48 protein-coding genes, 2 pseudogenes and 2 other annotated features (2 of these 52 cut by a window edge) are annotated in these 57671 nt (G+C 37.3%); of the genes and pseudogenes, 10 read left to right on the forward strand and 40 right to left on the reverse strand.

Annotated elements, in window-relative coordinates; all coding sequences use genetic code 11:
- Positions 1-88: the beginning of a Spo0B domain-containing protein gene (locus ACQKN2_RS07215; protein WP_323647586.1), read on the reverse strand. 440 nt of this gene lie to the left of the window's left edge; 88 of the gene's 528 nt are visible here — the first part of the coding sequence; it begins with the start codon at positions 86-88; the stop codon falls past the left edge of the window.
- 307 nt (positions 89-395) lie between these two features.
- Here ACQKN2_RS07215 and ACQKN2_RS07220 point away from each other — a divergent pair, with 307 nt between their 5' ends.
- On the forward strand, positions 396-584 hold the full coding sequence (locus ACQKN2_RS07220) for a hypothetical protein (RefSeq protein WP_427414370.1): 189 nt from the start codon (positions 396-398) through the stop codon (positions 582-584).
- A gap of 166 nt (positions 585-750) precedes the next feature.
- Here ACQKN2_RS07220 and rpmA read toward each other — a convergent pair whose 3' ends face one another.
- The 36 genes and pseudogenes from rpmA to ACQKN2_RS07400 form a co-directional block, all read right to left on the reverse strand.
- Positions 751-1050, reverse strand: coding sequence for a 50S ribosomal protein L27 (rpmA, locus tag ACQKN2_RS07225; protein ID WP_016991892.1), 300 nt, complete (start codon positions 1048-1050; stop codon positions 751-753).
- A complete protein-coding gene (locus ACQKN2_RS07230; RefSeq protein WP_323647587.1) occupies positions 1047-1403 on the reverse strand; it encodes a ribosomal-processing cysteine protease Prp in 357 nt (118 codons plus the stop codon). Before ACQKN2_RS07230 ends, rpmA begins: the two co-directional genes overlap by 4 nt.
- A 16-nt stretch (positions 1404-1419) precedes the next feature.
- Complete coding sequence (gene rplU / locus ACQKN2_RS07235) at positions 1420-1728, reverse strand: 50S ribosomal protein L21 (RefSeq protein WP_049667662.1); 309 nt, start codon at positions 1726-1728, stop codon at positions 1420-1422.
- Positions 1729-1742: 14 nt separating this feature from the next.
- Positions 1743-1818: a sequence feature (ribosomal protein L21 leader region), on the reverse strand.
- Positions 1819-1863: 45 nt separating this feature from the next.
- The gene (locus tag ACQKN2_RS07240) at positions 1864-2475 is read right to left on the reverse strand and encodes a stage IV sporulation protein FB (protein ID WP_323647590.1); all 612 of its coding nucleotides are present in this window, start codon (positions 2473-2475) and stop codon (positions 1864-1866) included.
- Positions 2465-3019 carry a peptidoglycan DD-metalloendopeptidase family protein gene (locus ACQKN2_RS07245; protein WP_427414371.1) on the reverse strand — a complete coding sequence of 185 codons (555 nt, stop codon included), beginning with the start codon at positions 3017-3019 and terminating at the stop codon, positions 2465-2467. Before ACQKN2_RS07245 ends, ACQKN2_RS07240 begins: the two co-directional genes overlap by 11 nt.
- Positions 3020-3113: 94 nt before the next feature.
- Positions 3114-3911 carry a septum site-determining protein MinD gene (gene minD / locus ACQKN2_RS07250; RefSeq protein ID WP_323647594.1) on the reverse strand — a complete coding sequence of 266 codons (798 nt, stop codon included), beginning with the start codon at positions 3909-3911 and terminating at the stop codon, positions 3114-3116.
- A gap of 1 nt (position 3912) precedes the next feature.
- On the reverse strand, positions 3913-4581 hold the full coding sequence (gene minC / locus ACQKN2_RS07255; protein ID WP_323647595.1) for a septum site-determining protein MinC: 669 nt from the start codon (positions 4579-4581) through the stop codon (positions 3913-3915).
- 27 nt (positions 4582-4608) lie between these two features.
- Positions 4609-5133 carry a rod shape-determining protein MreD gene (mreD, locus tag ACQKN2_RS07260; RefSeq protein ID WP_197144834.1) on the reverse strand — a complete coding sequence of 175 codons (525 nt, stop codon included), beginning with the start codon at positions 5131-5133 and terminating at the stop codon, positions 4609-4611.
- Entirely contained in the window at positions 5133-6044 is a 912-nt protein-coding gene (gene mreC, locus ACQKN2_RS07265) for a rod shape-determining protein MreC (protein WP_427414372.1), read from the reverse strand. The genes mreD and mreC overlap by 1 nt, the downstream gene beginning before the upstream one ends.
- Before the next feature lie 13 nt (positions 6045-6057).
- Positions 6058-7077, reverse strand: a complete 1020-nt coding sequence (locus ACQKN2_RS07270; protein ID WP_323647602.1) for a rod shape-determining protein — start codon at positions 7075-7077, stop codon at positions 6058-6060.
- Between the two features lie 928 nt (positions 7078-8005).
- Positions 8006-8152, reverse strand: a pseudogene (locus ACQKN2_RS07275) (JAB domain-containing protein); the annotation flags it as partial.
- Between the two features lie 148 nt (positions 8153-8300).
- On the reverse strand, positions 8301-10214 hold the full coding sequence (gene ltrA / locus ACQKN2_RS07280; RefSeq protein WP_427414373.1) for a group II intron reverse transcriptase/maturase: 1914 nt from the start codon (positions 10212-10214) through the stop codon (positions 8301-8303).
- A gap of 735 nt (positions 10215-10949) precedes the next feature.
- A pseudogene (radC, locus tag ACQKN2_RS07285) lies at positions 10950-11471 on the reverse strand (RadC family protein); the annotation flags it as partial.
- A 34-nt stretch (positions 11472-11505) separates the two neighbouring features.
- Positions 11506-12099, reverse strand: coding sequence for a Maf family protein (locus ACQKN2_RS07290; protein WP_427414374.1), 594 nt, complete (start codon positions 12097-12099; stop codon positions 11506-11508).
- 99 nt (positions 12100-12198) lie between these two features.
- Positions 12199-12843: a hypothetical protein gene (locus ACQKN2_RS07295; protein WP_427414375.1), complete on the reverse strand. Its 645-nt coding sequence runs from the start codon at positions 12841-12843 to the stop codon at positions 12199-12201.
- A gap of 642 nt (positions 12844-13485) precedes the next feature.
- Positions 13486-14739: a bifunctional folylpolyglutamate synthase/dihydrofolate synthase gene (locus tag ACQKN2_RS07300; protein ID WP_427414376.1), complete on the reverse strand. Its 1254-nt coding sequence runs from the start codon at positions 14737-14739 to the stop codon at positions 13486-13488.
- Positions 14736-16028: a bifunctional folylpolyglutamate synthase/dihydrofolate synthase gene (locus ACQKN2_RS07305; RefSeq protein ID WP_427414377.1), complete on the reverse strand. Its 1293-nt coding sequence runs from the start codon at positions 16026-16028 to the stop codon at positions 14736-14738. The genes ACQKN2_RS07300 and ACQKN2_RS07305 overlap by 4 nt, the downstream gene beginning before the upstream one ends.
- 146 nt (positions 16029-16174) lie before the next feature.
- The gene (locus tag ACQKN2_RS07310; protein WP_427414378.1) at positions 16175-18820 is read right to left on the reverse strand and encodes a valine--tRNA ligase; all 2646 of its coding nucleotides are present in this window, start codon (positions 18818-18820) and stop codon (positions 16175-16177) included.
- A 125-nt stretch (positions 18821-18945) separates the two neighbouring features.
- Positions 18946-19222 (reverse strand) — a binding site (T-box leader).
- A gap of 268 nt (positions 19223-19490) precedes the next feature.
- Positions 19491-20270: a valyl-tRNA synthetase gene (locus tag ACQKN2_RS07315; protein WP_427414379.1), complete on the reverse strand. Its 780-nt coding sequence runs from the start codon at positions 20268-20270 to the stop codon at positions 19491-19493.
- Between the two features lie 436 nt (positions 20271-20706).
- Positions 20707-21153 carry a CoxG family protein gene (locus ACQKN2_RS07320; protein WP_427414380.1) on the reverse strand — a complete coding sequence of 149 codons (447 nt, stop codon included), beginning with the start codon at positions 21151-21153 and terminating at the stop codon, positions 20707-20709.
- A 504-nt stretch (positions 21154-21657) separates the two neighbouring features.
- Entirely contained in the window at positions 21658-22950 is a 1293-nt protein-coding gene (hemL, locus tag ACQKN2_RS07325; protein ID WP_427414381.1) for a glutamate-1-semialdehyde 2,1-aminomutase, read from the reverse strand.
- Complete coding sequence (hemB, locus tag ACQKN2_RS07330; RefSeq protein WP_427414382.1) at positions 22951-23931, reverse strand: porphobilinogen synthase; 981 nt, start codon at positions 23929-23931, stop codon at positions 22951-22953.
- Positions 23928-24689, reverse strand: a complete 762-nt coding sequence (locus ACQKN2_RS07335; RefSeq protein ID WP_427414383.1) for a uroporphyrinogen-III synthase — start codon at positions 24687-24689, stop codon at positions 23928-23930. Before ACQKN2_RS07335 ends, hemB begins: the two co-directional genes overlap by 4 nt.
- Positions 24679-25611, reverse strand: coding sequence for a hydroxymethylbilane synthase (gene hemC / locus ACQKN2_RS07340; RefSeq protein WP_427414384.1), 933 nt, complete (start codon positions 25609-25611; stop codon positions 24679-24681). The genes ACQKN2_RS07335 and hemC overlap by 11 nt, the downstream gene beginning before the upstream one ends.
- An 18-nt stretch (positions 25612-25629) precedes the next feature.
- Positions 25630-26457 carry a cytochrome c biogenesis protein CcsA gene (gene ccsA, locus ACQKN2_RS07345; RefSeq protein ID WP_427414385.1) on the reverse strand — a complete coding sequence of 276 codons (828 nt, stop codon included), beginning with the start codon at positions 26455-26457 and terminating at the stop codon, positions 25630-25632.
- A gap of 380 nt (positions 26458-26837) precedes the next feature.
- Complete coding sequence (hemA, locus tag ACQKN2_RS07350) at positions 26838-28202, reverse strand: glutamyl-tRNA reductase (protein ID WP_427414386.1); 1365 nt, start codon at positions 28200-28202, stop codon at positions 26838-26840.
- A gap of 762 nt (positions 28203-28964) precedes the next feature.
- Complete coding sequence (locus ACQKN2_RS07355; RefSeq protein ID WP_427414387.1) at positions 28965-29498, reverse strand: hypothetical protein; 534 nt, start codon at positions 29496-29498, stop codon at positions 28965-28967.
- 339 nt (positions 29499-29837) lie between these two features.
- Positions 29838-32741, reverse strand: a complete 2904-nt coding sequence (locus ACQKN2_RS07360; RefSeq protein ID WP_427414388.1) for a VWA domain-containing protein — start codon at positions 32739-32741, stop codon at positions 29838-29840.
- Positions 32742-32760: 19 nt separating this feature from the next.
- Complete coding sequence (locus tag ACQKN2_RS07365) at positions 32761-34212, reverse strand: S-layer homology domain-containing protein (RefSeq protein WP_427414389.1); 1452 nt, start codon at positions 34210-34212, stop codon at positions 32761-32763.
- A gap of 432 nt (positions 34213-34644) precedes the next feature.
- Positions 34645-36303, reverse strand: a complete 1659-nt coding sequence (locus ACQKN2_RS07370) for a hypothetical protein (RefSeq protein WP_427414390.1) — start codon at positions 36301-36303, stop codon at positions 34645-34647.
- Positions 36304-36466: 163 nt separating this feature from the next.
- Complete coding sequence (locus ACQKN2_RS07375; protein WP_323647639.1) at positions 36467-36640, reverse strand: YjfB family protein; 174 nt, start codon at positions 36638-36640, stop codon at positions 36467-36469.
- Positions 36641-36758: 118 nt separating this feature from the next.
- A complete protein-coding gene (gene yihA / locus ACQKN2_RS07380) occupies positions 36759-37340 on the reverse strand; it encodes a ribosome biogenesis GTP-binding protein YihA/YsxC (RefSeq protein WP_249072773.1) in 582 nt (193 codons plus the stop codon).
- 4 nt (positions 37341-37344) lie between these two features.
- Positions 37345-39669, reverse strand: coding sequence for an endopeptidase La (gene lon / locus ACQKN2_RS07385; RefSeq protein ID WP_427414391.1), 2325 nt, complete (start codon positions 39667-39669; stop codon positions 37345-37347).
- A gap of 229 nt (positions 39670-39898) precedes the next feature.
- Positions 39899-41170 carry an ATP-dependent protease ATP-binding subunit ClpX gene (gene clpX, locus ACQKN2_RS07390; protein ID WP_323647644.1) on the reverse strand — a complete coding sequence of 424 codons (1272 nt, stop codon included), beginning with the start codon at positions 41168-41170 and terminating at the stop codon, positions 39899-39901.
- 820 nt (positions 41171-41990) lie between these two features.
- On the reverse strand, positions 41991-43280 hold the full coding sequence (gene tig, locus ACQKN2_RS07395) for a trigger factor (RefSeq protein ID WP_427414392.1): 1290 nt from the start codon (positions 43278-43280) through the stop codon (positions 41991-41993).
- Between the two features lie 111 nt (positions 43281-43391).
- Positions 43392-44381 (reverse strand): hypothetical protein, encoded by a 990-nt coding sequence (locus tag ACQKN2_RS07400; protein ID WP_427414393.1) that lies wholly within the window; start codon positions 44379-44381, stop codon positions 43392-43394.
- 478 nt (positions 44382-44859) lie between these two features.
- Between ACQKN2_RS07400 and ACQKN2_RS07405 the strand changes: the two genes are divergently transcribed.
- From ACQKN2_RS07405 to ACQKN2_RS07435, 7 genes are all read left to right on the forward strand, one after another.
- The gene (locus ACQKN2_RS07405; protein WP_427414394.1) at positions 44860-45327 is read left to right on the forward strand and encodes a hypothetical protein; all 468 of its coding nucleotides are present in this window, start codon (positions 44860-44862) and stop codon (positions 45325-45327) included.
- 534 nt (positions 45328-45861) lie between these two features.
- On the forward strand, positions 45862-46704 hold the full coding sequence (locus tag ACQKN2_RS07410) for a DUF2785 domain-containing protein (protein ID WP_427414395.1): 843 nt from the start codon (positions 45862-45864) through the stop codon (positions 46702-46704).
- 833 nt (positions 46705-47537) lie between these two features.
- On the forward strand, positions 47538-48497 hold the full coding sequence (qoxA, locus tag ACQKN2_RS07415; protein WP_427414396.1) for a cytochrome aa3 quinol oxidase subunit II: 960 nt from the start codon (positions 47538-47540) through the stop codon (positions 48495-48497).
- A gap of 27 nt (positions 48498-48524) precedes the next feature.
- Positions 48525-50468, forward strand: coding sequence for a cytochrome aa3 quinol oxidase subunit I (qoxB, locus tag ACQKN2_RS07420; protein WP_427414397.1), 1944 nt, complete (start codon positions 48525-48527; stop codon positions 50466-50468).
- A 1-nt stretch (position 50469) separates the two neighbouring features.
- Positions 50470-51069: a cytochrome aa3 quinol oxidase subunit III gene (qoxC, locus tag ACQKN2_RS07425; protein WP_427414398.1), complete on the forward strand. Its 600-nt coding sequence runs from the start codon at positions 50470-50472 to the stop codon at positions 51067-51069.
- Positions 51069-51353 carry a cytochrome aa3 quinol oxidase subunit IV gene (qoxD, locus tag ACQKN2_RS07430; RefSeq protein WP_427414399.1) on the forward strand — a complete coding sequence of 95 codons (285 nt, stop codon included), beginning with the start codon at positions 51069-51071 and terminating at the stop codon, positions 51351-51353. Before qoxC ends, qoxD begins: the two co-directional genes overlap by 1 nt.
- Before the next feature lie 647 nt (positions 51354-52000).
- Positions 52001-52861 carry a DUF6612 family protein gene (locus ACQKN2_RS07435; protein WP_427414400.1) on the forward strand — a complete coding sequence of 287 codons (861 nt, stop codon included), beginning with the start codon at positions 52001-52003 and terminating at the stop codon, positions 52859-52861.
- 182 nt (positions 52862-53043) lie between these two features.
- Here ACQKN2_RS07435 and ACQKN2_RS07440 read toward each other — a convergent pair whose 3' ends face one another.
- Both ACQKN2_RS07440 and tsaA read right to left on the reverse strand, forming a co-directional pair.
- The gene (locus tag ACQKN2_RS07440; protein ID WP_427414401.1) at positions 53044-53595 is read right to left on the reverse strand and encodes a GNAT family N-acetyltransferase; all 552 of its coding nucleotides are present in this window, start codon (positions 53593-53595) and stop codon (positions 53044-53046) included.
- A 53-nt stretch (positions 53596-53648) separates the two neighbouring features.
- Entirely contained in the window at positions 53649-54110 is a 462-nt protein-coding gene (tsaA, locus tag ACQKN2_RS07445) for a tRNA (N6-threonylcarbamoyladenosine(37)-N6)-methyltransferase TrmO (protein WP_427414402.1), read from the reverse strand.
- A gap of 225 nt (positions 54111-54335) precedes the next feature.
- Between tsaA and ACQKN2_RS07450 the strand changes: the two genes are divergently transcribed.
- Positions 54336-55340 (forward strand): nucleoid-associated protein, encoded by a 1005-nt coding sequence (locus ACQKN2_RS07450; RefSeq protein ID WP_427414403.1) that lies wholly within the window; start codon positions 54336-54338, stop codon positions 55338-55340.
- A gap of 212 nt (positions 55341-55552) precedes the next feature.
- A complete protein-coding gene (locus tag ACQKN2_RS07455; protein ID WP_427414404.1) occupies positions 55553-55741 on the forward strand; it encodes a hypothetical protein in 189 nt (62 codons plus the stop codon).
- A 405-nt stretch (positions 55742-56146) separates the two neighbouring features.
- On the opposite strand, the gene ACQKN2_RS07460 is transcribed toward ACQKN2_RS07455, so the two are convergent.
- Positions 56147-57671: the 3' portion of a helix-turn-helix domain-containing protein gene (locus ACQKN2_RS07460; RefSeq protein WP_427414405.1), read on the reverse strand. 506 nt of this gene lie beyond the right edge of the window; 1525 of the gene's 2031 nt are visible here — the last part of the coding sequence; its start codon lies off the right edge, out of view — the gene reads right to left on this strand; its stop codon occupies positions 56147-56149.

Consider the following 57671-nt stretch of genomic DNA (forward strand, 5'->3'; position numbering starts at 1 on the left):
AATTCATGCGAATAAGCTGAAGCTGATTCACATAATCATGATTTGCAAAACGTATTACTTCACTAATGGTTAGTGATTGATTGTTCATCCCATTCACTCCAATAAAGTTATCCTTACTAGTATAACAAGTTTTGCTGTATTTTTCCCTTAATTCTTTAATCAATTATGCCTCGGCATAATTGCCGCTGTCGCGCAGATAAACAATGCGTCCGGAATCGGCTTTGTGCTTAGGCCTGCACGAGGGCCGACACGATGTCGGTCATTTCGGTAATGCCACAGGACGTGGTGTTTTTACCGATGCAGGTCAGTTAGCCGTTATCGCATGGATGCGATGATTTTAGGCTAACATCCTTTTTAAGAACTCCTTTCCGATTCCGTGACATCCGCCGGAGGCTTTGGGCCAACAGATGTCTTTTGCGCGAAAGCGTAGTGCTAATGCAGCGGCAGCAAAAGGTTTTGTCTGTGCGAAAGCGAAGCGTCAGCAACAGCACGACGTTGGTCACTCAGTCGTTGCCACAGGACGTGGCGTTCTTAGACTGAGTTCCTCTATTTCAGCAGATGTTTGGACACCAACTGAAAAGTAAAAGTGACTTAAAACCGCATTCATCACACCACCTATAGAAGTGGATGACTTCTGTACCTGTCGCTACGCTTTCGGTACAAAAGACATTGACTGAAAGAAGTTGAAATTTAGCCAAAAAAAGGACTGCAATAAATGCAGTCCTCCGCTTTATGTTATCTTATAAAAGATTAAGCTTCTTGTGTTGTTGGGTATACAGATACTTGTTTGCGATCGCGACCTAAGCGTTCGAATTTAACAACGCCGTCAACTTTAGCAAATAGTGTATCGTCACCACCACGACCTACGTTTGTACCTGGGTAAATTTTTGTACCGCGTTGACGGTAAAGAATTGATCCACCAGTTACGAATTGGCCATCAGCACGTTTAGCACCAAGACGTTTTGACTCAGAGTCACGTCCGTTTTTAGTAGAACCTACACCTTTTTTAGATGCGAAAAGTTGAAGGTCTAATGCTAATAATAATTTCATTGTGTTCCACCTCCTACTTGGTTGTAGTTGATTTGGATATATTGTCCGTAATTTTGCACCATGGAATATACCTGGGCAGTCATTACTTGGACAATTAACTGTAGTTTCGCATCAATCTCAGGCTCTATATCTGATGGTAGATCTACCTTAAGATAGCCTCCACCTTCAGCAGCTTGTTCGACTTCTGGCTGTAATTGTAATAGTGCATAAATAGCATTCACAGTACCTATAGCAATTGTAGATGCTCCTGCACATACTAAATCCTTACCAGATTCATCGTATTCAGCATGTCCTGAAAATTCGAATGCTGACACATGTCTATTTTCATCGTGATGAATCGTAACCTGTATCATTCGCTACACCTCACAATTAAGCGTTGATAGCTTCAACAACTAATTTTGTATAAGGTTGACGGTGACCTTGTTTACGACGGTAGTTCTTTTTAGCTTTCAATTTGAAAACAACGATTTTTTTCGCACGGCCTTCTTTAACAACTTTAGCTGTTACAGTAGCGCCTTCTACTAATGGAGCTCCAACTTTAACGTTTTCGCCACCAACGAATAAAACTTTATCGAAAGTTACAACCTCGTCAGCTTCTACACCTAATTTTTCAATATAGATTTCTTGACCAGCTTCTACTTTGATTTGTTTACCACCAGTTTCAATAATTGCGTACATTTTACTGCACCTCCTCTTAGACTAAGACTCGCCTGTACATAAAGGTGATCATATGATACTTAAACCTTTCCAGTGCGGTTGTAGTAGCACGGGTGCTACAAACAATAACATTAAAATATTACCACACAATTTTTTTCAAGTCAATCTATTCATTACATATTTCTCAAATGCTAAACGATATTTTCGATAGTTCCATTCTTTTAACGCTTGAAGCCATATAAATAAACATAAAATTGCTATAAAAATAGATTGTGGGAGGTAACATAAAGTTATCACGAATAGTATAAAGGCAATTATAAGAGAAAACCAGTAATAATATTCAAACGCACGAACATTTGGATAAAGTAAAAATAAACACGCTAAAAATATTCTGCCACCGTCCAAAGGAATAATCGGTAATACATTGATGGCTAATAGCACAAGTTGCACATTAATTAGCTTAGTAGCAAGCAATTCCGGCATAAAAAAAGCGAGGCCAATCCCTAATAATGTAGCGATTGGTCCCCCTAAGGCAATCCAAAGGAGTGACGTTGCTGGCACAACCGCTGGATTTTCAAATTCTATTTCCCCTCCGTAAGGTGTAATAATGCATGATTTTACGTTAACGCCACAAAGCATCGCCATCAACATATGACCTGCTTCATGCCATAATAGCGAAGATAAAATAATAGCGTAATAAGCAATTTGACCGGTGAAAATCATTAAAAATACGAGAGGGATACATAGAAGATGCAGTTTAATTTTCATTGGACTCCGCTGTTTCAAGCCACTGTACAATCTGTTCTAAGCTATATTGTGCCTTGTCTTTCTCAATCGAGATATAGAGTTGCCCGTTCTCTTTCATGCCGATTAAATCGTTTGCCTGCACTGTTGTGTATGGAAGTTGTGCTAAGCTATCCAGCATACCATAGGATACAGTTGTACCATCATCATAGCTTATCGTCATTGTTTTACCAGTATATTTTGTATGGCCGGTGAAAACGACAAGACCATTCTTTCCAGCATAAACCGGGAGGCCCATGTCATATTGCAATAAAAAACCTTCCTTAAAGACTTCTGCATTGGCAAATGATAATAGTTCAGTTTGTCCAACATCACTCGATACTAAAATTGTTGCATCATCTTTATTTAGCCAGCTTTGTCCGAGCTCGCTTAAATAGGTTAAATCCGCTGAAGTTGTAACAAGTTTTCGCACCGGTGTTTCCAATACGCCTTGATCCTCTAAACGAATTACTAGCATAATTGCAGCCACAAGCAATATCGTGACCAACCATTTCCATTTTTTAAACAAGCCCTCATCCTTTTTTCACACTATATGAGCTTGCATGTCCATTCATGCACACGAAAAAAAACCTTCTCGTACAACTGCACGAAAAGGTTGATGTTTATCTTGAAAATAACGATTTTAGTTTTGAAAATACACCTTTATGTTCATCTTCAATGGCCATAAGTGGTACAGACTCTCCTAGTATTCTTCGGGCAATATTACGGTAGCCAAGAGATGCTTTATTAGCAGGATCCATTACTACTGGTTCACCTTTATTGGATGATGAAATAACCCCTTCATTATCTACAATGATTCCTAATAAATCAATAGACAAATGTGTTGTAATTTCATTAACATCCAAAGTATCACCGCTTTTCATCATATGCTGGCGAATGCGGTTAATAATTAGTTTAGGTGCAGTAATTTCTTCCTGTTCGAGTAAGCCAATAATTCGATCTGCATCACGCACAGCAGAGATTTCTGGCGTCGTTACTACAATTGCATGATCAGCACCCGCAACAGCATTACGATAGCCTTGTTCAATGCCCGCTGGACAATCTATTAAAACATAATCATAATCTCTTTTTAATTCTTCTACTAAGCTCTTCATTTGCTCAGGCTTAACAGCATTTTTATCTGTCGTTTGAGCAGCAGGTAATAAAAATAGTTTTTCATCTACACGTTTATCTTTTATTAGCGCTTGATGAATCTTACAGCGCCCTTCAACAACATCTACTAAGTCATAAATAATTCGATTCTCAAGACCTAAAATCACGTCCAAATTACGTAAGCCAATATCTGTATCTACTAAACAAACTTTTTTACCTTGTAGCGCCAATGCAGTCCCAAGGTTAGCCGTTGTCGTCGTTTTTCCGACACCGCCTTTACCTGAAGTTATGACGATCGCTTCTCCCACACTAGCTTCCTCCCTTAGACACATTTAACAATGGTCGAATATTTTTTAACGCGTGAATTTGATCGTACGTAATGCGCCCATCATAGCCAATAAATGCACAAGCCATCTCTTCCTGATTAATCGTTTTTACATGTTCGTCTGACATTGCCTGAACCTGATCAGCAATCATGATATGTGTGGCTTCAAAACAAGATGCTGCAATGATTGCTTCCTTATTACCATGAACACCTGCATGTGCAATTCCTTTGAGTTTACCTAGGACATACACATTACCGGCTGCTTCTACACGTCCGTTCGGATTGACATTTCCTACGATAATAATATCTCCTGGCGAACGTAGAACTTGCCCCGATCTGACCACACCTAAATATGTATCTTGTTGACTTTCAATCCTTTTCTGGTTGCTCTCATGGACAGTCAGTACTTCACTTTGCACCTTTGAAACGATTAGTTGCTCTGTTTCCTGAACACTTTTAATAAGCTCTTTGATTTGTTCATCAGAACAGTATCGATAGCCCAAATATAATTGTACATCTACTTTACTATCGATACCGCTCTCTGAAACTTTCTTTTTAAGCTCTTCTACTAAATCGACATACGCACATTGATCGTCTAAATGAAGAATAAATCCATCCTTTGTTCCCTTCATATTAACTAACTGTTTTTTCATGAATGCCTCACCCCACGTTGCTCTTTGTTAAGAAACTTCACGTGCTCTCTGTAAGACACGCGCATTAATCAGATACTTGAAGGCCCAACCAAGAATCATTAAAAATAGTGCATTAGCAATGATCGTTGGCAGTAGTCGTGAACGTAAGAAATCCGAAAATGGAATCGTTGTAAAGTCGATAAGATAGAAGAATTGATAGAGTATAAATTCTAAAATTGCTACTAAAACAACTGAAATCGTCGTTGTCACAACTAAGTGCTGATGAATAACTTTCACAATTGACCCTGCTAAAAAACATACTAGCGGAAACAGTACTGAATATAATCCAATAATATCAATGTAAAACACATCATACAAGACACCAAAAAAAAGTCCATACATTACCGCTCGTTGACGGCTGTAATAGATGGATATAAATATTAAATATAAGATTAAAAATCTAGGGACCAAATAATAGATTTGCCCTTTCACTTCAATCGGTGAAAGCATAGCAAACTCTGGTTCTAGTAAAAATAGTAAAACTGCCACAGAGGGGATGAGAAATCGAACCATTATTCCGCCTCCTCGTTACCCTTTTGTGGATGTGTTAAATCTCCATCCGATTCATTACCATCATATCCATCTATCACAGTAGAGGAACGTTTAGCAATAACAACATAGTCTAAAATTGAAAAATCAGCAGATGGTTTTACATAAGCCATTTTTGTTAAGCCATGATCATCTGTACTTACTTCAGTTATTTCTCCGATTGGCACATTTTTTGGGAAAACACCGCCAAGTCCTGATGAAACTACTTGTTGACCTTTTTTCACTGTTACTCTTGAATCGATTCGCTTCATAATGAGTTCATTACGCTCTTTATCATAGCCCTCGATTAAACCGTATGCTTGTTTATCTCCTTGAACCATCGCAGAAACACGATAGTTTGGATTATTTGTATATAAAAGCTCTACTTGAGATGTGAAAGGCGTCACTTCAGTAACTTTACCGACTAACCCTTTCGCTGTCATCACTGCCATATTTTTTTCTACACCGTGTGAAGATCCTTTATCTAAAATAATTTTTTCTTCCCACTGGTCAGGATTTCTAGCAATAACTGTGGCATGAATCGGATCATATGCTTTTAAGCTTTCCGATTTGTCCATAAGCTCTTGAAACTTTTTAATATCAGATTTCAAGTCCGCTGCCTCAGCTTGTACAGCTACAAATTCATCTAAGCGTGCTTTCAAACGTTTATTTTCTTCGTACGTGTTTAAGAGGGAATCAATACTATCAAAAACACCTGCAATATAATTCGCCGGCTTCGCAACAATGGATTGTGCGACGCCGACAGTGTCTTTAATAATTTGCTCTGGTAAAGTGGCATTCGTCCGTTCACGTAATGAGAAGCTAATCAATGCCACAAGAAAAACCATGCCCACGAGTAGCAAAATTAATTTCTTATTGAAAAAAAAATGTGGCATTGCCTAAACCTCCTTACCCTTTAACTTGTTGTTGACGAATTAAATCAATATGATCTAGAGCCTGACCCGTACCAATAGCAACACAGTCCAGTGGATCTTCTGCGATAAATACTGGCATATTAGTTTCTTGGCTAATAACTTTGTCTAAGTTTGCTAATAGCGCACCACCACCTGTTAGTACAATTCCGCGTTCCATTACGTCTGCAGATAATTCAGGAGGTGTTTGTTCAAGCGTTTTTCGAACACCATCAATAATAGATGCTACCGCTTCACGTAAAGATTCAGAAATTTCCTGTGAAGAAATTTCGATCGTTTTAGGTAAACCTGTTAAAAGATCGCGTCCTCTAATGTCCATTTTTTCTCCTGGACCTTCAGCCAACGCTGTACCTATTTCCATTTTCACTGCTTCCGCAGTACGTTCACCGATTGTTAAGTTATATGTTTTACGAATATACGAAATGATGGATTGGTCCATTGCATCCCCACCGACACGTACAGATTCACTAGTTACAATACCACCTAATGAAATTACCGCTACTTCTGTTGTACCACCACCGATATCAACGACCATTGACCCTGTAGGATCCCATACTGGTAAGTTTGAACCGATTGCTGCTGCAAATGGCTCTTCAATTGTAAATGCATCTTTGGCACCTGCTTGGCGAGCAGCGTCAATAACCGCACGTTGTTCAACCGATGTAATACCATAAGGCACACAAATCATAACATTCGGCTTTTTCCAATTACCACCAGAATTTTTACAAGCTTCTTTTAAATAGTATTCTATCATTGCTGTAGTAATATCAAAATCAGCAATAACGCCATCTTTCATAGGACGGATTGCTACGATTGAGCCAGGTGTACGACCAATCATATTTTTTGCATCGTTACCAACTGCAACGATATCTCCAGTTTTTGTATTTTTCGCTACGACTGAAGGTTCGCGTAAAACGATTCCCTTCCCTTTAATAAACACTAATGTATTCGCTGTGCCAAGGTCAATCCCGACATCTTTACTTCCTAATCCAAACAATTTGTGTACTCCCTTTCTATTTAAGCCATACTTTCGTTGACATCATCTTCACCCCGGCGCGTAATTACACTCCGAGGTTTTATCTTCATTCACTCGGTGTTAGACACCTTCTGAAAAAAAACTACACACTCATTTATCTCACACCAGTTGGAATGAGAGTCTTTTTCTGAATAAAAATAAAATCATACCTTTCATTATAACGGAAAAACGCAAGAATTTGTAGTGCCACATACCTCTTCTCGCGGAAAAGATACTATTTTATTTCCCTCCTAAACAAAAATAGTACGTATAGATTAGCATATAATTTTTATTCTTGTAAGACAACGTGTAATAGGCTACCAATTTTTGTGAATATTATAGACATTTCTACGAATACAATAACGTTTTCTATAAAAAAAGGTTCGCTTTCATTTTTAGCTTTTCGCAAAAAAATACAAAAATATTTATTTTTAAAATAATGAAGCGATTTGATTTTCACTAAATTTTAGAAAAAAGGAATACTGTGAGGCTTCACTAAATGATCCAGCAACTGCTTTACAATTCTAAATCGTATAGATACTTGGATCATCACCAAAACGTGTGGTTGATTTCCGTTCCGACTGGGCGCTTTGTAGCTGCCGCTTTGCTTTCGCTACAGAAAACATTTGTTGTTGCTGTCGCTACGCTTTCGCACAGAAAACATCCGCTTCGCTGCAGGGTCTCGGCCCAACACGAGGTTAGTCACGAAGGAGTTATCACAGGATGTGATGATTTTAGCCTTCGTTCCTCTATTGCTAATCCCCAAGGAGTCGCCCAGTCGGAACGAAGATCAACTTATATACATAGTAGACGTTTTAATAAAATCATCCACAACTTTTAGTAATGAACCTGATATTTCAACAAACTCTAAAGATTTCCACAAAAAAACTCTGCAAAATATATTGCAGAGTTAAAAATATCCTTTTTCTTTCAAACTAATAAACTGATGATCACCGATGATGAGATGATCAATCAAATCAATGCCTATAATATAACCAGCCTCTAAAATTCTTCTCGTCACTTCAATATCCTCATCACTTGGTGTTGGAACGCCACTAGATAGCAATAGGTAAGGCTTTGAAATTATCGCCACCTTTTCCCCTGCTCCACACCGTGCATGCGACTTTCATCGCACACGGCGTACCATCGTTCGTTACGTTCTTTCATTTTTCTCAAACCACGATTAGTTCATTGTTCCTTGCGTGTTAAATTGATTCGTTTCCAACCATTTTTCTTAATTGATTGATTTTGTTTCGTTGTTCGTCATTTGGCTTCATTATATCTGTATATTTTCGAATGGTTTCGTCGGATGTCGCATGAATGAGTCTGTGTACATCTCTTGATAACAAGACCAAGTTCACATATCGGTCATCCTTCGTTTCGTACCATAATGTTTTATGATGACAATCCATTTCGGTTAAAACTAATTCATCACCCATGACAGCGCATTTCCCATTTTGTGCGACAAATAGGGATATACGGTTATCATTTAATTCAATGGTTGCACGTTCACTTGTGATGGGGTGTTCCCGTAACCATTGAAGCTGCCATTCAGGTACACTGCGTTGATTTCGGTGAATCAACGCACGACCTTCAAGGGTAAATTTACAAACGCCATTTTTCGGCATCAATGCCGTTCTAGTTCGAATAAAGCCAATGGGAATAATGGGGTAATCATTGATATATCTCGTCATTTCTGACTTTAAGTACGGTCGAATGCCTTTATCAGTGATACGGTATCCTTTTGAGCGTTTCTTTAAGGACAAATGTTTAAAGCGGTGTCGCTCTACTTGTGTCAATTGATATTGAATCGGTATCAAACTCGCATTGACTTGCGTGGCGATTTGATAGTAATTATGAATACCAATGACCATACTGTTGTAGATTTGAAGTTGCTTTATAAGTTCTGTCCCATTAGGTGCTCGTTGGATGGCATTGATTTGATCTTTCAATTGGTCTTTAATACGCTTTCTCGCCTTTTCGGTGATGTGCGATTGACAAACAAATTTCTTGTTTCCAACACGGTCATAGCCTTTTCGTTCCATCTTCAAGTCAAACCCTAAAAATTCACTGCTTTTCTTTTTCAAGTTTGTAATCTGTGATTTTTCTTCCGAAATAGAAAGTCCTAATCGTTCTTCTAACCACATTTTACTTGCGGTGAAAATCTTCTTCGCATTTGCACGTGACGTAGTAAAAATTTTAAAATCGTCTGCGTAGCGCACGATATACATTTCTTTTAGCGTTGACGTCTTTCGAAGTTGTCGGTAACGATATTGATGGCTATATAGACCGGTTTTCTTATTAAGATAGTCATTAATGGAATGGCACTTCTTACTTTCCCACTGATTCGCAATCCACCAATCAAATTCATTTAAATTGATATTCGCAAGTAACGGTGAAAGTATGCCTCCTTGGGGTGTACCTTTTGTCGGATACGTAATGTCGCCATTCGGTAAAACAACAGGTGCTTTTAGCATTTTCCGTAAAATCACGAGTAGCTGCTTATCTTGAATACCCATCGTCCAAATTTGACGCATTAATTTTGTATGTTTCACTTCATCAAAGAAACCTTTGATGTCAATGTCTACAACGTATTGCATCTGATTATTATTGATGCGACTAGCCGCTATTGAAATGGCATTTTCAGCGGATTTCGTCGGGCGAAACCCGAAACTATATTTATAAAACTTCGCTTCACATATCGGCTCTAATACTTGTAGGATACATTGTTGGGCAATACGATCCCACATCGATGGAATACCAAGTGGTCTCGTTTTCCCGTTCGGCTTTGGAATTTCCACGCGTTTTACACGGCGTGGATTGTAATGACAAAAGCGTTTATTAACCGTTTTGATAAATTCATCCGTACTCAACTTTTCAATATCATAAATTGTCACACCATCAACACCCGCTGTTGCACTCCCATTATTGCGTTTGATATTGCGAAAAGCGAGTAAAACATTATCATCAGATGTGATTATCGACATTAAATTTTTAAATGGTTGGTTCTCTTTACTTTGTGCATACAATGCATCAAATGTATCGGTCATGCCATAATATTCGGCATGGCGAAGTCTCGTGTTTTTCATTCTAGGAATCATTTTGAAGTTTTCGCTCAAGGTGCATCACGCTCCATTTGTTGGCTCGTGACCTTTTTAGTCATACGAGAATCCTTGAAGGTTTGAGTTAAAATCACGTAAACAAACGACTTGAGGCTATCGCTCCATTTCCATTACAGAAACTTCAACGCTCGTGCCTCTACTCTCACTACCATAAAAGAAAGTTATAGAGAAGCCTCTTTTCCTTTCCACCACTTCATTGCGTGTGTCCGCTCCATGTTGGTAGCTTTCCACGTTCCCTTCACTCTATCTATGTCCTAACTTAGGTGCTAGCTCTTACCTGACGTCCTCTCCACCGCCTATAACGGTGCATGGAGCTTTCGAAACCACCATACTTACTCGCCCACGGAACGCGCTTGTCTCTTTCAACAAGCCCACTCATTTCTAAGTGCTCGCCACTCACAGATAGTACATTCGCTAGTTCGTCAGTGTTTTACCACATTCTCACCATATTAGGTTTTTAACGACCCCCGACCTATCCGCTACAGCCCCTACCTCTAGGTGCATTTCGGTACTAAGATTTCTAGTACTACGGTAGCGTTCAACCGACTTCACCGAGCTTCACACCCTATTCAATGACACCTTTGAATAACGCATGTCGGAGTATTAGAGTAGGCGTTTTGAGACGTTACCCTCTCATTCCACCTATCGAGCGAAGAGTTCACGACTCTCTTACTTGTCTTTGCGACGTTCGGACAGCGTGCATAACCTTTTCAGTTATGAACGTGTCGCACGATGATTATGTGAACAAATAATAGAAGCTGCAGATCTTTTTACAGCTTCGCGGAAAATTTCCCTAGGATGGACAATCGAAGCATTTAGACTGCCTATAAAAATCGTCTGTCTATGAATAATTTGATTCTTCACATTTAGAAAAAGAACTACAAAATGCTCCTGGTTCAGTGAGGTCATATCAGGCATTAAATAGGCAGCGGCATCCTGCGGTGAACGAATCGTATATTTTTCATCGCTTTGTTTCTGCGCGAGACGTCTACCGAGTTCAATTGCCGCTAATAACTGAATGGCTTTAACCTCACCAATCCCTCTAATTGCAACCATTTCTTCTATTGTTGCATGTTTCAAATGATGTAAACGCTCAAAAACGCTTAGTACGCGATTTGCAAGTACAAGGACAGACTCTTCTTTAGTGCCTGTCCTTAGTAAAATAGCCAGTAGCTCCTGATTCGATAAACTCATAGCTCCTTGTCTACGTAGTCTTTCACGGGGGCGATCCTCTATATGAACGTCTCGTATCATCGTCCTTGGTAAAACATCATTCGTCAAAAAAGCCTCACTCCTTCGCAAATTGGATAATATTGCGTGCCACCAATTGCGTAAACAACGCTGCAAGTGGTAAGCCGACAACATTGTTATAATCTCCTTCAATACGTTTCACTAGAAGGGTTCCAGCAGTTTGAATGCCATAACCACCTGCTTTATCAAATGGATCTCCCGAATCTACATATGCTTCGATGAGCTCCTGCGATAAATGATGAAAGACTACATTTGTCTCTTCGACAAATGTTGTTTCATTACCGTTAGGCTCAATAATGGCAACAGCTGTCATGACCGCATGACACTTACCTGATAAGCGTAATAAGTGAGAAATTGCCTCCTCACGATTTTTTGGTTTATGAAGAAGCTCATCATTATAAACAACAATCGTATCCGCTCCAATAATCGTTGCATTTGGAGCTTTTTTTGCCACATCACGTGTTTTTAAAAGAGCTACACCTTTTACATAATCTTGCATTGTAGTTGCCTGTACGCTTGTCTCTTCTACTTCACTAGTTATTATGTCGAAGGGAAGCGATAGCATAGCAAGTAATTCCTTTCGTCGTGGTGAAGCAGAAGCAAGCACTATCTTGTTATTGGTTTTAAACATTATCTGACCATTCCTCCTTATTAGTTATCATAACGGAGAATTTGGGATTTGAAAATTTTCTAAAAATCAAGATAATGCTTATTTCACTATCTTTTATGCTTAAAATTTCACTTGAAGACAAGCATTTTTCGATTTGTAATGAGCCAAGACTTGTAAGCGAATGATGCTGGCATCGGTTGAAATAGACGAAGCTGCCGCTCCAATAGATTGCCAATCAGCAGGTAGCGTAGAATCTTTGGATTTATCCTTAAAATTTAATTTTGTTGCATTTTTGTCAGCTAACACAGATGGAAGCTCTGTCATCGTTGCCTCCTTACAACTGTCACCACTCAAAGTGAATGCTTTTTTAAATGTTGCAGGATCTTTTAAAAAGACAAGTTGACTTTCATCTGTTACCACACTTGTCCAAATATAAAATTTCCCATCAACCTCGACAATGGCACTTTCTTTTAATGAAGGATGTTCAGATACAAATGCGCTTGCACTTTCATAATTTGAATAAACCCCTGCTTGACTTGCAAAAAGCATGGGTCCGTTCGTTGCTCCTCCAGCTGTCGGAATTGTTTCTCCAGATGAATTACCATTATTACTTTTAGTAGCTACCTCAGTGTTATCATTTGAAGAAAATTTAGTACTTGCTTGAAGAATACCTAAAAAAATGCCTACACCAAAAAGTCCTACTATTCCTCCAATAATCATCGCTCGAAATATTTGTTTTCTCATCACTTGACTGACAATTTTCATTCGACCATCACCTCTTTCTTTAACGTATCAAAGTAAATTTAGAAAAGACCAATTTGATATATAAGTATATGTATAAAAAGATGTGTAAATGCGAATTTACTACATTTTGATTTACTAGTTATTTTCGAGGTTTTACTGCAAAATTAAATATTTTTGCAACGAAAGTTTTACTATAAACAAAAAAGATCAAATGTGTTGATTAACCATTTTTATCCACCCCAATTAATTAGAAGGCTCTGATTTCCGCTACGGGCTACTCGCTTTCCTGGGGCGAGCGTCGAGCCGCTTCCTCCGCTGAAGGAACGAAGGCTAAATGCGTCACGTCCTGTGACAATGCCTTCGTGACCAACATCATGTTGGCCTCAGGGTCTCGTCTGTCTCGCTTTCCCGCGGGAGTCGAGTAGCCCTACGCTACAATCAGTTAAAATGAGTATATATTAGCAAAATATCAACATAAAAATCCTTTTAATCAGCCAATAATAAACCTATATTTTCCTAATCAACACGCCTAAAAAAAAGATCAAAGAATAATTTTGCTGAAATAGTCCATCGTATAATTTATTTTTCACACTAAATAAAAAAAACCAGGCCTCATTTTTTATGAGTACCTGATCTATACTGAAATATATTGTCTGCACTATGTTAGTTATTTTTTAATCTACTGCGTACTTCCGTTAATAAATACAACGAACCCGATACAATAGTCCTCGATTTGTTTGCTGACTGTCGTTTTAAAAATTGCACATAATCTTCTAAAACTGCTTTATGAGAGGCGTTAGACAGCTCAAGCATGTTCTGAGCAGCCATCGCACGTGGGTTATCAAAATCAACAAAGTAAAAACAATCACTTACTTGCTCAAATTGTTGCAAAATCTCTTTTACAGCCTTATCTGCCAGAATTCCAATTACAAAAGTAATCTGCTCATCTAGGAACTCATGCTTAATCGTTTCTATTAATTTCTCGGCACTCGCTGGATTATGCGCACCGTCTAAGACAATATAAGGCATAATCTCTTCAAAACGTCCTAAAATGGTTGCATTTTTCACGGCTTTTTGAATAGCTTCTTTACTAATTTGTAACTCCAATGCGGTCGCCACTTCAATAAAGGCTGTAATAGCAAGTGCCATATTATTCGCCTGATGTGCTCCCTTTATAGTGCGTGCAAGCTTTGTAATACGGAGGCCATTGTCATTATGCTCATAACTCTCTCCATCATTCTCTTGTTCCACATAAAATTGATGATTTAGCTCAAGAACGGATGCATGTTTTTTGTTGGCTTCCTGGTAGACTATATTCTTCGCTTCTAACGGTAAATCGCCGATAATAACTGGATGATAAGCCTTAATAATTCCTGCTTTATGGTAGGCAATACTTTCAATCGTATCTCCTAAAAAATTCGTATGCTCTAATGCGATACTCGGTATGATAGAGACAATTGGCGTGACCACATTCGTACTATCAAGTAACCCCCCCATACCAGCTTCAATAAGGGCAATATCTACATTACTAGCAACAAAATGTAAAAATGTTGCAACCGTTAAAAGTTCAAAATCTGTTAGTTTCCCACTAAGTCCAGCTACCTGCATTTGTCGAAATACATGATTCATTTCAGCTTCTGTAATAGCTTGACCTTCTACTTGAATTTGGTCATGCACGTCAAAAATACAAGGAGACATAAATTTCCCAACACGCAAACCATGTTCCTTGGCGATCGATTCTAGAAATGTAAGTGTTGAGCCTTTACCGTTAGTCCCTGCTAAATGCACGACTTGCAATTTGTTTTCTGGATTACCTACTCGTGCTAATGCTTCTTCAATCGCAGTTAGACCAGGTTTAATTACATCATCACTCTGAATATTCCACTTTTCCTTGTAGCTATTCAATTTTGGGATCATCGTTGTTCCCCCTGTAGCCATTGTCGAATTTCAGCAATAAAATACAAGGAGCCTGTTATAACGATAACATCCTCATCATCTCTTTGATGTAGCATCGTTTGAACCATTTCACACCAATTCGCATTATATATTTTGTTCGTATTTGTAGATAATGCAGCTAATTGATCAGCAGGCATAGCATTCGGAAGCTCAATTTGTGTAAATGCCATTGATGTAGCAATACTATCCATTAAAGCAATACTTTTCGCATGATCTTTATCCGATAATGCTGCATATATAAATCGATAATTTTGGTGTGGATAAACTGTTTTAAGTGTTTGAATTAGTGCAGCAGTTCCTTCAGAATTATGGGCTCCATCTAATATAATATCACCAGGTAATTGCTCAAAACGGCCTGCCCACTGAGCTCTTGCCAACGCTTGACGAATTGATGCATCTGAAATATCAATAGCTCCATTCTCTCTTAACGTTAAGATCGCCGTAATCGCAAGGCTTGCATTATTTATTTGATGCGACCCAGCCATTTTTAATGGGACAGCTTCCATCTCCACATTTGCTTTACGGTAATTAAAATGTTGCATATCAGTACCTTGTTCAATATTTCCAACCGTAAAATCCCTCCCTAAAACAAGGCATGGGGCATGGCGATCATTTGCTACCTCACTAATAACAGAAAGTGCCTCCTCACTTTTAACACCCACTACAACAGGTACACTTTCTTTAATAATTCCCGCTTTCTCAAACGCTACTTTTGCTAACGTATCTCCTAAAAACGCAGTATGTTCTAATGAAACCGTTGTAATAATTGAAATTAGAGGCGTAACGACATTCGTAGCATCTAAACGTCCACCAAGTCCCGTTTCGATCAGTGCAAAATCCACTTCTTCATCGGCAAAATATTGGAACATAATAAGTGTTACCACCTCAAAAAAGCTCGGAAATTCACCTTCATAATGTGTCTCAATAATCTCAGCAACGTTGTTCATATAGTGTAAAAATTGTGCATCATTAATTTGCATTCCATTAATAGTCATACGTTCATTAACACGCTCTAAATGGGGTGAAGTAAAGGCGCCTACTTTGTAGCCAGCATGTTGTAACATTTCTCTTAGCGCATTCACTGTTGACCCCTTTCCATTTGAGCCTGCTAAATGGATAGCACGTAGCCTGTCCTGCGGGTTATTAAGAAGTGCTAATACCTCTCGCATCAATACGAGCGGTGCACGTTTATGATCAACTGCCTTCAATGTAAAAATAAAATCTGTACATTCTTTCATCGTTTTAAACAAAAGAAACACTCCCTCTTACTACAATATCTCCATTTTAGTACAAGTAGCGCCCAATACACATACTTTTCGTAAAAAACTGTTGTATACTTTCACTTCAATGAAAGATAAAAAACAGCGGATGACATTTGCCATCCGCTGTCTCAATCTTACATATTTTTTAGTTCTGCTAAACGTTTTAATACAACCGCATGCTTACTTTCGTAATCGGCTAATTTTTCACGCTCCGCATTAACTAATGCTTCCGGCGCTTTAGACACGAATTTTTCATTCGATAACTTACCATTAACTAGCTTCACTTCTTTTGCCCATTTTTCTAATTCTTTTTCAAGACGAGCAATTTCTTCTTCTAGATTAATAAGTCCAACAAGTGGTAGGAATAGCTCAGCTCCAGTTACTACTGCTGTCATTGACTGACCAGGAGCTTCTAAGTTTTGTCCAATTGTTAGTGATTCTGGATTACAGAATTTTTCTAAATATGCTTTATTTGCTTCAAGTACCGTAACTGTTGTAGCATCCTTCGCTGAAATATATAGCGGCACTTTTTTGCTCATTGGTGTATTAACTTCCGCACGAATATTACGTACTGAACGTATAATATCCATTAGGAGCTTCATATTGTCTGCTTCCTCTGCAAAATGAAGATCCGCACGTACAGTTGGCCATGCTGCCACTGTGATTGATTCGCCTTCATGAGGTAAGTGCTGCCAGATTTCTTCTGTAATGAATGGCATGAATGGATGTAATAGACGCATAGTTTGATCTAAAACATAAGCTAAAATAGAACGAGTCGTTTTCTTAGCTGCTTCGTCATCGCCATTTAACGGTAATTTAGCCATTTCAATATACCAAGAACAGAAATCATCCCAAATGAAGTTATACAGCTCACGGCCAACTTCACCAAATTCATAACGTTCTGCAAGAGATGTTACACGTTCAATTGTTTCATTTAAGCGAGTAAGAATCCATTTATCGGCAACTGATTTTTCACCAGTTAAGTCGATTTCATCATATGTCATACCTTCCATATTCATTAAAGCAAAACGAGAGGCATTCCAAATCTTATTTGCAAAGTTCCATACTGACTCTACTTTTTCAGTTGCATAGCGTAAATCTTGACCAGGTGAAGATCCAGTAGCTAAGAAGTAACGTAATGAATCAGCACCATACTGATCAATAACGTCCATAGGGTCTACACCATTGCCAAGTGATTTACTCATCTTGCGTCCTTCTTCATCACGTACTAAACCGTGAATTAATACATTTTTGAATGGGCGCTGACCTGTAAATTCAAGACCTTGGAAGATCATTCGAGAAACCCAGAAGAAAATAATATCATAACCAGTTACAAGTGTGCTTGTTGGATAGTAACGTTTATATTCTTCATTTGTCTCATCTGGCCAACCCATTGTTGAAAATGGCCATAGAGCTGACGAGAACCATGTATCTAATACGTCTTCATCTTGCGTCCAATTTTCTGCATCTGCTGGTGCTTCTTTTCCTACGTAAACTTCACCTGTTTCATTGTGATACCAAGCAGGAATTTGATGACCCCACCATAATTGACGAGAGATACACCAGTCACGAATGTTTTCCATCCAGCGAGAATATGTGTTTTCAAAACGTGACGGTACGAAGTTTACTTGCCCTTCTTCATCATTTTGAAGAGTAAGTGAAGCATCAGCAAGTGGTTGCATTTTTACGAACCATTGTGCAGAAAGATATGGCTCTACAATAGCACCAGAACGTTCAGAGTGACCTACTGAATGTGTATGCTCTTCAATACGGATAAGCACGCCTGCTTCTTGTAAATCAGCTACGATTTGCTTACGGCATTCAAAGCGATCCAACCCGTTATACTTGCCAGCAAGCTCGTTCATAGTACCATCTTCATTCATAACTAGAATGCGTTCTAAGTTGTGGCGGTTACCAACCTCAAAGTCATTAGGATCGTGTGCTGGTGTCATTTTTACAACCCCAGTACCAAATTCCATATCTACGTAGTCATCTGCTACGATTGGAATTTCACGACCTACGATTGGTAAAATAACTGTTTTACCGATTAAGTGTTGATAGCGCTCATCTTTCGGGTGAACGGCTACCCCAGAGTCACCTAGCATTGTTTCAGGACGTGTAGTTGCTACTTCCACATATCCTGAGCCATCAGCTAATGGGTACTTCATATGATAGAATGCACCTTGAACATCTTTATAGATAACTTCAATATCTGATAATGCTGTTTTTGCAGCAGGGTCCCAGTTAATAATACGTTCGCCACGATAGATTAAGCCTTTTTCATATAATTGAACGAAAACAGTTTTTACTGCATCAGAAAGACCTTCATCAAGTGTGAAACGCTCGCGAGAATAATCTAATCCAAGACCAAGCTTCGCCCATTGATCACGAATATGCCCAGCATATTCTTCTTTCCATTCCCATGTTTTTTCAAGGAATTTTTCACGACCTAAATCATAACGTGTAATATTATCTTCTCGTAGTTTGGCTTCTACTTTTGCTTGTGTCGCAATACCTGCATGGTCCATTCCTGGTAACCAAAGTGCATCATAACCTTGCATGCGCTTCATACGAATTAAAATATCTTGTAATGTTGTATCCCAAGCATGGCCAAGATGTAGTCTACCTGTTACATTCGGTGGTGGAATAACGATAGAATACGGCTCCTTTTCACTTGTAGGCTGCGCCTCAAAAAATTTCCCTTGTAACCACCATTCATAACGACCCGCTTCAATGGACTGCGGATCATATTTTGTAGGCATTGAAATGTTTTCTGTCATTTTGACTCCTCCTGTTAACTACTAATTTTGCGGTGTGAGATAGTACCAATCATTCTGTTTTTATGTCTTTAGGTAAAAGGACATTTAGCAGAAGATTAATGAAAATAAAAAAAACTCCTAACGTCTAAAAGGACGAAGGAGTTTAAGTTCGCGGTACCACCTTTAATTCCAGCAGAGGCGAGTTAAGCTGTCACACATTTCATCGAAAAAAATGTACTACTTGCTTAAGCCTTTACTACTGGCTCTCAATTCGGTAACGGTGTTTAACCGGCTTTAACTACTGTTAGTTCACTAAAGCTGCTCGAGGGCTACTTTCAATTAGGTACAAATAGAAACTTTTCAGCTACCGTTTCCTCTCTTAAAATGTACTAATAATTTACTCTTCCCTGTCATAGCATTTATATTCAACTTTTTCACATTGTACCGCAAAATCGTGCCATTTTTCAAGTGATTTAGTCATTTTTAGGAAGCACTACTAGAAAAGGAAGTGAAAATTCAAATGCGACGACGTAAGTTTAATCCTTGGCATTTACCACCATGGCTACGACAATTTCGTTTTTATTGCAAAACGATCATTGTACCAATTTGTGTTTTTCAGTTTATACGTGTCATCATCATTCCAACATCTGGGGATTTCATCATCTTATTGCTCCTGTTACTTCTATGCTATTTACTTTTGAATGAAATCATTTGAAACACGAACCTTTAGCGGTGTATAGTCTTCAGTTAAATCCCAGATCATCGATGGAACTTCATGCCAGGAGCTGGATTCACGGACTACAATATGACTTGAGGATTCCCTCAACATTGTTTTTTGCTCAACTGGTGCAGGCTTTCCTTTTTTGTCTGAAGCTACTATCGCTTCAGACTTTTCCTTTTGAGTTGCAAATGATACAATCTTCGATTTTTCCTCTTGTGCCGAAGCTGCTACAGCTACAGTTGTTTTTTCTTGATTCGAAGCTACTACAGTTGCAGGTTGTTTTACCTGTGCCGTTTCTTTTGTAAGATCCTCTTTCTCTATTTGAGCTGAGGCATTGACAGACTGATTTTCAAAAATATGAGCTTTTTCTAATGCTAGCTCATGCTCATTAAAAACACTTGTAACCGTCCATTCGAGCTGGCACATCTGATTCGTCAAAATAGGTCGAATATCCTTTACCATTAAATCTTCAATAGCTGCATCCTTTGGTAAATCTACATTTAAAGGGACTGCATACTCAAAATAACCAGTATCCCCTTGAATATCTAGCGTATCGATTTGCACTAATTCATCATCACCCATGTAAGCTTGCATATTTTGAAAATCAAAGCGAACATGTGCTGTGATATGATAAATACCCATTAATCGTAGAGAATCTTCTAACTGCGTTGTCTGCCACCGTGGCTTAATTTGTACAGCTGCTATTTCTGTTGGGCAGCCATATCCAGGAAAACAAAAAGTTTCACTCATATTCCAAGTTTTGTGTTCGATAATAATCCCTCCTCTTGCATCATATGAAGCTCTGAGGGATAGTATGCTATAGGATGATTAATTCATTTCGACTTGGCGTAATTATGTAGCTGTCTCTTTGCTTTCGCGCAGATAAACAATGCGTTCGGATTTTGTATTGCACCGCTCATCGAAACGCCCCTTGGGCAAGAGCCCGGCAGTAACGGAAATCCCCCCAATGATAAGCCTAAAAAAGGCATACTAGAAAACTTCTTCTAGCATGCCTTTTTACTGTCTGTATCAATTATGCCTCGGCATAATTGCGTCTGGAATCGGAGGCTTTAGGCCAACACGATGTTGGTCACTCAGTCGTTGCCACAGGACGTGGCGTTCTTAGACTGAGTTCCTATATTTCAGCGAGTGTTTGAACACCCGCTGAAAGAAGTTAACACTGTAATTATACATTCACCAATTTAATTTTATTTGCTACACGGTCTGTTAACATTTGTGTTGCTTTTGGTACGATTGGCTTAAATATTGGATTTAAAACAGGACCAGCTAATCCTCCTGCTGTTACTTCCAAGAAGCCTGTCATTTTTGTATTTTCTGCATCAATACTTTCTGCTAGGAAATAACCGTTTCCTGAAAAGTTATCAGAAATTCCTTTTAATTCGAATGTTACTTTAGTAGGTGCTGCCCATTCTAAAATAGCAATCTCTACTTGTACTGTTTTTTTCAAAACACCAACATTACCTTTAAACGTCCATGTTGAATTTTTTTCATCAATCATTTCATGTGCATTATAACCTGGGACAAGCTTTGCCCATTTTTCCATATCACTGACGAAATCCCATACATGTTCAATTCCTACGGGTACTTCGACCATATGTGTGCCTGTTGCCATATCAATTCACTACTTTCTTATACGAATAGCTATATTATATACGATTTCGCCCACAATTTGGCTATGCTGAAAGTTATAATTTTAATAAAATTTTTTTCAAGCGGTAACGATCATACCTTCTAACGGGCAAAAATATAAGCCTTTACAGATAAAGGGTTAATCACCAAAAGCTGTGGATGACATTTGTTAAAACATCTACTATGTAAATAAGTTGATTGGAGTGGAGACTGGGCGACTCCTTGGGGATTAGCAATAGAGGAACGAAGGCTAAAACCATCACATCCTGTGATAACGCCTTCGTGACCAACATCGTGTTGGCCCGAGACCCTGGAGCGAGCATCGCGAGTGAAGCGGCTCATCGGACGCCCCCAGGAAAGCGCCCAGTCGGAACGGAAATCAACCACACGTTTTGGTGATGAACCAGATAAAGGCATATCGTATTACTTTAACAACAAAAATAGCATGCCAGAAAATACTTCTAGCATGCTATTTTGTAACAACCTATTATCTTGCTAATTGTCCAAATACTTTATGGAAAGCATCAACTGTTTTTGAGATATGCTCCTCCGTATGTGCAGTAGAAATAAATAAACCTTCAAATTGAGATGGCGGTAAGAAAATACCTTCTTCTGCCATTAGACGGAAATATTCAGCAAACAATTGCAAATCCGACGTTTTTGCTGAATCAAAATCAATAACATCTTCGTTCGTAAAGAAGAAACCTATCATTGAACCAGCACGATTTACAGTATGCGGAATATTGTATTTCGTTGCTGCTTCACGGAAACCAGCCTCTAATTGATCTCCTAGCTTTTTGAAGTATTCATAAGAGCTATTATCTAGGCGAGTTAATGTTTCATAGCCAGCTGTCATCGCTAATGGATTCCCTGACAATGTCCCTGCTTGATAGATTGGACCAGCTGGTGCCACCTGCTCCATAATTTCCTTTTTCCCTGCAAATGCCCCAACAGGAAGTCCACCACCAATAACTTTACCTAATGTTGTCATATCCGGCGTTACATCAAAATAACCTTGTGCACAGCCATAATCAACACGGAAGCCTGTCATAACTTCATCAAAAATTAACAATGTTCCATGTTCCTTTGTTAATTCGCGTAAGCCTTGAAGGAAGCCTGGTTGTGGAGGAACAACGCCCATATTTCCTGCAACTGGCTCAACAATTACTGCCGCAAGCTCTGAACCAAACTTTTCGAAAATTAGTTTCGCCCCTTCTAAGTCATTGTACGCTACTGTTAATGTATTACGTGCAATATCCGCTGGGACACCAGGGCTGTCAGGTAAGCCTAATGTAGCTACCCCAGAGCCCGCCTTAATTAACAAGGAATCTCCATGACCGTGATATGAGCCCTCAAATTTTAAAATTTTATCGCGACCTGTAACACCACGAGCTACGCGTAAAGCAGACATCGTAGCCTCTGTCCCAGAAGAAACAAAGCGAATCATTTCCATACCAGGTAGTCGATCTAACACTAATTTAGCTAATCGATTTTCCGTGTAGCTTGGTGCTCCAAACGAAGAGCCTTTCGCTGCTGTTTCTGCAATTGCTTGTACAACTTCTGGATGAGTATGACCTAAAATAAGAGGTCCCCATGATAATACATAATCAATATATTCATTGCCATCAATGTCTTTAATAATAGCACCGTGACCAGATTCCATGAAGATTGGATCCATATTTACGGATTTGAATGCACGTACTGGGCTACTAACACCACCTGGCATTAAGTTAATTGCTTCAGCATATGCTTGTTTTGATTTTTCGTAAGAACGTGTCATTTATTTCTCCTCCAACCAACGTGCAACATCTTTTGCATGATACGTAATGATTAAATCTGAGCCTGCACGTTTCATGCTAAGTAACGTTTCAAGCACTACATTTTTCTCTTCAATCCAGCCATTAATAGCCGCTGCTTTAATCATTGCATATTCACCAGAAACGTTGTATGCAACAATCGGTAATGTATAGTTATTTTTCACATCACGAATAATGTCTAAATAACTTAGAGCTGGCTTAACGATTAAGAAATCAGCACCTTCTTCAATATCTGATTCCGCTTCACGGAATGCCTCCATACGATTCGATGGATCCATTTGATATGATTTACGATCACCAAATTGAGGTGCACCATCAGCTGCATCTCGGAATGGACCGTAATAGCTAGATGCATATTTTACGGCATATGACATAATCGGAACATTTTCAAAGCCAGCTTCATCTAGACCCGCACGAATGGCTGCCACAAATCCATCCATCATATTAGATGGAGCGATGATATCCGCGCCTGCTTTTGCTTGTGATACTGCAGTACGTGCTAAAACATCTAATGAAGGATCGTTTAAAATTTGATCGCCTTCAATTAAGCCACAATGACCATGATCTGTAAATTCACATAAGCATGTATCTGCAATGATTAAAAGCTCTGGGTGACGAGCTTTAATAAGTCGTGTTGCTTCTTGTACAATACCATGATCATGGAATGCACCAGTTCCAACTGCATCTTTTTCTGCAGGTAAGCCAAATAAAATAACCGCAGGAATTCCTAAAGCAACAACTTCATCAATCTCAGCCTCAAGTTTATCTAGCGAAAATTGATAAACTCCTGGCATAGAAGGTACTTCATTTTTAATATTTTCGCCTTCCATAACGAAAATTGGATAAATTAAGTCTTCTTTGTGTAAGTATGTTTCTTTTACCATTGATCGTATAGCAGCATTTGCACGCAAACGACGATGTCTTTGAAATTGTAATTTTGTCATTTTCTTTCTCCTACTTTCGTTATTTCCTCGATGACTGCTTGCATTGTATATACGCTCGGCATAACATCTACAAAAGCACCGTGATTTAAAATAGCTGCTTCTGTAATATGACCGATTACTGCTACATGTACTGCCCCCCAACCAATTACCGAAGCTATATCCTTTGCGTAGACATCAACAGCAGAAGGACTAGCAAAAATTACTGTGACATCGCTATTCGTACGGATACATTCAATCATTAATTGTTTTTGATCATGTCGCTCAATCGTTTCATAAACTGTCCATTCCTTCAATGTAAAGGGCAGACCATCCTTTAATGTCTTTTTCGCTTTTTCCCCACGAATAAATAGACACGTAGGATTGCTCCCTGCTACATTAGGAAATTCTTGAACAAATACATCTGCACTAAATATAGAAGGCATAAAGCTCACATGGAATCCTAGATTTTCTAAGGCTATAGTAGTTTTAGTACCGATAGAAGCAATTTTCCCTTGAAAATAAGCTGCACTTACATGAAAGCGTTGCATCTTGTTGGCAAAAGCTTCTACCGCATTTTGACTCGTAAAAATGAGCCATTCAAATTGACGTGCAAACTCTAAATGCACATCATCGTTTTTATCGATCAGCTCGCAAGTTTCAATCAATGGGGCAATTACTGCATGGCCACCTAAAGCTGTAATGTCATCTATTATCGTTGTCGTCTTAGATGTACCTGTCAAAATAATAGTTTTACCTTGTAAAGGTAAATTATTTTGCATCTTGCTCTGCCTTTACTCGTTGAATTAAGTCAAAAGCACCTTGTTTCGTTAAAATCTCAGCAAGCTCTTTCCCAACTGCTTCCGCATCAGTGCCCACAACCGTTTCTTTATAAACAACTGAAGCATCTGGTGCAGCAACAAGGCCAGTTAATGTAATTTCTTCCCCGTTAGACTTTGCGTATCCTGCGATAGGTACTTGACAGCCGCCATCCATAGCCGCTAGAAAAGCACGTTCTGCATGCGCTTCTCGCCATGTAATGCTATCTGTTAACTTGCCTAATTGCGTTAATAGTTCTGTATCGTCTCCACGGCATTCAATACCTAGAGAGCCCTGTGCTACTGCTGGTAGACAATCCTCAACAGGTAAAAACTCAGTAACTACATCATCACTCCAGCCAAGGCGTTTTAGTCCAGCTGCTGCTAAAATAATAGCATCGTATTCTTCAGTTTCAAGTTTAGCTAAGCGCGTATCTACATTTCCACGAATCCATTTAATTTCTATATCTGGGCGGACTGTTAAAAGTTGAGCACTGCGACGAAGAGAACTTGTCCCAACAACAGCTCCTGCTGGAAGATCGGCAAATTTCACATGTCCTTTTGAAATAAAAGCATCACGTGCATCTTCACGGGGTGGAATACAGCCAATGACTAATCCTTCAGGCAATACTGCAGGCATATCCTTCATAGAATGGACAGCAAAGTCAATTTCTTTGTCGTAAAGTGCTTGTTCAATTTCTTTTACGAAAAGCCCTTTACCACCTACTTTAGATAGTTGCACGTCTAAAATTTGGTCACCTTTCGTGACAATTTCTTTCACTTCAAATTCAAATGGTACACCAGCTGCTTTTAACTCATTGATAAACCAATTTGTTTGTGTTAAAGCTAGCTTACTTCTCCTAGAACCTACAATAATTTTTCTCAACAGTCTCCAACCTCTCTTCTAATACCATAAATGGAATCGTGATAAACTGCTTCCTAAAAAGAAGTTAACAACAACTAATAGGTAAGCGTATATATGTACCCACGCATAAGTTGTCCCAGTCAGCTTACCTTTACGATTCACATACAATATAAAGCAATACAAAATTAAAATAATAAAGGACCCAATGATCTTCGCATCAAAAATCGAAAGACTCTCTAGCGTTAGTAGTGCCCATTCAAACCCTAAAACTAAACTTATAAATAGCACTGGAATAGCAATAAAAAACGAGACATTCATCCAGTTGCTCGTTTGCTGTAGTGAAGGTAACCTTGTCCATAAATGTGACCATTTTTTCTTTTTAAGCAAACGATATAATACTAAATACAATATCGCAAAAACAAATGTTACGGAAAACACTGCGTACGATACTATTGCAAATGATATATGAATAAAAAGCAATTCCGAAATTAAAGTATCACTAACTACTCCTGTTGACCGTTTGGGCATAAAAGTAAAGATACTGGCAAATAAAAATCCTAGTATATTAATAATAAATACCGGCAGATCAACTCGTGCAATACAATGCAAAATAATAGATAGTGTCACGAGCAGCCAGGAATAAAAGAGAATCCCTTCTGACAAGGATAAAATCGGAAAACGCTTCGTTTCCACAAAAGTTAATAATATAATGGCACTTTGAATTATCCATACGAATGAAACAAGCCAAAAAGCAATTCGCCTTGCTCGTATTTGCTTATAAAAGTAATCAGTAAAGTAAAATACTAGACTGATCGCATACAAGACGATCATTACTTCATAGAGCCTTGTCATTGTCAAATCAGCCAATAGACATCCCTTCTTTATTTTGAAAGTGCTAAAGTAGTGTACTTTAGCCTAGAAAAAAAACGTTTTCGTATCCTTAGTTTACCATACAGATACGAAAACGCCTCAATTATTATCAGTAGAAAATCTCGTTCGCGGGATAAAGCTCGAAGGACAACTTTTCTAAAGTTGCACCGCGAACACATAGACATCTATCAATTATGCCTTGGCATAATTGCGTCCGGAATCGGCTTTGTGCTTGCACAAAGAACTCCTTTCCGATTCTGTGACATCCGCCGGAGGCTTTAACTTCTTTCAGCGGAGTTTGGACACCCGCTGAAAAGTAACTTTAACCTGCATTCATCTCACCATCTATAGAGGTGGGAGACTTCTGCTGAAAGAAGTTAGAAAGAATACTTTGGTTCAGTGGAAGATTGTGACGACTGTAAACGTTCTTTGCGTTCAAGCTCTTGTTCTGTCATCGCAGTAACTTCAGCTTCCACAGCATCCTCAATACCGAAAATCTGTTGGAATAAACGTAACTGTTCATTTGCTTTTGGTGAATTTGCCATTTCCTTAGCTTGTAAAATTGGTTCTTTTAACAATTGATTAATAATAGACTTTGTATGCTTACTTAAAATTTTACGTTCTCGATCCGTTAAATCCGGCATTTTATTCTCGATACTAATCATTGTCTCTTCTTGAATATGGTTCGCTTTTTTACGTAAAGCCGAGATGACAGGGACAACGCCAAGAGTCGCAACCCAATCTTTAAATTGCACAACCTCTGTGCCAATCATTAAAGAAATATCGGCCGCAGCACGTTCACGTTCTGCTAGGTTTGCTTCGACGATGCCTTGTAAATCATCTATATCATATAAGAAAACATTTGGTAAATCTCCAACACGTGGATCAATATCACGCGGAACTGCAATATCTACCATAAATAACGGTTTACCTTTACGTAAACGTTCAACAAATTGCATCAATTCATAGTCAATAACATAATCTGTTGCACCTGTAGACGTAATTAAAATATCCGCTTCCAGTAACGAACATTGTAGTTCCTTCATGGATTTTGCTTCACCGTCAAATTTAGCTGCTAAACTTGCTGCTTTTTCGAACGTACGGTTAATAACAGTTACTTTTCCTACACCGCTACCGTAAAGGTTCTCAATAGCAAGTTCCCCCATTTTCCCTGCACCTAAAATTGCTACATGTTTACGTTGTAAAGATCCGAATATTTTCTTTGCTAGTTCAACTGCTGCATAAGAGACAGATACCGCGTTCTCACCGATAGCCGTTTCATTATGTGCACGCTTCGCAAATGTCACTGCCTGTTTAAATAGCTGATTGTATACCGTTCCAGTAGTTCCAATCTCTTGTCCACTTAAGAAGCTTTTTCTTACTTGTCCTAAAATTTGAGTTTCTCCAAGCACCATCGAATCAATTCCAGCTGTTACTTTGAATAAATGCTCGATAGCTTGATCTTCCTCACGAATTGTTAAATAAGAAGAAAATGTCTCCACAGGCAGGTCGAACCATTTTGCTAAAAATTGCTTCACAAAATGACGTCCAGTATGCAATTGATCAACTACTGCATAAATTTCTGTGCGGTTACATGTCGAAACAATAACATTTTCTAATATACTTTTTTGTTGTTGTAGCGCTTCCATTGCCTGTGGTAGTTCATTCTCTATGAATGATAACTTTTCACGAATTTCAACAGGCGCTGTTTTATAATTCAAGCCTACTACGATGGTATGCATGAATAACACCTCTCACGTTCTAATTGACAAATCTCATTATAGCACAGTTCGACAAGAGTTCATCAATAATTTGTGAACATGTCATGAAGAACTGAAATTCGTCATCTACATTAGAATTATTATAAACTAAGTGTAACAAAATATACGTTTTGTTTCAAATTTAATGTTTGTCCAGAACTTATCTTTTAATGGCTCATTACCAAAACGTGTGGTTGATTTCCGTTCCGGCTGGGCGCTTTCCTGGGGGCGTCCGATGAGCCGCTTCACCCGCGCTGCTCGCTCCAGGGTCTCGGGCCAACACGATGTTGGTCACGAAGGCGTTATCACAGGATGTGATGGTTTTAGCCTTCGTTCCTCTATTGCTGATCCCCAAGGAGTCGCTCGGTCACCACTCCAATCAACTTATTCACATGATATACGTTTTATTAAAAGTCCTCCTAACTTTCGATGATGAACAAGTAAAGGTAATTGATATTGAAGATTCCTAAAGGCAATTTCCTAATTTTAGCTAAAAATAATTTAGTACGTACATACTATTATCTTTACGTTCGATAAGGATAATTAATTATTAGTTTATTTAGGGCAAATATGTCTTCCGAAATAAACAATAGAGGTAAACCAAATCTGGACAACTCTATTGTTCTTTTAATTATTATTGAGGTATAAAATATAGCCTTTGTCGAATTTCAATTTTTAACAAGGCTAACTTTACTATTTCAACAAACGTTCCCGTAAGTTGCACATCAAAATTTTCAGTTTCATTTAATAATCAATAGAATTGGCTATGTCTACTAAAGTTTCAGGCGTAACTTTATTTAAAACTCGTTTATCAATACTTAGCATATACTGAAAATTGTCTCTCTCGAAAACAAGCACATTAAAACCTGAGATGGTCATATATGTGGCCACAATCCCATTTTTTAATTCATAAGTTTTTACTACATATTTCTCTCTTAGAGGCAATTTATACTTACGTGGGCGAATATCAATTTTATAGTGATTTTCGGATAATTTGTCATTGATAAATGTCACTTCAAGTGCGTCATTACCTTCATACTTTGAATCGGTAAATCGTCCAAAATGATGCGTAAAGCTTATAGGGGGCACTCTAAGTGGTAGCTTTAATTTTTGGTTAAAGTGTTGTTCAAAATCATTTACTGCTTCTTCTACCGATTTATATCCTATTTCAGGATATATTTCTTCATAAGGGCTGGGTTTATCATTTGCTGTTGCTTGTAATGTTATTAAAAAAAACGTACAAAATGAAACTAAGAAAAGATAAGCAGTTCTGTTCATTTGTCTTCACCTCAAAGTACCTTTAGGTGTAATATTGCCAAATTTAATAAATTTATTAAATTATACAGTTCGATTCTGAAAGTTAGGATAAAAATTTGTTAAAAAATATAATTGAGGATAAGTTGATTGGAGTGGAGGTTGGGCGACTCCTCGGGGATCAGCGTCACAGATGAGACCCTGCAGCGAAGCGAAGCGGCTCATCGGACGCCCCCAGGAAAGCGCCCAGCCGGAACGGAAATCAACCACACGTTATGGTAAATGCTATAAAAATTAATATCTACAATCTAAAAAGCTGAACTAATTGTTAGAATTAGTTCAGCTTAAAATGACTTTTATCTATTAATTTGTGATTGTCACAGTTTTAGTAGCTATAATTTTACCGTCTTTATCATAAGCTACAAATTCAATCTCATTATTAACTTTGAAGTCCTGCATTGTTTGCACTGTTTTTGTTAGCATGTAGACATTATCACTACGCTTATTCAATTCAAATTGCACATCTCCACTTAAAGAAGGGAATCGTACATTAACCTTTGCAACATTTGAACAATTACCATCAATCCTTGCATTCATTGTAATATTGCCTTTGCGTAGGGTTACTGTCGCTTCTTCAAATAAATCTTCTGGATTCACACAACTTGAAGGTGAAGTTTTACATAAAATTGAATCAATAATTTTTTGGAAAACTTGATGTAATTGTAAGTTATCGATTGCGTGGTAATAAATACCACCAGTTTCAGCAGCCAATTGCGTTAAAATTGCATCATTGACTTGTGATTTTTTACCCATACTTACAGTGTAAACCTTAACCCCTTTATTTTTCGCATCGTTCAACACTTTTGTCATCTTAGATTTACTTGTTTTACCATCTGATACGACAATGATAGATTTCGACGTTTTTGAGTCATTTGAGAATTTAGACAGTGCGAGTTCAATACCTGCAAAAATATCTGTGGCACCTTTCTCTTTCGATGCTTTATACAGATCTTTTTTCAACACATTATCTGTAGTGCCCTCTCCAAGAACAGTAGCTTTTGTATTTGTTTCAATTACAATATTATTTTTTGCCTTAATTTGATTGATAACTTCCATCATTTTCTTGCCACGGTAATTTGATTGATCCGAAGCTTTCATCGAAGCAGAGTAATCAACTACATAAGCGACTTCTGTTGCTAAAGAACAAGAATTTTTACTAAAGTAAGGATTTGTAAAAATTTCTTTTGTAAATGTTTTATCTTTTAGATCCTTCAATATTGTTGCATAACGAGGATCTATTTTATTTACTAATGTTGCTTCAGCTTTTGATTTCCCATAAATAACGGAGTCAAAGTACGCAACGGCCGTCCCTGGGCTTCCTGTATTATTCAAGTAATCCGAAGTATTCGTAACAAATGAAGCTGTTTTCTCAACACCATCAAATTTAATTTTTACTGTTCCTTGATAGTCAGTAATAATTTCTCCACCTGGTCTCACTAATGTAACCATTACTTTTGTATAACGATCTTTACCAGATGGTCTCGATGCCGCTTCTGCACTTTCCTTTAATGCTTCCACTCGTTTTTTATAGGCTTCTACTTGACCTAGTAATTTACCACCTTGGTATTTTAATAATACTGTTCGATCGTAGTTACTCAAGCCTGTGAAAATAGCATAAATTTTCATGACACTATCATAATGCTCGAGCGTCAGTTTTTTTTCATCTGGCAAATAACCCATAAGTTGAATAATAGCACCAACTGGGTTAATGTTCTCAACCTGCGAGGCAATCGCATCATCAATTCCTTGAATACGATAAATTGGACGCCCATCATCTGAAATCATATACATAATTTCAATCGTATCATTAACCGAATCCTTCAAGCGTTTTTCAATAATTTCTTCGAACAGCCAAACTGAGATATTATAGTTTTCAAACTGTAAAATGGCATTTTCATAGCCTAATGCAGGGTATTTTTTATCACTGCCACCATATTGTAAGTATTTATTTTCAACATTTCCTAGAGCATTTGTTACATTCGTTTGCTGCCCAATACTAAATAGCTTTTCTTCTCTCTCAATCCAATGGACGTTCACAATATTTTCTGTAAAGAACTCTGGTAATTTTTCATACGGTACATATGGAGGTGTTACATTTCCATTTTCATCATCCGTATTTGTAGGATCATACACTTGATAATCAATGCGCATTTCCGGCTGAGGTGAGTAACGGACATGTGCATTCAGTTTTTCACCAACAAGACATTTCATACCAGGATCTGTGTTGTTAATAAGCTCAAATGAAATTGTATCACGGACAGATTTTGTTAATCTTGGTGCTATAACAATTGCAGAGACAGTAGAACCATCTGATTGTACATTTCGAACAGCTTCACCAGATGTGTCAACGATTTTTGCACCATATGATGAAGTTACACGGAATGTATACGATTTATCATCAGGTATTGGATCACCATTACAAGCTTTTAAAGATACAGTAATGAGCGTTGAGTCTTGGTCATTTGCGATTAAATCTGGTTTTTCAACATCAATACTTTGTAGCGCATTATTAACATACTCTGGTCCAGTAAAATCGTTGTTATTATCCTTTGGCTCTTCAAATTCTGTGTTGCTTGAGCCCATGAAGCCCGGAGGTAATGTAATTTTTTCGTTATCACGGCCTGCTGCCGTACGTTTTAATCCTAGTACAGCAAAGTTGCCGTTTTGTACACTGCGGTATAATAATTCAGCACTATCTCCACGAGTTAGTTTTGTAGAAGGTTGGAAATCAGCAAATGTCTTTTTACCAGTGCCTCCTGTTGAAATATCATTCGTGTATAAATACTGAACCGCCTGAGGCTCATCTAAATCTAAACCTCTAAAGGCAGCATATATACGTGCAAATTGTCCACGTGTAATAGCTTTTGAACGATTGGCTGTTGTATAGGTACCATTAAACGGTAAATAAAAATCACTATAGAAGTTATAAGCTACACTGTCGTCATATGTTAATGCATAGTTTCGATCAAGCTTTGCAAACATGACAACAAGCTCTCGCTCAGTTAACTGTTCATTAGGTAAAAAGTTATTAGCGCTATTTAATGAGAGTAAGTCATTATCGACTGCCCATGAAATAGCTTTGTATTTACTATTATTAGTTGGTACATCCTTAATTGTCGTAGCTGCCTGAGTCACAGCTGGAGTTGCTGTCATCAGGACTAGTACGATACATAGCAGGGATAGAAATGCTTTTTTAGCATACGTCATTTATTGTTCAGTCCTTTCTTTAATTAAAGAACAATATGTCATCTCGATAGTTTTGTTTTAAGTCACCTTCTAAATAATTCAAAAAACGTTCTAACACTACTGATGCTTCTGCACGCGTTAATGGTTGATTTGGATTAAATCGACCTGCAGGGTCACCCGTCATTAAACCTAACTCATTTACAATGTAAATACCGTCTCTTGCGTAAGTTGGAATTTGCGCATCATCCTTAAACTTTGTTATATAGCCCGGATCTGGCGCCTTGTTCTCAAGCCCTAAGGCACGCACATAAATCGTAGCGGCTTGTGCTCGTGTAATTGGATTATCAGGCTTGAAATACTCTGGTGAGACACCTTTAATAATTCCTTTTTGAACCGCAGACTCAATATAGGCATAATCTTTTACTGTACGCTTGATATCTTTAAAAATACTTGTAGTAGTTTTTGATTTTTTCGTTTTAGGTTCTGCCATAACACGTAAGTCAACTGCCTTACCAATCGATGTTGAAAAGTCAATACGCTTCATAGGGGTATTTGGTGAGTAGAAATTACTTGCCTCAGAGTAAATACCTAAAGAGTATAATTTTTCAATAGCTTGTTTCGCATAATGATTTGATAAATCACGGAACTTAGGAATGATTAAACGTTCAATTGTCGGCATGTATTCTGTATCTAAGTCAAGAGTACCTTTTTGTCCAGAGGCTAAATCATACGTATATTCAGAAATAACATCCTTTTCACTTACTACCGCATATCCACCATCAAAGCTCCCTAAAGTTCCTAGGTTTTCTTCATAGTTTAGTACACGTGATTTACTTGTAGATAAACGATTTTTCACATGGCTTGTCTTACCATCGCTATAATTATAAACAGCTTCTGTAATTTGCGTTTCTGTCGCTCCCCAAAAATTTTCATAGCCAGCATGACGACTATCAGTATCAATAGCCACGGTATTTTGGACTGCATTTTTTCCAGTCCCGGATTGATAAGAATACGTTTTTCTCGAAATCACATTTCCTGAGAAATAATCAGAGGCTACACGATTGTCCGTTACAGTCCCTTGTGAAAATTGGTAATCAACCAATGTATAGGTTGTTTTCCCAGCAACAATTTTCTCTGTATACTTTTTCACAACACCATTCGATGTTTTTTGACCAATCGTAGCATAATCTACAACATCTGATTCATAGGCAATATTTCGTGTCAATGTAGCACCGTTACTTGCTGTTAGCTTCATACTATATGTTTCAGTTAATTTTCCTTTAGATTCTTTTTGTGTAATTTTAATGTCTCTACTTGTGCCTTTAAATATAATAGGTGTTCCTGTAATGAAAACAGCTTCCTCGTATGTATATTCATTTTTTACAGCACCCGTTGTTTCTGATGAAGAAGCTGATGCATTTTCTGGGATAGTAGCTCCAATAATACATACAGCAAGAACCACTAACATTATTTTAAATAAATGTTTTCGCATTCTTTTTCTGTTCCTCTCTTTCATTCCATGCATATCCGCATCTGGAGCTATCAATTATTTCTTTAAGGTTACAAAATAAGCAGGTGTGTTGATGTAAGCAAAGTGATAGGAACCCTCGTAACAAATAATGCTAATTTTTCCTAATTAACCGATCATCACCAAAACGTGTGTTGATTTCCGTTCCGGCTGGACGCTTTCCTAGGGGCGTCCAACCTCCACTCCAATCAACTTATTTACATAGTAGACGTTTAACAAAAGTCATCCACAACTTTTGGTGATGAACCTAATCAACACACCTAAAAATTTCAAGGTTAACACCCAATCGCCTTCTACCCATATAGGGACAAAGTTTTTCATCATAAGCAAGCGCTAAAGATTCACTTAAGCTGAATACCTTCATCGTAAATATACTCGCAGAAGACTCTCATTTTATTAATCAACTAATATTAAATGAGCTTTGACAAAACGATCGGATAATACTACTAAACGATCAGAAGGTTGTAAATCAGATGCTTGAATAACTTTACCAGCTTTAATAATTGTTGCTTGGTCAATATTCATATCAATCATTTCACCAGCTTCATACCAACGACCATTTTGCCATTGACTAACACTCTTCACATTGATTACAGCTGGGTATTTCGATTTAACTGACTGTAATTTACCTGTTAACATTAATGGTGCAACAGGCTTCGCTTTATGAAGAATATGAAGGGCCTGTACATGTCCATCCTTCACATAGAAGTATCCATATTGACCTTCATATAAATGAAGTTCAACATCAGGAATGACACTGTATGTTTTGTTACCATCATCTACTATTGCTTTCGTTGAATTACTAACAGATAGTACAGTACGCTCAGTTTTCTTAAAGACATTTGACTCAATCTTCATCGCATCATCAATTTCGATTAAATAGCCATCTGCTTGTGATAAACGTCCATAATATAACTCATGACCTGCTAAGTTTGGTGACATAAAACTATCACTTGTTATTTGCACAACTTGGGCATAAAGATCACGTGCAGCACCGTCCGAAATAACAAAAGCTGTACCGTAAGCTAATAGGCCAGTAGGTTCGATTAAACGACCATTTCGAATTAAAATCGTTCCATCGTGGAAGTATATTGTCCCTGCAGATTTAAGTTTTAATAATTGATATTTAGTATCCACAGAAAGCATAGGCTCATAGTAAGTTCGCTCGTTGTTTTTCAATACAACAATCTTTTCAATCACTTCTTTGCCAAACTGTTTAACTGTTGCATAATAGGCTTCACTGCCAATGTAATTTTTCAACTGATCTTTATTAATTTTTGTGTTTCCAACATATACTGGAACCTTCGATGAAAAATTCATCGTTGATAAAGCCTTTGTTGTATCAGAACCAAATTGCCAATTGATAAAAGCATGTTGGTTTTTTACAGTTAATTTATTTGCATTGGCATTAACCGTTTGTATCTCACCTTTATATAGGTTTTCAACTAAAGTACCTGTGTCACTAATTTCGATTTTCGTGACAATAGATGTGTTTTGATTTTTAAGGCTAAGCTTAACACGATCCCCTACATATAGTGCGCTAATATCGACTGCAGAGGAGTTTTTTTGGTAGCTTGTATCTTTATTTATATAGTAGGTTGTTTCTTTTCCAAAATCCGACTTCATCATAATGAATAGTCCATTTGGATCGATACTAGTCACTACACCGGCAAGTGTTTTAGTATTTTGGGCAACCGTTGGAGATTCTGTTTCTTTTATAGAATTAGAAGTACCTCGAAGCTCAACAACACTTCGAAGGGAAATGTCCGCTTCTACTTTCATCCCCATCTTAAAGCCTTCGATTGTAGTCTCTGTATTATTAATATACAGGCGGGCATTATTATTTATATTGTATGTAATTTGACGTCCGCTATCATTTTCCAAAGTAATTTTACTAAGCTTTTTTTCTATTACTCCATTAGAATTTGCATATTCTGAATATGTTACATCCACAAAAGTTCCAGTCACCATTTGGGCAGCATGTGCCGTTTGATTTGATGAAAACCCGAGAACCGCTAGTAACAAAATCATTAGTATGTATGGAATCTTCTTCAACAAATCCCACCTCCTAGAAAAATTTTATTAATATATAGTATATCGTACTATTGGTAGTTTTTCCTATTCAAAAAGATACATTTTAGTGCTTTTAATTCCTTTTAAAATCTACCACTAGACACAAAGGTAGAGGTAGCTTCCGATTTCAAGCTACCTTCCTTCATCAAACTTGAACGTCAATTGTATGTCCAGCTGTTGGATGTGGAGCATCTAACATGTCAACTAATTGTTCTGTATTTTGCTGTTGCATCTCCATTGCCTGTTTCGTTACAGCTAGAGATACATTTTGCATTAAAGTTGCTTGATTCATTGCAATAGATAAAGCTGCGATATCCATTTAGTCCACCTCCTATTTAATTTATCGGTCAGTTGTTTCATTCATCAAGCAATTCCATCCATTTTAATAAAAAAAACATCTACTGTCCTAAGTATTAGACGCAATAGATGTTTTCTTATTACATTTTATTTTCGATAGTACGCCAAGCTTCTTCAAAGCCAATTCCTTTTTCTGAAGAAAAGACAATCAGAGGATCATTTTTTTCCATATCTAGCGTTTCTTTCACGACTTTTTTATGCTTATCCCATTTACCTTTTGGGATTTTATCTGCCTTTGTTGCAATGACAATACAAGGAATATTGTAATGCTTTAAAAAATCATACATCATGCGATCATCCGCTGTAGGAGGATGACGTAAATCAACAATTTGTACGACTGCCTTTAATTCATTGCGCCCTGTGATGTAACGCTCAATCATTTTCCCCCATGCTTCACGCTCAGTTTTTGAAACCTTTGCATAACCATAACCCGGAACATCTACAAAGAACAATTGCTCTTCAATTTTGTAAAAATTAAGCGTTTGTGTTTTTCCGGGCTTAGAAGATATACGTGCTAAAGCTTTACGACCGATCATTCGGTTAATAAATGAGGATTTCCCCACATTTGAACGACCGGCTAGTGCAAATTCTGGCAGTCCATCTTCTGGATATTGGTCTGGTCTTACAGCACTTATGACCATTTCGACGTTATGGACTTTCATTTTCTTAAATACCTCCGTCCAGTGCAATGGCTAATACTTCATCAGCCGATGACACTAGTTTAAATGTTAGTTGTTCGCGTACACTTTCAGGAATATCCTCAATATCACGCTCATTATCTTTCGGACAAATAATTGTCGTTAAGCCTGCTCGATGCGCACTGAGTGTTTTTTCCTTTAAGCCCCCAATTGGCAGTACACGTCCACGTAAAGTAATTTCACCCGTCATGCCGACCTCACGGCGTATTGGACGGTGTAAAATTGCGGAAACAATTGCGGTTGCCATTGTAATACCTGCGGAAGGTCCATCTTTCGGCACTGCTCCTTCAGGAACGTGAATATGAATATCATGTGTTTCAAAGTATTCTGCATCCACTTTTAGCTCTTCCATTTTTGAGCGGACATACGATAAGGCGGTTTGGGCAGATTCCTTCATGACATCTCCTAACTTCCCAGTTAGCTGCAATTTTCCTTTACCAGGTGTTAATGATACCTCAATTTGTAATGTATCACCACCCACAGTTGTATAAGCAAGCCCAGTAGCTACACCGATTTGATTTTCCTCTTCGGCTTGTCCATATCGGAAACGATGTTTACCGAGTAATTCCTCTAATGATTTCGAGCTTACTGTTACCCGTTTTTTCTCACCAGAAACAATAATCTTAGCGATTTTACGACACAGGGTTGCGATTTGACGCTCTAGTCCGCGAACACCTGCTTCACGAGTATAATAACGGATGATATCCATTACTGCTTCGTCTTTAATAATAACTTGTGTTTTTTTCAAGCCATGCTCTTTTAACTGTTTTGGTATTAAATGATTTTTCGTAATTTGCTCTTTTTCAATTTCTGTATAGCCAGCAATTGAAATTACTTCCATACGATCTAGTAACGGTCCCGGAATTGTACTTAAATCATTGGCAGTTGCTATAAATAATACATTTGATAAATCATAAGGTTCTTCGATGTAATGATCACTAAATGTATTATTTTGAGCCGGATCTAAAACTTCAAGCATCGCTGCTGCCGGATCTCCCCTAAAGTCATTAGACATTTTATCAATTTCATCTAGAAGGAACACAGGATTAATTGTCCCTGCCTTTTTCATCCCTTGAATAATACGCCCTGGCATTGCCCCAACATACGTACGACGATGACCACGAATTTCTGATTCATCACGTACCCCACCTAATGAAATACGGATAAATTTGCGATCCAAGCTTTCTGCAATAGATCGTGCTAATGAAGTTTTACCTACACCTGGAGGTCCGGCCAAACATAATATGGGTCCACGTAATGATTCTTTCAATTGACGTACAGCTAAATATTCTAATATACGTTCTTTCACTTTTTCTAATCCGTCATGATCACGATTTAAAATATCCTCTGCATGTGCGATATTCATGCGATCTTCAGTGGCATTTGTCCATGGTAGTGCTACAATCCAATCAATATAGTTTCGGATTACGCCACTCTCTGCACTAGCTGATGGTAGCTTCTCATAGCGATCCAACTCTTTAAGCACTACTTCTTTCGTGGATTCAGGCATTCCTGTTTCGTCAATACGTTTACGTAATTCAGCGACTTCGCCAGTTTTCCCCTCACGGTCCCCTAGCTCAGTTTGAATAGCTTTCATTTGTTCACGTAAATAATATTCTTTTTGAGTACGCTCCATGGATTGCTTAACTTTTGTATTAATTTTCTTCTCAAGATCAAGTACTTCTTGTTCGTCATGTAAACGAATAATTAAATGGTCTAAACGCTTTTTTACACTGAGCATTTCCAATACTTCTTGTTTATCTGCAATCTTGAATGGCAAGTGTGAAGCAATAATGTCCGCTAAACGACTTGGCTCTTCAATGTCTGCCACAGTACTGATGGTTTCAGATGTAATCTTATTGGAGGCTTTCGCGTATCTTTCAAAATGCGTTAACAACGTACGCATTAAAGCCTGTGTTTCAATATCCTTATCGATTGTTTCCTCCTTAACATCGATGTCAACAACCGTATATTTTTCTAAAGCCTGATAGTTAGACCATGTTGCACGCTCTACACCTTCTACTAAAACACGCAGTGTTCCATTTGGTAATTTAAGCATCTGTTTGACATATGCCATCGTACCAACTGCATAGAGATCTTGCTCATCAGGCTGTTCATCATGCATTTCTTTTTGTGTTACTAATAATATTAGTTGGTCCTCTAACATCGCTTGTTCTAGCGCCGCTACAGAACGATTTCTACCCACATCAATATGTAACACCATCGACGGGTATACTAAAAGTCCACGTAAAGGCAATAATGGTACATTTGTTGTTTTTTGTATTGTCACCATGCGGGTATTCACCTCCGTCAAAATTTTCTTATTCACTCCCACGCTACTAGTATGTGTCTAAAAAGCTGATTCACACTAGTTAATCAATTGAGCCAAAAATTTCATCTAATTACAGTTGGCTTTATGTATGAATGAATAAAAAGCTGACTGTCGAATGTGCGAATATTGCACAATCGAAGTCAGCTAAATTACTCTTTATCTCATAACAATAGACAGACACGTCTGTTCGTTATGCTGAAGTTTTTGTGTCGCTACCTTCATCGAGTTCAGTGCCATCTTCAAGAAGCAATTTCGGTTTTTCTTTATCCGTAATTGTTTTTGCCGTAATGATACATTTTTTCACGTCTTCACGTGAAGGTAGTTCGTACATTACATCAAGCATCGTTGACTCAATAATTGAACGAAGACCACGTGCACCTGTTTTCCGCTCAATTGCTTCTTTTGCAATTTCAGAAAGGGCACCTTCATCAAACTCAAGCTCAACACCATCTAATTCAAGCATTTTTTGATATTGCTTAGCTAGTGCATTTTTTGGCTCTGTTAAAATTTGTACAAGCGCAGCCTCGTTTAATTGCTCTAGGCTTGCAAGTACTGGTAATCGACCGATGAATTCTGGAATTAAACCAAATTTCAATAAATCCTCAGGAATCAGCTTTGCCATAATTGAGCCTTCATCCATATCTATTTTGTTAGGATCTGAACCGAAACCAATTACTTTTTCACCCTGACGACGTTTAATAATGGATTCTATTCCATCAAACGCTCCACCCACAATAAATAAGATGTTTGTAGTATCGATTTGTAAGAACTCTTGGTGAGGATGCTTACGACCACCCTGTGGTGGGACACTCGCAACTGTGCCTTCTAAAATTTTAAGAAGTGCTTGTTGTACACCTTCGCCAGATACATCACGTGTAATGGATGGATTCTCAGATTTGCGTGCAACTTTATCGATTTCATCAATATAGATGATCCCTTTTTCAGCACGCTCAATATCGTAATCTGCTGATTGAATTAATTTTAATAAGATATTCTCAACGTCCTCACCAACATAGCCAGCTTCAGTTAGTGAAGTAGCATCCGCAATAGCAAAAGGAACGTTTAATATACGTGCCAATGTTTGGGCCAATAAAGTTTTACCGCTACCAGTTGGGCCGATTAACACAATGTTCGATTTCGCTAATTCTACATCATCAATCTTACTATTTGTATTAATGCGTTTGTAGTGATTGTAAACCGCAACTGCTAAAGCTTTTTTAGCACGATCTTGTCCTATTACATATTCATCTAAAATCGTTAAGATTTCTTTCGGTTTCGGAATATCTTGGAATTCAATTTCTTCTTCAACGCCCAGTTCCTCTACAACGATTTCTGAACAAAGTTCGATACATTCATCACAAATATAAACACCAGGACCCGCAACTAGTTTACGTACCTGTTCTTGTGGTTTCCCACAGAATGAGCATTTTAAATTGCCTTTTTCATCATTAAATTTGAACAATATGTTTCACCCCTATTCAAGCAACAATCTTACAAGATTATTGAATCATTATCAAATAAATTGTCTGCATCCATTTACACCACGGCGTTTATAGTTCAAGATTTTTGACATTCATTGTACAAAAAACATGAATATTTGCCACAAAGCTTCCATTTCATTAACTCAATAAATTCCAACTCATCACCATAGCGTGTGGTTGATTTCCATTTCGACTTATATAAATGGCATACGTTTTAACAAATGTTACCCACAACTTTTGGGATGAGCCGGAATCCCGCTAATCATACCTTTTATTACCACACTGTGTAACTGACTGATTCTTCAGAAAGCTCCAGCGACTAGAGACCTTAAGTTTAGTCAAGCTCCCTGACCTTTATCAGCTGGTAATGACTCGTGACCTTACTTTTTATACTCGGTAGTACAAGTTAAAGTTACAGATTCTTTTTAAAATCTATTACATTCGCCAGAGGCTTAACTTCATTCAGTAGAGGATGTATTTCGTTGTTCCTCATTTGGAAGAATTGAGACATCAATCAATTAAGCCTTATCTCTGCTGAATAAAGTCAAATTTTAGCATCGTGTGAAAAGTCAAACAATACTATGTATTAGAGAAATGTAAAGGCTTTGCCTATCCACTCTTCAAAAAAGCAATTCCTTTTGGAGGATACTTTTGCGGTGAAAGTAGTCGTATTATTAATAATATAATTAACTAAACCTAACGAGGAATCCAGCTACACCTAAACACAAAATATGTGATAAAACAAGGCACGGTTTTATGCCGTACCTTGTTTTCATTTTTCTATCCAGTTACAAAAAAATCTTATTCAGTAATTTTAGCGTTTTCTACTAAAAATTCAACTGTTTTTTGAATTTTAATGTCGTTTTCAAGAACTGCTGTGCCACCTAAAGCACCTGTAATTTGCTCTTTTGTCATGTTAAATTGAGCAGCCATTTTTTCTAATTCAGCTTCGATATCAGCTTCAGTTGCTTCAACTTTTTCAGCTTCAGCAATTGCTTCAAGTGTTAAAGATACACGTACACGGCTTTCTGCTTCTTCTTTCATTTGTCCACGTAAATCTTCTTCTGATTGACCTGAGAATTGATAGTAAAGGTCTAAGTTCATTCCTTGCGTTTGTAAACGTTGACCAAATTCTTGTAACATACGATCAGTTTCAGAGTTAATCATACCAGCAGGTACTTCAAAATCAGCACTTTCAGCTGCTTTTTCAACTAATTCGTCACGAAGTGCTGCATTTGATTCAGCTTGTTTTTGTTCAGCAGTTTGCTCTTTGATTTTAGCGCGTAAAGCTTCAACACCCTCAACTTCTGGGTCTAATTCTTTAGCGAATTCATCATTTAATTCTGGAAGAACTTTTGTTTTAACTTCTTTTACAGTTACTTTGAAAGTAGCTTCTTTACCAGCTAATTCAGCTGCATGGTATTCTTCTGGGAAAGTAACAACTACGTCTTTAGATTCACCAGTTTTAATACCTACAAGTTGCTCTTCAAAGCCAGGGATGAATGAACCTGAACCGATTTCTAGTGGGTAGTCTTCACCTTTGCCACCTTCAAACGCTTCTTCACCTACGAAACCTTCAAAGTCGATAACAGCTGTATCGCCTTCTACGATTGCTTCGTCTTCTTTAATTTCAAGCTCTGCTTTACGAGCTAATTGCTCTTGAATTTGTGTTTCTACTTCTTCATCAGTAACTTCTACTGGAAGCTTCGTAACTTCTAAACCTTTGTACTCACCAAGTTTTGGCTCTGGTTTCACTGTTACTTGAGCAGTAAATGTGAAATCTTTACCATGTGTGAAGTTTTCTGTACCAGAAATTTCTGGGTAATCTACTGGCATAATACCAGCTTCATCGATAGCTTTCGAATAAGACTCAGGAACGATGATTTCTAATGCATCTTGGTATAAAGATTCGATACCAAAGCGTTGTTCAAACATATTACGAGGCATTTTTCCTTTACGGAAACCTGGTACGTTAATTTGTTTTACAACTTTTTTGAACGCTTGGTCCATTGCTGCGTCTACTTCTGCAGCAGGTACTTCTATTGTAAGAGTACCGATATTACCTTCTTGTTTTTCCCATTTTGCTGACATGTATAAATACCTCCAAATAAATGATCAAGTTTATTGTTAGACAATTCATTCGTAACTACGATTTTGACAACCATTTTAGTATAACATAGATGCGTATAGTTTCAACTTATTTCATACTTCATGTAGTTCCGTCAATTTTTCTAACATTTGTAAAAAGTCAATGATTTCATAGTTCATTTCCTGTACTTTTCCGAGCATAGATTGTACAAAGTCAATATAACTATAGGCAATATCATCGGCTTCATATGGGTGCCACTCAAACGGATACGTCACAATGGCATGCTTCGCCATTAAATATTGTACCATTTCCAACGTCGATGGGTCTTGCTCTAATTTATTTTCGATTATTTTTTTTACTTCTTTATACTGAGGCAACTGATTTGGTAAGACTAAATTGATAGGGTTAATAATTTTTGTTCCATTAAATTTTGAGACAGTAATCTCAATTGACACTTCTTGTTCCACTAATAGGATTAATGCTAAGCTCTGAACAAACGGATGGATTGTTGGACATTCAATAATAGCTTTCAACGCTGTCTTTAGTTGCCTTACATTCGTCTCCATTAAGCGATGCAGTCGAATAGATTGTTCGTTTGCCGTTAAGGCACTAAATTGCGAAAGTTCATATTCTTGCTCTTCTAACAATCGTTTTGCATCCTCTTTTATTTGGAGATTCCTTGCTACCTCTTGATTCAAGCTTCTTAAGCGTTCAAATTTCTCAAGCTGATCTTCCGGAAGTACATTTTCTTCAATTAATGTCGAAATTAACGACTCTACTTGATGGTATTCTTTTAACTGCATACATACAGTAACATACAGTTCCATCACTTCCACATACAATGTCGTACCCATAGCAAACAATTGCTCACAAACATTTTTTACTTTATCGTATGCTTTTAATTCATATAAAGCATACGCATAGGTACTTAATGCCATTTCGTCTCCATCTTCATATAAAAATGCTTTTTCAAAACTGGCCACTGCCTCTTCATATTGATAATTTTCCGCATACATATGTCCTTCACGTATTAATGTCTGAACAGCACCAGGAAAAACAACAATATTGTCATGTTTTATAACATGTCGTTTTCGCTTTGTCATTTTTCTCACCTCTTTACGACTATTTTACTTATTAGTTCCTATATAATCATCATCATATCATGGCGTTGATTTCCGTATTTAACCGAGGGCTTTACCAAGAGTTCCGATGAGCAACTAGGGATTATCACGAGTTATCACAGAACTTTGTGCATTTCTCTACTACTTCTCACTAGGGTCTCATCTGTAACGCTTCGCTCATTTACTCCAATCATCCTCATTAGATGGTATACGTTTTAACAGATATCATTTTCAACTTTCAACGATGACAATATATTTTTACTACCTTATTTAAAAAAACCATCGCTATAGTATTTCATATTTTGTAATAAATTGTATTATAATTAATAATATCTTTCATTTATTACGGTTTACAGGCATTCATGTAACGACTAACTTACTCGCATGCAGGCCTCTGATCTCGGACGCAATTATGCCGTTGCATAATTGCTAAAAAAGTTCTTCACAAGGAGTGGAACACATGCAATTAATGAATACAGTTATTGAATTTGGTAGTAGCATCTCTCCTATGTTTGAGGCACTATCAATTAAAGTAGTTTCATTTTCTACAGCAGACAATCCTCATCAGAAGGATTACCCGATTGAATTTGAAATACTCACACGGACAAAGATTGATTTATACACACAAGAAGCAATTACAAATATTATAAGTATCCAAGGTTACATTCCTGGCTCCATTTCAATCGGACACCAACATGAGTCACTTTTTATTATTCCCCAAAGTGTACAAATAGAATGCAACTATAAACTTCTAAGTATCGACAAAAAAGATATGCAACGAATCTTACAGCACGCCCAACCGAATCTTTATTATAGTGAATGGCTAATCGAAGCCATTAACAATGCAAATATTCTTGTAGAATTAAAAACCAATCAAAATACCTTTACCGAATGGCCGCTCGGTATAAAATCAGCTGTTATAGTGTAACTAGGATGAGACATACTTAAATAGGTATGTCTTTTATGATGTCATTAAAGATTCTTTGGCAAAACGAGGGGTTGATTTCCGTTCCGACTGAGCTCTTTCCTGGGGGCGTCCGATGAGCCGCTTCACTCGCGATGCTCGCTCCAGGGTCTCATCTGTGACGCTAATCCCCAAGGAGTCGCTCAGTCTCCACTCCAATCAACCACTTCACAAAGCATGTATCTTTGGTATATTACTCTAAACTTAAAGGTATGTCTTTTATTGTGCTCCTATAATAAGTCTTTCCCTTTTTGTTGCTTGTCTATCATATCAACTTTCTCTTGATTCTGGAATTCCCATTGCGAATATACATCTATATCACTAGAAAACTTCACGAATCAACAAATTTATCGTTGAGGCGTTATAATAAAAAGACCTAGCTCCATAAAAGCATTTTCACTAGATCTCTGCATTAAAAAACAAAGCCAGTGATCCTCAAGGAAAACTTAAAAAAGAATGCTCTTACAGAGAATTAACTTAATTTCGGGGGAATTACAGATGAATATCAAAAATGCATTACAATCATTTTCAACCATGACACCTTCAGAACGACAAGAATTTATGTTACAAAAGGGCGATTGGTTATTACAAGAAATGTTAACGTACATTGGTTCACCAGATGCTGAATTACGAGACAAATTAATTTATCGTACTTTTATTGATATACTTAGCGACAATTTACTGAGCACTGAACAGCTACAATATTTATTTGATACAGTAATAGACGACGATTACTTATATTTAAACATAGGTGAAGAAATGACAGATAGTGTCTTTACACGTTCGTTTTCTGCTTTACTTGTAGCAAGTATACTTGCAAAAGATGCTGAACTACTGATTTTAAATGATGATCGTCTACAAATTTTCTTTCAAAAGATCGGCCGCTTTTTATTATTGGAAAAAGATACAAGAGGTTATGTTCAAGATAAAGGGTGGGCGCATAGCATTGCACATGGTGCAGATCTAGCAGCAATGACAATTAAACACCCAAAATTCGATTTACAGCATGCACCTTTAATCTTGCATGCCTTGAAACTTGTTACTTGGAAAGATACTGTCTTTGTCAACGATGAAGAGGAACGCTTAGTTAACATAATTGAAGCGTTACTAGCTCGTGACTACTCCGAAGAAGCATTAATAGAATATGTCGAACAGGTATTTGATAAATTTGAAATGCATTTAGTGACACAAGGTTATAACGAAGCCTTTTTTAGCGGACGTACATGTACATTAAATTTAATGAAAACATTGTATTTTGCCTTAAAGATGCATAACCTAGCACCAAAACTTCAAAATACTATCTATGGACAAGTCGCAAAATGGCTAAAACTTGGCGCATAAAATGTCTAGCATAATTTGGCGAACCAAGATGAATTCCATTTTCTCTCTGCTTCAAACATTTATTTTCGTCCCCATACCAAATTTAGCAAACTAAGGATTCCCTTAGTTTGCATTTTTTACTTTTCGGATAAAATATCAAGAATACAATATATGGAAGTTAGTAATTATATTAACATAATTTATAGTCGTTTCCGAAATACCACTTTCCAAACATCCCTTACATTGAAAGTTTATCCTGATATATCCACATTCCTGTTTTTTGTGTTCTTATCTTTTAAAAAAACGCAACAAAAAAGCATTCAACAGCCTAACATAACGGTGATATTATTACAAAACGACGTCTAAAATGTGAAATGACATTTTCACAAAAAAAACTATTTACTTAGTTAAGGATGAGAAACTCAGTGTTTTCAACGTTCTAACAGTGTTTATTATATTAAACGCAAAAATACTAATATTGAAATAACGATTTTTGTTCAAAAAATGTTCATATTCTCCCCCATTTTATTATTAAAAATATAAAAAAATAATTTTTTTCTTTCAAACGGGGCGTATAATCCAATATGCAAACAACAACATTTGTGTCGATCGATTATGACACATTGTTTAAAAATCGATTACACAGATTAATGATTTTGCGAACGCTTGCATTAGACCAATCAAATACTAATTTCAATGTTTCATAATGAACCATGCCATTGTTAGTATTTCTGATTATTTGATTGGTACATCAATTAAAAGAGGTGACCGTATTACCCACTATTTATAAATTCGAATCTATTAAATAAACACATGAAATTTATGAATAGCCGTTTTATAGAAAGGAGTCAAACATGAAGAAAAAGTTAAGCTTAATGTTTGTTGCATTTAGTGCGCTTGCAATTCTTGCTGGCTGTGAACCGCTAACAATCTTTGATCCAAAAGGGCCAAATGCCAAAACATTATCAGACACAATTATTTTATCCATTATTACAATGGCCTTTATATTACTAGTCGTGTATGTACTTTTAGCATTTATGCTAACTAAATATCGTGCTTCAAAAGCATCTGCCGATTATGAGCCTCCTCACGAAGAGGGTAGTCATGTACTTGAAATAATATGGACAGTTATCCCTATTATCATAGTGGCATTCTTGGCAGTTGTTACTGTTAGAACAACAAGTACAGTAGAGACAACACCAGAAGGTTATGACAATAAAGAGCCACTTGTTATTTACGCATCATCCTCTAACTGGAAATGGCATTTTAGCTATCCAGAGCAAGGAATTGAAACTGTAAACTATGTAAATATTCCTACTGATCGTCCAATTGAGTTCAAGCTTTACTCATTCGGACCAATCACAAGTTTCTGGATTCCTCAATTAGCAGGACAAAAATACGCGATGAGTGACATGTTAACAACTATTCACCTTGCTGCAGATGAGGTTGGTTCATTCATGGGCCGTAACTCTAACTTTAGCGGTCGCGGTTTTGCTGAAATGGAATTTGAAGCGCAATCTATGACACAAAAAGACTTCGATGAATGGGCTTCTGATGTAAAAGCAAACGAAAAACCATTAACAGAAGAAAAATTTGATGAACTATTAAAAGCAGAACACGTTGGTCGTTCAAGCTATTCATCTACACACTTAGAATTTAGTCCTGCTCCAATGGAACACAGTGAACACATGAAAATGGGCGACATGGATCATAGTGATATGAACATGTCTGAAAAAGAAATGGATCACTCTAAAATGGAACATGGGAATCATTCTGATTCAGAGAAAAATACTGAAGAAACACATTCACATTAATTTTTACACCTGAAAGGAGCGCATCCAATGAGTATGGAAGAAGTATTCCATCCTATGCAAGAACCGATGATTTTAGCGGCAGCTATTAGTATCGTAGTTGGAGCAGTGGTTATCGTAGCTGGCCTTACGTATTTCAAAAAATGGGGCTATTTCTACAAAAACTGGCTATCAACTGTTGACCATAAAAAAATCGGTATTATGTATATCGCTACAGCACTTTTGATGCTATTCCGCGGCGGTATCGATGCACTATTAATGCGTGCACAAACGGCAGTTCCTGATAACGGACTTCTTGATGCACAACACTATAATGAGATTTTCACAACACACGGTTTAATAATGATTTTATTCATGGCTATGCCATTCGTAATTGGTTTAATGAACGTTGTTATCCCACTACAAATTGGTGCACGTGACGTTGCCTTCCCACGTCTAAATGCAGTCAGCTTCTGGTTATTTGCAGCTGGTTGCGGTTTACTAAACCTATCATTTATCATTGGTGGTTCACCTGATGCTGGTTGGACAGCTTACTTCCCACTATCTGGGACAGAATTTAGTCCATCTGTTGGGGGCAACTACTATTCTTTAGCTTTACAATTATCAGGGATTGGTACGTTAATGACTGGTGTTAACTTCATCGCAACAATCATTAAAATGCGTGCACCTGGTATGACATTAATGAAAATGCCAATGTTCACTTGGTCAATTTTAATTACAAACGTTATTATCGTATTTGCATTCCCAGTGTTAACTGTTGCACTTGCATTAATGATGTTAGACCGTCAATTTGGTACACAATTCTTTGCAATGCAAAATGGTGGTATGGATATGCTTTGGGCCAACCTATTCTGGGTTTGGGGACATCCTGAGGTTTATATCGTTATCCTACCTGCTTTCGGTATCTTCTCTGAAATCATTGCAACATTTGCACGTAAAAACTTATACGGCTATAAATCAATGGTTATGAGTATGGTCGTTATTTCGTTACTATCATTCTTAGTATGGGCCCACCACTTCTATACAATGGGTCACGGTGTAATGGTAAACAGCGTATTCTCTATTACTACAATGGCAATCGCTGTTCCAACAGGGGTTAAAATATTTAACTGGTTGCTCACAATGAGACACGGTAAAATTCAATTTACAACTCCTATGCTTTATGCTCTTGGCTTTATTCCTATCTTCACAATTGGTGGGGTTACAGGGGTAATGCTTGCAATGGCAAGTGCTGACTATCAATATCATAATACGATGTTCTTAGTTGCCCACTTCCACTATGTATTAATTCCAGGTACAGTATTCGGTGTACTTGCAGGTTACCACTACTGGTGGCCAAAAATGTTCGGTTTCCGTTTAAATGAAAAACTAGGTAAAGCTGCTTTCTGGTTTATCGCAGTATGCTTTAACGTAACATTCTTCCCTCTATTCATTTTAGGTTTAGATGGTTACGCTCGTCGTATGTACACTTACTCTGAGTCAACTGGCTACGGTCCATTGAACATGCTATCGTTCATCGGTGGTATTGGTCTTGCTGTCGGCTTTGCGTTAATCGTATATAACATTTACTACAGCTGGAAACATATGCCACGTAATGAAAAAGCAGATGTTTGGGATGGTCGTACGCTAGAATGGGCTACTCATTCTCCAGTACCAGAATATAACTTTGCAGTAGTTCCAACTGTTACACGTTTAGATGAATTCTGGTTCGCGAAAAAAGAAGGTCGCGATATTACAGCAGGTAAAATCGAAAAAATTCACATGCCTAACAACACTGGCACACCATTCTGGATGAGTGGATTCTTCTTCCTTGCAGCATTCTTCGCTGTATTCAATCTATGGATTCCAGCAATCGTTAGTATGATTGGTGTATTTGGCTTTATGATTCATCGTTCATTTGAAAAAGATCATGGTCGATACATTTCAGTTGAAGAAGTTATGGCAACTGAGAAAAGCTTGAGAGGTGATAAATAATATGAAAATCGATTCTTCACTTCCATTAGAATATAGTACAGAGGAAAATCGCCTGAAAATTTTCGGTTTCTGGATTTTCCTTGGCGCCGAAATCGTATTATTCGCCACACTATTCACAGTGTATTTCACTCTTAATACACGTACAGGTAGTGGCCCAAGTGGCGCTGAAATTTTTGAATTAACACCAGTATTATGGGAAACATTCTTATTACTAACAAGTAGTTTCACAATTGGTCTTGGTGTTCATGCAATGCGCATTGGCAATAAAAAAGCGATGATGGCATTTTTCATCATCACACTTCTATTAGGTCTTGGCTTCTTAGGCATTGAGATCGATGAATTTGTCACATATGTTGATGAAGGTGCAACAATTCAAACAAGTGCATTCTTATCTGCATTAATGACTTTACTTGGTACGCACGGTGCCCACGTAACATTCGGTTTCTTCTGGGGCGTTGCAATTTTAATCCAAGTAGCGAGCCGTGGTTTAAACCCACAAACGGCTAACAAAGCGTTCATCTTCTCACTGTACTGGCACTTCCTAGACGTTGTTTGGATTTTCATCTTCAGCTTCGTCTACTTGAAAGGACTGATTAGCTGATGAAGGAATTATTCCCAAAACAACATGTGATGGGCTTCGGCTTCTCACTATTACTAACACTTGTAGCTTTAGCTGTTGTTAAATTTGATATGTCACTTAACATGGCATTTGGTATTTTACTAGTGACTGCTCTTGCACAAGCAACTGTACAATTAGTATTATTCATGCACATCGGTGAATCTGAAGACAAGAAAACGTTATATACAACGATTTTATATTCAGTATTCGTAGGTGTTGTCACAATCATTGGTACATTATTCGCAATGATCTGGGGCTATAATTGATAAACAGAGCCGAGAAAATGGTATCATTTTCTCGGCTCTTTCTTTTTGTCATTCTATTTTTTCAACGCCAAAGCACACTCAACTCAAAATACCAATCCTTCTCCCCCCTCTCTTACTTATTTACAACCATAGCAGGTACATATCTGCTTAATTTCGCCTCGGTTTAATTGCGTCCGGAATTAGCGTTGTGTTTAGGCCTACAGATGTTTTTAGTGCGAAAGCGAAGCGACAGCAACAACATGAGGGCCTACACGATGAATTTGAAGACCTTCAATTTACAATAGGCTTTTCTTGCTCGTCATGCTCTCCTAAACACATTAGAATCCTCTATTCAATAACTAATCCACTAATGATCGCTTATTGTCTTAGCGCCTTTCCATTTTATTTTTTAAAAAAAGAATATATGGCATAAATCTACTTTTTACATCATAAATAACAAGAGATTGCTTTACCCTTCAATTATTATTCAAGAACCACTTCTCTTGCGACTTAGGATAGAAGGAAGGCTTATAAACAGAGGCATATGTTGGGCATTTACTATTATTTTAATATTGAATTAGTAATTTTTAAAAAATAATGAAACTTTTCCTTTTATAGTCATGTATACTAGTAGATATTGTTTTTACCCAGAATAGGAGATGAAAGTAATGAACAAATTTTTTAAAGTTTTAAGTGTTGGAGCACTAGCATTAACACTAGCAGCATGTAACAGTAGCGCTACCCCAACAAAAGAAACAACTAAAACAAGTAAACTCACTTTAGAGGAAGTGTATGAAAAGGCGGTAGAGCGCCAAGCAGATATTAAAAGCTCGAGTGCAAAAATGGAGATGACTCAAGAATCCAAAGTTGGATCAGGCGAACAATCTATGGAGTTTTCCATCGATTCCAAAATGGATATGGATTTAGTTACTGATCCAATCGCTATGCATTTATCAGGTTCAATGACAATGCCAGATATGGCTAATGAAGGCGAAACAACTTCTGAAATGCCGATTGATATGTACATGAAGAAGGATCAAGGCTTTTTCATGAAGGATACAGCATCTGACAATTGGTTTAAATTGCCAGATGAGCAATTAGATACAATGTTAGAACAAAATGCATCATCTGCTAACGCTAAGGCACAATTAGAGCAGCTTAAAGACTTTATTAAAGATTTCAAATTCGAGCAAACAGATGATGCATATGTCTTAACTTTAGACGCTAAAGGCGATAAATTTAAAGAACTTATCGATTCTGAAATTAACAAATCAATGAAAGATATGGGTCTTGAAAATAATCCACTTGATAACTTAACAATCGATAAAATACACTACATTTTACAAATCGATAAAAAGACTTTCGATACAAATAAAATGGATATGAATTTCGATTTAAAAATGAAAGTTGAAGATCAAGAACTATCAATGAAAACAAAATCAGTTGTGACATACACTGATTTCAACCACCTAAAAACAATCGACATTCCACAAGAAATTATCGATAACGCACAATCTATCGCACAATAATAAACACAAAAAAGGAATCTGCCTACTTTAATGTACGCAGATTCCTTTTACTTTTGGTAAAACATCACATTAGCATATTAGACGAGTCTCTCCGCAAATGAACGAATCACTTCACTCACTGAAATCGGCCTCATTTAAGCTTAACAACATTCGCAAAAAATCCCTTGACCATTTCACTGCATTTAATATGCCTTAGCCTCTATAGAATAATGGCGTAATCCTTCAAAATCCTTCAGTTCTGGATTAAGATTGTTATACGTATAGTCATAGTTCATACCTAGTTTATCTACAATTCGTAAAGATGCCACGTTTTCAGGATGAACAACTGCAATAACCTTCAGTAAACCGATCTTATTAAATGCATATTTCAGTAAGGCTTGTGCAGCTTCATACGCTATTCCCTGCCCTCTATAAGCTTTCGAAATACCATAATATAATTCGACCTCAGTTTCTTTTACATCATCTGGACCAAGGCCACAATAGCCAATTAACGTTTGCCTTTTCTTATCTACTATGGCTAGATTCAATTTATGTATTTCGGTAAGCGTATTTTTTTCGTTACATCGAATGGACCACTCTATTATCCGCTGAATATCATCTCGACTAGGTACATCCTCTGGGATAAATTGATAAAAATCAGGCTCAGAAACGACTGCATATAAATCATCCAAATCAGTTAAAGCATATGGGCGAATGATTAGCCTTTCGGTTTCAATCTGTAGATTTAAAAACATATTGTTTACTCCTTCAATTGAATTAAAATCGTCATTTCTTTTGTGAACATATACTAGTCCCAATAATCCTTCATTAAATCAGTTGCCCAAATTGGCTGTTTTAATTCACCTTTTGGTAAAAACTCTTTCATGACAGGTTTTATATCAATAATTGGTGTTCCATCAATAGCATCGAGGCCTCTAACGATTATAATTCTTTCCTTTAATTCTAGTAATTCTACAACCGTTACCCCTATTTTATTAGGTCTATTTTTACCTCTCTGAGCGAAAATACCAACTTTCGGATAATCCTTATTATTTCTTGGATGTCTCGCTTCATATTGAATTTTCTCATCTACAACTTTATCAAAATAAAAAATTATTTCTAAATGAGAAAAATCATCAATCCCTTTTAAAGAAGATTCATGAATATCCTTTGTCAATTTAATAGTAGAAATGACGTCACCCCAATTGTCGTCTTCAATCATTTTCCGACTATTGCTCACTACAGCTATTGGTTTAATGTTATAGATCATATTAATGCCTCTTCTCTTCGTGAAATTCCCCATGCACATTTCCGTTTAATTCCAGTATACTTCAGCTACCGCCGATGATATAGCAAATGTGCCAAAGAATCTCTTAAATGCATGTATTCACTGCTCTTTTTTGTTTTATTATTTGTAAAAATTAATTACATGAAAATGTTGCGGGGGATATGTTATGGTATATTATCTACAATGAAATTTTAGAAGGTGGAAAACATGCTAGAAGTAAGTGAAAGTAAGTTAGCTCAATATATTATACATTTTATTGACGATACACTCGTGTTAGGTGAGGAATCATTATCACAGCCAGAGGTCATGCTAGAGGCAGCTTTTACACAGCTAGCGTTTAGCAAAATTGATTTGGAGCAGCAATTCGAATTTTTTCATGAAACAGATATTGGGTTAAATGAGGTGTACACATATGCGAGGGCAATTTTTGATCAGGAAAATAGTTTCCTTGAACAATCAATAAACATTGCTAAACACTTACATAGTGTATCTCAGCACCCTAACATTAAAAGCGGCGAATTGTTTATTGGATTATTTGACAATTGTTTCCTATCTACAGAAGCTAAAAAAATAATCGCCATCGTTAAAATTGATGAAAAAGAAATGTTTTTAGACGTAAAAAACGATCAAAACAAAATGGTTATCAATGGTATCGATGGCATTAATGTAAAGAAAGTCAATAACATGGCCATTATAATAGATATGGGGCCGGAACAGGCACCTGCTGTCTTTATGAAAACGAAAAGGAAAGAAGATGTTATCTACTGGCAAGAACGATTTTTAAAGATTAAAGCTGCAGATGAACATTATTATAAAACGAATTTAGCATTAACAGAATGCAAAAAATATATTTTAAAAGAAGAAAGCTTTACAAACACTGAAAAGCTGGGTTTTTTAAATAAAACGCTTGATTATTTTAGAAATGAAGATGATTTTCAAGTAAATAATTATATTGAAACGGTGTTTGAAAATGCAGAGCCAACACAAAAAGATATTATTATCAATTCGGTAAAACCTTATGAAACCGTTATTTCTGAGAGCGCACTTGAAAAGGCTGAGAAAAAATATAAACGTAAAATTAAACTCGATTCCAATATTGAAATCCAGGTAAACGTACAGGATATCGAGCGAGTAGATGAACTAATTGAAGTAGGTTACGATGAATCTACAAATCGAAAGTTTTATAAGATTTATTTCCAGGAAGAACTGTAAATCAATTATGGCTCGGCATAATTGCGTCCAGAATCGGCTTTGTACTTAGGCCTGCACGAGGGCCGACACGATGTCGGTCATTTCGGTAATGCCACAGGACGTGGCGTTTTTACCGATGCAGGTCAGTTAGCCGTTATCGCATGGATGCGATGTTTTTAGGCTAACATCCTATATTGAACTCCTTTCCGATTCCCTGACATCCGCCGGAGGCTTTGGGCCAACAGATGTTTTTTGCGCGAAAGCGTAGTGCTAACGCAGCGTCAGCAAAAGGTTTTGTCTGTGCGAAAGCGAAGCGTCAGCAACAGCATGATGTTGGTCACTCAGTCGTTGCCACAGGACGTGGCGATCTTAGACTGAGTTCCTCTATTTCAGCGGATGTTTGGACACCCGCTGCAAAGTGACTTAAAACTGAATTCATCTCACCACCTATAGAGGTAGGGAGACTTTTGCTGAAAGAAGTTAAATGTATGAGAATGAGACTCTCCTAGTTTAGGGGAAGTCTCTTTTTTTTGCGTCTCACCATAATGTGTGGTTGATTTCAGTTCTGCCTGGGTAGCGGGCAATAGATGTTTTTTGTGCGAAAGCGGAATACTAACGGAGCAGACAGAGACAGGGAGTTGGACACGAGGACGTTATTACAGAACATGATGCTTTTAGCCTTCGTTCCCCTTTCCCTGCTTCGCTACAGGGTCTCCCAATCTCCTCTCCAATCAAACTATATGGCATACGTTTTAACAATTGTCATCCACAACTTTTGGTGATGAGCCCTTTTTGGTAATCTATATCTTTATACATTAAAAATAATATTAATAAACCATTCCCCTTAAATATCTAGCAAGTTGCAACTTTAGAACATCTTCGGGACTATTAAAGGAAATGTTAAGTATTTCTTCTATTTTCTTTAGTCGTTGGTACAATGTATTAACATGAATATGTAGTTGTTTCGCGGTCTCGCCTGCTGAAGCATTTTGTTCTAAATAGACTAATAAGGTTTCTTCTAGTTGGTTTTTAGCATTTTCTAAAGGTAGAAATATTTCATTAACAAAACTGAGTAGCTCATCTTGTGTTTGATGTATAAACAATCGATTCACACCGATTTCTTGATAGTGCATAATCCCCCAGCGTTGTCGCGTAATTAAAAATGATAAGGCTTTATCCGCTTCATGGTAGCTTTTCTGTATATTTTCAAGCCCTTGGTACATTGAACCAATGCCGATTTTTATTAAATTATTTTTTGTTTTCTGCCAATTGCTCTGCATTTGCTGTACAAGATTCTGTATCTCATTTCCTTGTCGCTTAAATTGGCATAACACCGTTATCTTGTTACCAAAGCCAAAAACGATAGGCGCATGTTGTTGAAAATGCTTTTTGATCTCTCCAATCAAAAAATGTACTTGCATGTCCATCACTTGAATGTCAGAGCTCGTTGATAATTGGATTACTATCACAGCATTATAGGAATTCAAATGGATGCCTAGTTCTTCTGCTTTCTTCGTAAGCAATACATGATCTTTACACATTAAAAATTCATGGAAAAGATCATGTATTTTCTTATAAAAAGAATCCACAATTGTTTGTTTCCTTATCATTTCTAACGCTATAATTGAGCTTGCTTGTTCAATAATTAATTTGTTTATGGGCAAAAGTTCACGTTCATTAGTCCCAATCAGCAGTACACCAAGTATTTGACCAACTCCAACGATAGGTTGTACATAACCATCAACCATTTCTCCGTCTATGTCAAAAGTGTAAAATGCAGGTGAATTTTCAATTCTAATGATGCGCATTATATCGGCAAAAGAGATCCACTGCCTAGGGCTTGCAAAAATTGCATCATCTGTTAAATCTACAATAACAAGTCGATGTTTTATCATTTTCCGTATTTCATTTGCAATTACTTGCATGCCTGTGTTTTGAAGAGAAAGCTTCATTAAGTTTTGATGAATTTGATCGCGTTGAAGTAGTAATTCATTTTGTAGCTTTAAATTTTCATACAGCTTTGAATTCATCAGTGCAATGGATACTTGGTCGGAAAAGCTTTCTAAAAGTTGTTTATCTTCTATTGTTAAAAGTGGGGTTTCCCCATTTTGATAAATGATTAGCACACATAATATTTGTTCCTCTACAGAAATAGGAACAGAGATGACTGATTGCAAATTTTCAAACTTATAAGCGTTTAATAAATGACTTAAATTCTTCTCTGACACTGAGGAAGATGCCTTTAGGACATCCATATAAGAAGTCAGAATCATGGATTGATTTTCTTTGAAAGTTTTCCCTATAATTCCTTCCCCTACTTTCAATCTCATATTCTTAATTTCCTCACCAGGT

This window comes from Lysinibacillus sp. NPDC093688 (genome assembly GCF_050280145.1).
Lineage (GTDB): Bacteria > Bacillota > Bacilli > Bacillales_A > Planococcaceae > Lysinibacillus > Lysinibacillus xylanilyticus_B.

Coding starts and splice junctions, on each gene's coding strand:
- rpmA (WP_016991892.1), bottom strand. CDS start 1,050: ATGAAATTATTATTAGCATTAGACCTTCAACTTTTCGCATCTAAAAAA.
- ACQKN2_RS07230 (WP_323647587.1), bottom strand. CDS start 1,403: ATGATACAGGTTACGATTCATCACGATGAAAATAGACATGTGTCAGCA.
- rplU (WP_049667662.1), bottom strand. CDS start 1,728: ATGTACGCAATTATTGAAACTGGTGGTAAACAAATCAAAGTAGAAGCT.
- ACQKN2_RS07240 (WP_323647590.1), bottom strand. CDS start 2,475: ATGAAAATTAAACTGCATCTTCTATGTATCCCTCTCGTATTTTTAATG.
- minC (WP_323647595.1), bottom strand. CDS start 4,581: ATGAAAAAACAGTTAGTTAATATGAAGGGAACAAAGGATGGATTTATT.
- mreD (WP_197144834.1), bottom strand. CDS start 5,133: ATGGTTCGATTTCTCATCCCCTCTGTGGCAGTTTTACTATTTTTACTA.
- mreC (WP_427414372.1), bottom strand. CDS start 6,044: ATGCCACATTTTTTTTTCAATAAGAAATTAATTTTGCTACTCGTGGGC.
- ACQKN2_RS07290 (WP_427414374.1), bottom strand. CDS start 12,099: ATGTTTAAAACCAATAACAAGATAGTGCTTGCTTCTGCTTCACCACGA.
- ACQKN2_RS07295 (WP_427414375.1), bottom strand. CDS start 12,843: ATGAAAATTGTCAGTCAAGTGATGAGAAAACAAATATTTCGAGCGATG.
- ACQKN2_RS07300 (WP_427414376.1), bottom strand. CDS start 14,739: ATGATCCCAAAATTGAATAGCTACAAGGAAAAGTGGAATATTCAGAGT.
- ACQKN2_RS07310 (WP_427414378.1), bottom strand. CDS start 18,820: ATGACAGAAAACATTTCAATGCCTACAAAATATGATCCGCAGTCCATT.
- ACQKN2_RS07315 (WP_427414379.1), bottom strand. CDS start 20,270: ATGAGTGAAACTTTTTGTTTTCCTGGATATGGCTGCCCAACAGAAATA.
- ACQKN2_RS07320 (WP_427414380.1), bottom strand. CDS start 21,153: ATGGCAACAGGCACACATATGGTCGAAGTACCCGTAGGAATTGAACAT.
- hemL (WP_427414381.1), bottom strand. CDS start 22,950: ATGACACGTTCTTACGAAAAATCAAAACAAGCATATGCTGAAGCAATT.
- hemB (WP_427414382.1), bottom strand. CDS start 23,931: ATGACAAAATTACAATTTCAAAGACATCGTCGTTTGCGTGCAAATGCT.
- ACQKN2_RS07335 (WP_427414383.1), bottom strand. CDS start 24,689: ATGCAAAATAATTTACCTTTACAAGGTAAAACTATTATTTTGACAGGT.
- hemA (WP_427414386.1), bottom strand. CDS start 28,202: ATGCATACCATCGTAGTAGGCTTGAATTATAAAACAGCGCCTGTTGAA.
- ACQKN2_RS07355 (WP_427414387.1), bottom strand. CDS start 29,498: ATGAACAGAACTGCTTATCTTTTCTTAGTTTCATTTTGTACGTTTTTT.
- ACQKN2_RS07360 (WP_427414388.1), bottom strand. CDS start 32,741: ATGACGTATGCTAAAAAAGCATTTCTATCCCTGCTATGTATCGTACTA.
- ACQKN2_RS07365 (WP_427414389.1), bottom strand. CDS start 34,212: ATGCGAAAACATTTATTTAAAATAATGTTAGTGGTTCTTGCTGTATGT.
- ACQKN2_RS07375 (WP_323647639.1), bottom strand. CDS start 36,640: ATGGATATCGCAGCTTTATCTATTGCAATGAATCAAGCAACTTTAATG.
- yihA (WP_249072773.1), bottom strand. CDS start 37,340: ATGAAAGTCCATAACGTCGAAATGGTCATAAGTGCTGTAAGACCAGAC.
- lon (WP_427414391.1), bottom strand. CDS start 39,669: ATGGTGACAATACAAAAAACAACAAATGTACCATTATTGCCTTTACGT.
- tig (WP_427414392.1), bottom strand. CDS start 43,280: ATGTCAGCAAAATGGGAAAAACAAGAAGGTAATATCGGTACTCTTACA.
- ACQKN2_RS07400 (WP_427414393.1), bottom strand. CDS start 44,381: ATGACAAAGCGAAAACGACATGTTATAAAACATGACAATATTGTTGTT.
- ACQKN2_RS07405 (WP_427414394.1), top strand. CDS start 44,860: ATGCAATTAATGAATACAGTTATTGAATTTGGTAGTAGCATCTCTCCT.
- ACQKN2_RS07410 (WP_427414395.1), top strand. CDS start 45,862: ATGAATATCAAAAATGCATTACAATCATTTTCAACCATGACACCTTCA.
- qoxA (WP_427414396.1), top strand. CDS start 47,538: ATGAAGAAAAAGTTAAGCTTAATGTTTGTTGCATTTAGTGCGCTTGCA.
- qoxB (WP_427414397.1), top strand. CDS start 48,525: ATGAGTATGGAAGAAGTATTCCATCCTATGCAAGAACCGATGATTTTA.
- qoxC (WP_427414398.1), top strand. CDS start 50,470: ATGAAAATCGATTCTTCACTTCCATTAGAATATAGTACAGAGGAAAAT.
- qoxD (WP_427414399.1), top strand. CDS start 51,069: ATGAAGGAATTATTCCCAAAACAACATGTGATGGGCTTCGGCTTCTCA.
- ACQKN2_RS07435 (WP_427414400.1), top strand. CDS start 52,001: ATGAACAAATTTTTTAAAGTTTTAAGTGTTGGAGCACTAGCATTAACA.
- ACQKN2_RS07440 (WP_427414401.1), bottom strand. CDS start 53,595: ATGTTTTTAAATCTACAGATTGAAACCGAAAGGCTAATCATTCGCCCA.
- tsaA (WP_427414402.1), bottom strand. CDS start 54,110: ATGATCTATAACATTAAACCAATAGCTGTAGTGAGCAATAGTCGGAAA.
- ACQKN2_RS07450 (WP_427414403.1), top strand. CDS start 54,336: ATGCTAGAAGTAAGTGAAAGTAAGTTAGCTCAATATATTATACATTTT.